General features: G+C 71.5%; 57 protein-coding genes (1 of these 57 running past the window's edge). 33 read left to right on the top strand and 24 right to left on the bottom strand.

The annotated features are described in order from the left end of the window. The 6 genes from AC07DU_RS04330 to AC07DU_RS04305 all read left to right on the top strand — a co-directional run. Positions 1-2,030, top strand: the 3' portion of a protein-coding gene (locus AC07DU_RS04330; RefSeq protein WP_479109551.1) for a thioredoxin domain-containing protein. The gene continues 91 nt to the left of window position 1, outside the view; the window shows 2,030 of its 2,121 coding nt (coding positions 92-2,121); its start codon lies off the left edge, out of view; the stop codon is at positions 2,028-2,030. A 257-nt stretch (positions 2,031-2,287) separates the two neighbouring features. Next, on the top strand, positions 2,288-3,649 hold the full coding sequence (locus tag AC07DU_RS04325) for a glycosyltransferase (RefSeq protein ID WP_479109549.1): 1,362 nt from the start codon (positions 2,288-2,290) through the stop codon (positions 3,647-3,649). After that, entirely contained in the window at positions 3,646-5,394 is a 1,749-nt protein-coding gene (locus tag AC07DU_RS04320; RefSeq protein ID WP_479109547.1) for an ArnT family glycosyltransferase, read from the top strand. Before AC07DU_RS04325 ends, AC07DU_RS04320 begins: the two co-directional genes overlap by 4 nt. Before the next feature lie 18 nt (positions 5,395-5,412). Further along, positions 5,413-6,594 (top strand): glycosyltransferase, encoded by a 1,182-nt coding sequence (locus AC07DU_RS04315; protein WP_479109894.1) that lies wholly within the window; start codon positions 5,413-5,415, stop codon positions 6,592-6,594. 22 nt (positions 6,595-6,616) lie between these two features. Beyond that, the gene (locus tag AC07DU_RS04310) at positions 6,617-9,034 is read left to right on the top strand and encodes a galactose oxidase-like domain-containing protein (protein ID WP_479109545.1); all 2,418 of its coding nucleotides are present in this window, start codon (positions 6,617-6,619) and stop codon (positions 9,032-9,034) included. A 123-nt stretch (positions 9,035-9,157) separates the two neighbouring features. Beyond that, entirely contained in the window at positions 9,158-9,691 is a 534-nt protein-coding gene (locus AC07DU_RS04305; protein WP_479026651.1) for a hypothetical protein, read from the top strand. A gap of 16 nt (positions 9,692-9,707) precedes the next feature. Here AC07DU_RS04305 and trhA read toward each other — a convergent pair whose 3' ends face one another. Beyond that, positions 9,708-10,400, bottom strand: coding sequence for a PAQR family membrane homeostasis protein TrhA (trhA, locus tag AC07DU_RS04300; protein WP_479026654.1), 693 nt, complete (start codon positions 10,398-10,400; stop codon positions 9,708-9,710). A 218-nt stretch (positions 10,401-10,618) separates the two neighbouring features. Here trhA and AC07DU_RS04295 point away from each other — a divergent pair, with 218 nt between their 5' ends. Both AC07DU_RS04295 and AC07DU_RS04290 read left to right on the top strand, forming a co-directional pair. Beyond that, positions 10,619-12,457: a phosphoenolpyruvate carboxykinase (GTP) gene (locus AC07DU_RS04295; RefSeq protein WP_479109543.1), complete on the top strand. Its 1,839-nt coding sequence runs from the start codon at positions 10,619-10,621 to the stop codon at positions 12,455-12,457. A 303-nt stretch (positions 12,458-12,760) separates the two neighbouring features. Next, positions 12,761-13,219, top strand: a complete 459-nt coding sequence (locus AC07DU_RS04290) for a hypothetical protein (protein WP_479109540.1) — start codon at positions 12,761-12,763, stop codon at positions 13,217-13,219. A 49-nt stretch (positions 13,220-13,268) separates the two neighbouring features. Here the strand turns inward: AC07DU_RS04290 and AC07DU_RS04285 are convergent, their stop codons facing one another. The 3 genes from AC07DU_RS04285 to AC07DU_RS04275 all read right to left on the bottom strand — a co-directional run bounded on the left by AC07DU_RS04285 (position 13,269) and on the right by AC07DU_RS04275 (position 15,842). Next, entirely contained in the window at positions 13,269-13,907 is a 639-nt protein-coding gene (locus AC07DU_RS04285) for an RDD family protein (RefSeq protein WP_479109538.1), read from the bottom strand. Positions 13,908-14,115: 208 nt separating this feature from the next. Next, the gene (locus AC07DU_RS04280; protein WP_479026665.1) at positions 14,116-14,517 is read right to left on the bottom strand and encodes an SCO4983 family protein; all 402 of its coding nucleotides are present in this window, start codon (positions 14,515-14,517) and stop codon (positions 14,116-14,118) included. A gap of 113 nt (positions 14,518-14,630) precedes the next feature. Further along, positions 14,631-15,842 carry a pyridoxal phosphate-dependent aminotransferase gene (locus AC07DU_RS04275; protein WP_360904632.1) on the bottom strand — a complete coding sequence of 404 codons (1,212 nt, stop codon included), beginning with the start codon at positions 15,840-15,842 and terminating at the stop codon, positions 14,631-14,633. A gap of 362 nt (positions 15,843-16,204) precedes the next feature. Between AC07DU_RS04275 and AC07DU_RS04270 the strand changes: the two genes are divergently transcribed. From AC07DU_RS04270 to AC07DU_RS04260, 3 genes are all read left to right on the top strand, one after another. Further along, on the top strand, positions 16,205-16,438 hold the full coding sequence (locus AC07DU_RS04270; protein ID WP_360904635.1) for a hypothetical protein: 234 nt from the start codon (positions 16,205-16,207) through the stop codon (positions 16,436-16,438). Between the two features lie 108 nt (positions 16,439-16,546). Beyond that, complete coding sequence (locus tag AC07DU_RS04265) at positions 16,547-17,020, top strand: carboxymuconolactone decarboxylase family protein (protein WP_479026670.1); 474 nt, start codon at positions 16,547-16,549, stop codon at positions 17,018-17,020. A gap of 37 nt (positions 17,021-17,057) precedes the next feature. Beyond that, entirely contained in the window at positions 17,058-17,981 is a 924-nt protein-coding gene (locus AC07DU_RS04260) for an RNA polymerase sigma-70 factor (protein ID WP_479026672.1), read from the top strand. A 13-nt stretch (positions 17,982-17,994) separates the two neighbouring features. Here the strand turns inward: AC07DU_RS04260 and AC07DU_RS04255 are convergent, their stop codons facing one another. Then, positions 17,995-19,434: a hypothetical protein gene (locus AC07DU_RS04255; protein WP_479109536.1), complete on the bottom strand. Its 1,440-nt coding sequence runs from the start codon at positions 19,432-19,434 to the stop codon at positions 17,995-17,997. Positions 19,435-19,556: 122 nt separating this feature from the next. On the opposite strand from AC07DU_RS04255, the gene AC07DU_RS04250 reads away from it, so the two are divergent. Beyond that, positions 19,557-20,108 carry an N-acetyltransferase family protein gene (locus AC07DU_RS04250; RefSeq protein ID WP_479109534.1) on the top strand — a complete coding sequence of 184 codons (552 nt, stop codon included), beginning with the start codon at positions 19,557-19,559 and terminating at the stop codon, positions 20,106-20,108. 28 nt (positions 20,109-20,136) lie between these two features. Here AC07DU_RS04250 and AC07DU_RS04245 read toward each other — a convergent pair whose 3' ends face one another. From AC07DU_RS04245 to AC07DU_RS04230, 4 genes are all read right to left on the bottom strand, one after another. Further along, the gene (locus AC07DU_RS04245; protein ID WP_453372814.1) at positions 20,137-20,583 is read right to left on the bottom strand and encodes a nitroreductase/quinone reductase family protein; all 447 of its coding nucleotides are present in this window, start codon (positions 20,581-20,583) and stop codon (positions 20,137-20,139) included. Positions 20,584-20,721: 138 nt separating this feature from the next. Continuing rightward, on the bottom strand, positions 20,722-20,907 hold the full coding sequence (locus AC07DU_RS04240) for a hypothetical protein (protein WP_360898629.1): 186 nt from the start codon (positions 20,905-20,907) through the stop codon (positions 20,722-20,724). 10 nt (positions 20,908-20,917) lie between these two features. Continuing rightward, the gene (locus tag AC07DU_RS04235; RefSeq protein ID WP_479109532.1) at positions 20,918-22,579 is read right to left on the bottom strand and encodes an N-acyl-D-amino-acid deacylase family protein; all 1,662 of its coding nucleotides are present in this window, start codon (positions 22,577-22,579) and stop codon (positions 20,918-20,920) included. Between the two features lie 14 nt (positions 22,580-22,593). After that, entirely contained in the window at positions 22,594-23,874 is a 1,281-nt protein-coding gene (locus AC07DU_RS04230) for an alanine racemase (RefSeq protein ID WP_453285874.1), read from the bottom strand. A 281-nt stretch (positions 23,875-24,155) separates the two neighbouring features. Here AC07DU_RS04230 and AC07DU_RS04225 point away from each other — a divergent pair, with 281 nt between their 5' ends. Together AC07DU_RS04225 and AC07DU_RS04220 are read left to right on the top strand one after the other, a co-directional pair. Continuing rightward, complete coding sequence (locus AC07DU_RS04225) at positions 24,156-24,908, top strand: IclR family transcriptional regulator (protein WP_360898635.1); 753 nt, start codon at positions 24,156-24,158, stop codon at positions 24,906-24,908. Beyond that, a complete protein-coding gene (locus AC07DU_RS04220; RefSeq protein ID WP_479109530.1) occupies positions 24,905-25,324 on the top strand; it encodes a RidA family protein in 420 nt (139 codons plus the stop codon). The genes AC07DU_RS04225 and AC07DU_RS04220 overlap by 4 nt, the downstream gene beginning before the upstream one ends. A gap of 82 nt (positions 25,325-25,406) precedes the next feature. Here AC07DU_RS04220 and AC07DU_RS04215 read toward each other — a convergent pair whose 3' ends face one another. After that, the gene (locus AC07DU_RS04215; RefSeq protein ID WP_479026690.1) at positions 25,407-26,741 is read right to left on the bottom strand and encodes a M14 family metallopeptidase; all 1,335 of its coding nucleotides are present in this window, start codon (positions 26,739-26,741) and stop codon (positions 25,407-25,409) included. Between the two features lie 129 nt (positions 26,742-26,870). Next, a complete protein-coding gene (locus AC07DU_RS04210; protein ID WP_479109527.1) occupies positions 26,871-28,565 on the bottom strand; it encodes a chitinase in 1,695 nt (564 codons plus the stop codon). A gap of 316 nt (positions 28,566-28,881) precedes the next feature. On the opposite strand from AC07DU_RS04210, the gene AC07DU_RS04205 reads away from it, so the two are divergent. From AC07DU_RS04205 to AC07DU_RS04145, 13 genes are all read left to right on the top strand, one after another. After that, the gene (locus AC07DU_RS04205; protein WP_479026696.1) at positions 28,882-29,790 is read left to right on the top strand and encodes a hypothetical protein; all 909 of its coding nucleotides are present in this window, start codon (positions 28,882-28,884) and stop codon (positions 29,788-29,790) included. Between the two features lie 48 nt (positions 29,791-29,838). Beyond that, positions 29,839-30,540, top strand: a complete 702-nt coding sequence (gene cpaB, locus AC07DU_RS04200) for a Flp pilus assembly protein CpaB (protein WP_360898643.1) — start codon at positions 29,839-29,841, stop codon at positions 30,538-30,540. Between the two features lie 7 nt (positions 30,541-30,547). Further along, positions 30,548-31,822, top strand: coding sequence for a CpaE/TadZ family protein (locus AC07DU_RS04195; protein WP_479109525.1), 1,275 nt, complete (start codon positions 30,548-30,550; stop codon positions 31,820-31,822). A gap of 3 nt (positions 31,823-31,825) precedes the next feature. Continuing rightward, positions 31,826-32,203 carry a TadE/TadG family type IV pilus assembly protein gene (locus tag AC07DU_RS04190; RefSeq protein WP_453372805.1) on the top strand — a complete coding sequence of 126 codons (378 nt, stop codon included), beginning with the start codon at positions 31,826-31,828 and terminating at the stop codon, positions 32,201-32,203. 1 nt (position 32,204) lies between these two features. After that, on the top strand, positions 32,205-32,573 hold the full coding sequence (locus AC07DU_RS04185) for a TadE/TadG family type IV pilus assembly protein (protein ID WP_479109523.1): 369 nt from the start codon (positions 32,205-32,207) through the stop codon (positions 32,571-32,573). Then, complete coding sequence (locus AC07DU_RS04180; RefSeq protein WP_479026706.1) at positions 32,570-33,928, top strand: CpaF family protein; 1,359 nt, start codon at positions 32,570-32,572, stop codon at positions 33,926-33,928. The genes AC07DU_RS04185 and AC07DU_RS04180 overlap by 4 nt, the downstream gene beginning before the upstream one ends. Next, a complete protein-coding gene (locus AC07DU_RS04175) occupies positions 33,925-34,863 on the top strand; it encodes a type II secretion system F family protein (RefSeq protein WP_360898653.1) in 939 nt (312 codons plus the stop codon). The genes AC07DU_RS04180 and AC07DU_RS04175 overlap by 4 nt, the downstream gene beginning before the upstream one ends. 16 nt (positions 34,864-34,879) lie before the next feature. Further along, positions 34,880-35,773 carry a DUF5936 domain-containing protein gene (locus tag AC07DU_RS04170; RefSeq protein ID WP_360898655.1) on the top strand — a complete coding sequence of 298 codons (894 nt, stop codon included), beginning with the start codon at positions 34,880-34,882 and terminating at the stop codon, positions 35,771-35,773. Positions 35,774-35,776: 3 nt separating this feature from the next. After that, positions 35,777-36,463 (top strand): response regulator transcription factor, encoded by a 687-nt coding sequence (locus AC07DU_RS04165; protein ID WP_360898657.1) that lies wholly within the window; start codon positions 35,777-35,779, stop codon positions 36,461-36,463. A gap of 110 nt (positions 36,464-36,573) precedes the next feature. Continuing rightward, entirely contained in the window at positions 36,574-36,819 is a 246-nt protein-coding gene (locus tag AC07DU_RS04160) for a hypothetical protein (RefSeq protein WP_360898659.1), read from the top strand. Then, positions 36,819-37,463, top strand: coding sequence for a pilus assembly protein TadG-related protein (locus tag AC07DU_RS04155; protein WP_479109520.1), 645 nt, complete (start codon positions 36,819-36,821; stop codon positions 37,461-37,463). The genes AC07DU_RS04160 and AC07DU_RS04155 overlap by 1 nt, the downstream gene beginning before the upstream one ends. Positions 37,464-37,493: 30 nt before the next feature. After that, positions 37,494-38,087 (top strand): hypothetical protein, encoded by a 594-nt coding sequence (locus tag AC07DU_RS04150; RefSeq protein WP_479109518.1) that lies wholly within the window; start codon positions 37,494-37,496, stop codon positions 38,085-38,087. 4 nt (positions 38,088-38,091) lie between these two features. Then, entirely contained in the window at positions 38,092-38,730 is a 639-nt protein-coding gene (locus AC07DU_RS04145) for an OmpA family protein (protein ID WP_479109516.1), read from the top strand. 6 nt (positions 38,731-38,736) lie between these two features. Here the strand turns inward: AC07DU_RS04145 and AC07DU_RS04140 are convergent, their stop codons facing one another. After that, entirely contained in the window at positions 38,737-39,975 is a 1,239-nt protein-coding gene (locus AC07DU_RS04140; RefSeq protein WP_479109514.1) for a serine hydrolase domain-containing protein, read from the bottom strand. Positions 39,976-40,093: 118 nt separating this feature from the next. Then, entirely contained in the window at positions 40,094-40,636 is a 543-nt protein-coding gene (locus tag AC07DU_RS04135; protein WP_479026727.1) for a TetR/AcrR family transcriptional regulator, read from the bottom strand. A gap of 101 nt (positions 40,637-40,737) precedes the next feature. On the opposite strand from AC07DU_RS04135, the gene AC07DU_RS04130 reads away from it, so the two are divergent. Continuing rightward, positions 40,738-41,157 (top strand): nuclear transport factor 2 family protein, encoded by a 420-nt coding sequence (locus AC07DU_RS04130; protein WP_479026729.1) that lies wholly within the window; start codon positions 40,738-40,740, stop codon positions 41,155-41,157. A 70-nt stretch (positions 41,158-41,227) separates the two neighbouring features. Here the strand turns inward: AC07DU_RS04130 and AC07DU_RS04125 are convergent, their stop codons facing one another. The 5 genes from AC07DU_RS04125 to AC07DU_RS04105 all read right to left on the bottom strand — a co-directional run bounded on the left by AC07DU_RS04125 (position 41,228) and on the right by AC07DU_RS04105 (position 44,538). After that, entirely contained in the window at positions 41,228-41,641 is a 414-nt protein-coding gene (locus AC07DU_RS04125) for a hypothetical protein (protein WP_479109512.1), read from the bottom strand. 95 nt (positions 41,642-41,736) lie between these two features. Continuing rightward, complete coding sequence (locus AC07DU_RS04120; RefSeq protein ID WP_479109510.1) at positions 41,737-42,444, bottom strand: hypothetical protein; 708 nt, start codon at positions 42,442-42,444, stop codon at positions 41,737-41,739. A gap of 195 nt (positions 42,445-42,639) precedes the next feature. Next, positions 42,640-43,089 carry an alpha/beta hydrolase gene (locus AC07DU_RS04115; RefSeq protein ID WP_479109508.1) on the bottom strand — a complete coding sequence of 150 codons (450 nt, stop codon included), beginning with the start codon at positions 43,087-43,089 and terminating at the stop codon, positions 42,640-42,642. A 71-nt stretch (positions 43,090-43,160) separates the two neighbouring features. After that, positions 43,161-43,508, bottom strand: a complete 348-nt coding sequence (locus AC07DU_RS04110; protein ID WP_360898679.1) for a hypothetical protein — start codon at positions 43,506-43,508, stop codon at positions 43,161-43,163. 454 nt (positions 43,509-43,962) lie between these two features. Beyond that, complete coding sequence (locus AC07DU_RS04105; RefSeq protein ID WP_360898681.1) at positions 43,963-44,538, bottom strand: TetR/AcrR family transcriptional regulator; 576 nt, start codon at positions 44,536-44,538, stop codon at positions 43,963-43,965. Between the two features lie 176 nt (positions 44,539-44,714). Between AC07DU_RS04105 and AC07DU_RS04100 the strand changes: the two genes are divergently transcribed. Beyond that, positions 44,715-46,331, top strand: coding sequence for an MDR family MFS transporter (locus tag AC07DU_RS04100; RefSeq protein WP_479109506.1), 1,617 nt, complete (start codon positions 44,715-44,717; stop codon positions 46,329-46,331). Between the two features lie 191 nt (positions 46,332-46,522). Continuing rightward, the gene (locus AC07DU_RS04095; protein ID WP_479109504.1) at positions 46,523-46,852 is read left to right on the top strand and encodes a nuclear transport factor 2-like protein; all 330 of its coding nucleotides are present in this window, start codon (positions 46,523-46,525) and stop codon (positions 46,850-46,852) included. Position 46,853: 1 nt separating this feature from the next. On the opposite strand, the gene AC07DU_RS04090 is transcribed toward AC07DU_RS04095, so the two are convergent. Continuing rightward, positions 46,854-47,987, bottom strand: a complete 1,134-nt coding sequence (locus AC07DU_RS04090; RefSeq protein ID WP_479109892.1) for a serine hydrolase domain-containing protein — start codon at positions 47,985-47,987, stop codon at positions 46,854-46,856. Between the two features lie 186 nt (positions 47,988-48,173). Here AC07DU_RS04090 and AC07DU_RS04085 point away from each other — a divergent pair, with 186 nt between their 5' ends. Beyond that, positions 48,174-48,800, top strand: coding sequence for a hypothetical protein (locus AC07DU_RS04085; protein WP_479026745.1), 627 nt, complete (start codon positions 48,174-48,176; stop codon positions 48,798-48,800). A gap of 191 nt (positions 48,801-48,991) precedes the next feature. Here the strand turns inward: AC07DU_RS04085 and AC07DU_RS04080 are convergent, their stop codons facing one another. Both AC07DU_RS04080 and AC07DU_RS04075 read right to left on the bottom strand, forming a co-directional pair. Then, on the bottom strand, positions 48,992-50,278 hold the full coding sequence (locus AC07DU_RS04080) for an extracellular solute-binding protein (RefSeq protein WP_479109502.1): 1,287 nt from the start codon (positions 50,276-50,278) through the stop codon (positions 48,992-48,994). Between the two features lie 282 nt (positions 50,279-50,560). Beyond that, positions 50,561-51,253 (bottom strand): TetR/AcrR family transcriptional regulator C-terminal domain-containing protein, encoded by a 693-nt coding sequence (locus tag AC07DU_RS04075; protein WP_479109500.1) that lies wholly within the window; start codon positions 51,251-51,253, stop codon positions 50,561-50,563. A 143-nt stretch (positions 51,254-51,396) separates the two neighbouring features. Here AC07DU_RS04075 and AC07DU_RS04070 point away from each other — a divergent pair, with 143 nt between their 5' ends. Continuing rightward, positions 51,397-52,089, top strand: coding sequence for a DUF4386 domain-containing protein (locus AC07DU_RS04070; RefSeq protein WP_479109498.1), 693 nt, complete (start codon positions 51,397-51,399; stop codon positions 52,087-52,089). Here the strand turns inward: AC07DU_RS04070 and AC07DU_RS04065 are convergent. Both AC07DU_RS04065 and AC07DU_RS04060 read right to left on the bottom strand, forming a co-directional pair. Then, positions 52,086-52,703: an SMI1/KNR4 family protein gene (locus AC07DU_RS04065; RefSeq protein WP_479026757.1), complete on the bottom strand. Its 618-nt coding sequence runs from the start codon at positions 52,701-52,703 to the stop codon at positions 52,086-52,088. The two genes, AC07DU_RS04070 and AC07DU_RS04065, sit on opposite strands and share 4 nt — an antisense overlap. Before the next feature lie 59 nt (positions 52,704-52,762). After that, positions 52,763-53,119, bottom strand: a complete 357-nt coding sequence (locus AC07DU_RS04060) for a DUF192 domain-containing protein (protein ID WP_479026760.1) — start codon at positions 53,117-53,119, stop codon at positions 52,763-52,765. An 80-nt stretch (positions 53,120-53,199) separates the two neighbouring features. Here AC07DU_RS04060 and AC07DU_RS04055 point away from each other — a divergent pair, with 80 nt between their 5' ends. Next, entirely contained in the window at positions 53,200-53,973 is a 774-nt protein-coding gene (locus AC07DU_RS04055) for a prepilin peptidase (protein ID WP_479026762.1), read from the top strand. Between the two features lie 142 nt (positions 53,974-54,115). Here the strand turns inward: AC07DU_RS04055 and mgrA are convergent, their stop codons facing one another. Next, a complete protein-coding gene (mgrA, locus tag AC07DU_RS04050) occupies positions 54,116-55,153 on the bottom strand; it encodes an L-glyceraldehyde 3-phosphate reductase (RefSeq protein ID WP_479109496.1) in 1,038 nt (345 codons plus the stop codon). Positions 55,154-55,221: the final 68 nt, after the last annotated feature.

Raw genomic sequence — 55,221 nt, 5'->3', positions numbered from 1 at the left:
AGGAAGCGCGGCGGCGTGATGTGCCCGTGCTGCTGTCGGTCGGTTACTCGGCGTGCCACTGGTGTCATGTCATGGCGCACGAGTCCTTCGAGGACGAGCTGACCGCCGCCTACATGAACGAGCACTTCGTCAACGTCAAGGTGGACCGCGAGGAGCGTCCCGACATCGACGCCGTCTACATGGAGGCCGTGCAGGCGGCCACCGGGCACGGCGGATGGCCGATGACCGTCTTCCTCACGCCCGAGGGCGAGCCGTTCTACTTCGGCACCTACTTCCCGCCCGAGCCCCGGCACGGGATGCCCTCCTTCATGCAGGTGCTCGAAGGCGTGCGGGCCGCCTGGGTGGGGCGGCGCGAGGAGGTCGCCGACGTCGCGCAGAAGATCGTACGGGACCTGGCGGGGCGGCAGCTGGACTACGGGAAGGCCGGCGCCCCCGGGCCCGAGGAGCTCGCGCAGGCGCTGCTCGGCCTGACGCGGGAGTACGACGCCCCGCGCGGCGGATTCGGCGGGGCGCCGAAGTTCCCGCCGTCCATGGCGCTGGAGTTCCTGCTGCGCCACCATGCGCGCACCGGGTCCGAGGGTGCGCTCCAGATGGCCGCCGACACGTGCGAGGCGATGGCGCGCGGTGGGATCTACGACCAGCTCGGCGGCGGGTTCGCGCGGTACTCCGTGGACCGGGAGTGGGTCGTGCCGCACTTCGAGAAGATGCTCTACGACAACGCGCTGCTGTGCCGGGTCTACGCGCACCTGTGGCGCGCCACCGCCCGCGACGGAGCCGATGACGGGATCGATGACGGGATCCGCGAGCTCGCGCGCCGCGTCGCCCTGGAGACCGCGGACTTCATGGTCCGCGAACTGCGGACCGCCCAGGGCGGCTTCGCGTCCGCGCTCGACGCCGACAGCGAGGACCCGGTCAGCGGTGAGCACGTGGAGGGGGCCTACTACGCCTGGACCCCGGCGCAGCTGCGCGAGGTGCTGGGGGAGGAGGACGGCGAGCTGGCCGCCGCGTACTTCGGGGTGACCGAGGAGGGCACCTTCGAGCACGGGATGTCGGTCCTCCAGCTGCCCGAGGACGGGCTCGCGGCCGGGCCCGCGGGCGGGACCGAGGCGGACGCGGAGCGGATGGCCGGCATCAGGCGGCGGCTGCTCGCCGCGCGCGACCTGCGGCCCGCGCCCGGGCGGGACGACAAGATCGTCGCCGCGTGGAACGGACTGGCCATCGCCGCCCTCGCCGAGTGCGGGGCGTACTTCGACCGGCCCGACCTCGTCGAGCGGGCCACCGAGGCCGCCGACCTGCTGGTGCGGGTGCACTTCGACGTGGCCGCCGGGAAGGCCCGGCTGGCGCGGACCAGCAAGGACGGGCAGGTCGGGGCCAACGCCGGGGTGCTGGAGGACTACGGCGACGTGGCCGAGGGTTTCCTCGCGCTGGCGTCGGTGACCGGCGAGGGCGTGTGGCTGGAGTTCGCCGGGTTCCTGCTCGACCTGGTCCTGGACCGGTTCACCGCCGAGGACGGGTCGCTGTACGACACGGCGCACGACGCGGAGAAGCTCATCCGCAGGCCGCAGGATCCGACGGACACGGCCGCCCCGTCCGGGTGGACCGCCGCGGCCGGCGCGCTGCTCTCGTACGCCGCGCACACCGGGTCGCAGGCCCACCGTACGGCGGCCGAGCGGGCGCTGGGGGTGGTGCACGCGCTCGGTCCGCGCGTGCCGCGCTTCATCGGGCACGGGCTGTCGGTGGCCGAGGCGCTCCTCGACGGCCCGCGCGAGGTCGCGGTGGTCGGCCGTGCGCAGGATCCGGCGTTCGAGGCGCTGCACCGGGCCGCGTTGCTGGGGACGGCTCCCGGGGCGGTCGTGGCGGCCGGTCTGCCCCAGGCGGCGGACGGCAGCGGAGGTGAGTTCCCCCTTCTTGCCGAGCGCACACTCGTACACGACCGTCCGACGGCGTACGTCTGTCGACATTTCGTCTGCGCGCGGCCTACGACGGATCCGGTCGAACTGGCGGAGCAGTTGGGTACGGTTCACCCCTGAATCGGCCGCAGTGCCGTCAATTCCGCTTGCCTGTCCGTGAGTTCAGAAACGTGCTTTTTATCTGTGCCGCTTCTGGGTGTCATGTTCGCTGCCTAGTCTCGTGTCGTTGAGGAGTGACCGCTGCGGGCGTCACCGACAGGGCGCACTGGGGGGTGCGTGCGAAGGGGGATCGGGGGCGGCGGGCCGGGGGGCCCGCCGTGAGCCCCCGGGGGGTTTGACGATGGCCGCCGGGGGGCGGCATGTCCGGGGGGACGGTTTTGTTCACTTCTGTGTTCATCGTTGTCATGTCGCTTGCGCTCTTCTGGATGGCCGCGTTCACGCTGTGGTGGCAGATGCACGCGTGGCGCACGCCGGAGACGCTGGCCGCCACCCGCTTCGACCGGCCCGACGGCGGCGGTCGTCTGGCCTTCTCGCTGCTGCTGCCCGCCCGCCACGAGCAGGCGGTCCTGGAGCACACGATCGACCGGCTCCTGGAGTCGGGTCACACCGACTACGAGATCATCGTGATCGTCGGACACGACGACCCCGAGACAGCCGCCGTCGCCGAGCGGGCCGCGGCCCGCGAGCCGGCCCGGGTCCGGGTGGTCGTCGACCACCACGAGACGAAGAACAAGCCGAAGGCCCTCAACACCGCGCTGCCGTCCTGCCGCGGTGACATCGTCGGAGTCTTCGACGCCGAGGACCAGGTCCACCCCGAGCTGCTCGCCCACGTCGACCACGCCTTCCGGTCCACCGGCGCCGACGTGGTCCAGGGCGGGGTGCAGCTCATCAACTTCCACTCCAGCTGGTACAGCCTGCGCAACTGTCTGGAGTACTTCTTCTGGTTCCGCTCCCGGCTGCACCTGCACGCCGAGAAGGGCTTCATCCCGCTCGGCGGCAACACGGTGTTCGTGCGTACGGAGGTGCTGCGCGAGGCCGGCGGGTGGGACCAGGACTGCCTGGCCGAGGACTGCGACCTCGGGGTGCGGCTGTCGTCGGCGGGCAAGAAAGTGGTCGTCGCCTACGACTCCGACATGGTCACCCGCGAGGAGACGCCCGGCTCGCTGATGAGCCTGCTCAAGCAGCGCACCCGGTGGAACCAGGGCTTCCTCCAGGTGTACCGCAAGAAGGACTGGCAGCGGCTGCCGGGGCGCGGCCAGCGCTGGCTCGCCCGCTACACGCTGATGACCCCCTTCATGCAGGCCGCGTCGGGTGTGATCATCCCGGTCAACTTCGCCGTCGCGGTCTTCCTCGACGTGCCGGTCGGGATCGCGATCATCACCTTCCTGCCCCTGATCACGGCGATGGTGACCTTCGTGTTCGAGATCGTCGGCCTGCACGACTTCGGGCGGCAGTACGGGCTGCGGGTCCGCCTCGTGCACTACGTGAAGCTCGTCGTCGGCGGGCCCTTCTACCAGGTGATGCTCGCGGGCGCCGCGATCCGCGCCGTCTGGCGCGAGCAGCGCGGCCGCAACGAGTGGGAGCTGACGAGCCACACGGGCGCCCACCTGACGGCGTCGAAGGGCGAGGGCGCCGCCGCCGCAGCCACCGCCGCCGCAACCACCGCCGCGGCAACCGCCGCCACAAGCGCCGCAACCGCCGTACCCGCTCCCGCGATCCGAGAGGACATCCGCCAGTGACCGCCACCCTGCCCACGGCCACTGATCCCCAGTCCCCGACCGCCACCGCTACCACGACCGCCACCGCCCGGCGCGAAGACCGCGACGGCCACGGCGTCCGCCCGGCTCCGCCCGCCCGACCGCGCGTGCGCCTGCGTTCCTCCCGCCCCGACCTGCTGCTGTGCGGCGCTCTGCTGGTCGTGATCGTCCTCGTCCAGGGCTGGAACATCACCGCCTTCCCCACCCTGAGCGACGACGAGGGCACCTACCTCGCCCAGGCGTGGGCCGTCCAGCAGGGCGAGGGCCTGGCCCACTACACGTACTGGTACGACCATCCGCCGCTCGGCTGGATCCAGATCGCGGGCCTGACGTACCTGCCGTCCCTCTTCGTGCCCGACTGGATGACCGTCGCGCCGATGCGGTTCTCGATGCTGGCGGTCTCCGCGGCCAGCTCCGTGCTGATCTACGTCCTCGCCCGCAGGCTGTGGCTGCCGCGCTGGGCCGCCGGGCTCGCGATGGCCCTCTTCGGGCTGTCCCCGCTCTCCGTGGTGCTCCAGCGCGAGATCTTCCTCGACAACATCGCCGTGATGTGGATCCTGCTGGCGTTCTGCCTCGCCGCGTCCCCGAGCCGCCACCTGTGGCACCACTTCGCCTCCGGGCTGGCCGCCGCCACCGCCGTCCTGACCAAGGAGACGATGCTGGTGGTGCTCCCGGCGCTGCTGGTGACGATGTGGCGCCACAGCCACCGCGACACCCGTAAGTTCGCCGTCACCGGAGCCATTACCGCCTGCGCGCTGATCGGCCTGTCGTACCCGCTCTACGCCCTGCTCAACGGCGAGCTGTTGCCCGGCTCGGGCCACGTCTCGCTCGCCGACGCCATCACCTACCAGATGGGCCGCGAGGGCTCCGGTTTCGTCCTCACCCCCGGCACGGGCGCGAACGGCGTGCTCCGGTCCTGGCTCTACTACGACGCCGTGCTGCCGCTCGGCGGGCTGGCCGGCGCGGTCCTGCTGCTGGCCACCGTCAGATGGTCCGTGACCGCCCGCGCGCTGGCCGGCCCCGCGCTCGCCGCCGTCCTCCTGGCCCTCGTCGCGCTGCGTCCCGGCGGCTACCTCCCGGCGATGTACGTGATCCAGGCGCTGCCGTTCCTGGCCCTCGTGCTCGCCGGGGGCGCGGCCAGCATCACGCACGCCCTGCTGCGCCGCCGCCGTCGTCCCGGGGAGCGCAGGCAGGCGGTGTGGGCGCGCTGGGCGCTGGTCGGCGTACTGGCCGCGTCCGCCGCGGTGTACGTGCTGCCGCGCTGGTACGACGGGAACCGCACCGCGCTCACGGCCGACGCGAACGGCCCCTACCGGCAGGCCGCGGCCTGGCTGGGCCACGAGGTCGCCGACCCGGCCCACACCCGCGTGCTGCTCGACGACGCGCTCTGGCTGGACGCCGTGCAGCACGGCTTCGAGCCGGGGCTCGGCGCCATCTGGTTCTACAAGGCCGACCTCGACCCCGCCGTCACCGAGACCCTGCCGCGCGGCTGGCAGGACATCGACTACGTGGTCTCCTCGCCCACCGTGCGCCGTGACGCGGTGGACCTGCCCAACGTGAAGGCGGTGCTGGAGCATTCGACCGCGGTGGCGGTCTTCGGCTCGGGCGAGGACCGCATCGAGATCCGCCGCACCGACCGGACTGACCGCGCCGACCGCACTGACCGCGCCGACCGCACTGACCGCGCCGACCGGACCGACCGCGCCGACCGCACGAGTGGGAGCTGAGTCACCTTGAGCGAGGACCTGGGGTCCCTCCATGCCCCGATCGATGCGGAGCTCGCCGCTCCGCACACGCCGTCCGGGAGCGTCACCCTCATCATCCCGACCTTCAACGAGGCCGCGAACGTGGCGGAGTTGCTGCGCCGCCTCGGCGACGCGCTGCCCGACCACCTGCCCTGTGCGGTGCTGTTCGTGGACGACTCCACGGACGACACCCCCGCCGCCATCGAGAAGGCCGCGGCCGACCACCCCTTCCCGGTGTCCGTCCTGCACCGCGAGGTGGCCGAGGGCGGTCTCGGCGGCGCGGTCGTGGAAGGCCTCAAGCGGGCGGACACCGACTGGATCGTCGTCATGGACGCCGACCTCCAGCACCCGCCCCACCTGGTGCCCGAGCTCGTCGGCGAGGGGGTGCGCACCGGCGCCGACCTCGTCGTCGCCTCCCGCTACATCAGCGGCGGCAGCCGGGCCGGACTCGCCGGGACCTACCGCTTCGCCGTGTCCCGCGCTGCCACCTGGCTCACCAAGGGCCTCTTCCCGCGTGCGCTGCGGGGGATCAGCGACCCGATGAGCGGTTTCTTCGCCATGCGCCGCTCGGCGGTCGCCGCGGTCACCGCGGACGCCCTGAGGCCGCTGGGCTACAAGATCCTGCTGGAGCTGGCGGTGCGCTGCCGTCCCCGCCCGGTCGCCGAGGTGCCCTTCGTCTTCCAGGACCGCTACCGCGGCGAGTCCAAGTCCACCGCCCGCGAGGGCCTGCGTTTCCTCGCGCACCTCGCCTCGCTGCGCTCCGCGACCCCGCTGGCCCGCATGATCGGCTTCGGGCTGATCGGGCTCTCCGGTTTCGTCCCGAACCTGGCCGCGCTGTGGCTGCTCACCGGCGCCGGGATGCACTACCTGCCCGCCGAGATCGTCGCCAACCAGGCGGGGGTGATGTGGAACTTCGTCCTCATCGAGGCCCTGCTCTTCCGTGACCGGCGCCGCCACCGTCGCTGGGCGGACCGGGCCGGGCGCTTCGCCCTGCTCGCCAACGCCGATCTGCTGCTGCGCATCCCGCTCATCGCGGTGTTCGTGGCCACGTTCGGCATGGCGGTGCTGCCGGCGACCGCCCTCGCGTTGGTCACCACCTTCGTCCTGCGGTTCGCGGCGACGGAGGCCCTCGTCTACCTGCCGCGCAAAGCCGCCGATTCTGAACGCCAACCCAGGAGTTGAGCCGACAGAAAGGATCCTTTCCATGCGTCTGAAGATCCGGCGACGGGCCGGGCGGCGCGCCGCCCTGCTCGCCGTCGGGGCGATGACCGCGGGCCTGCTGCTCACCGCACCGCAGCAGGCCACGGCCGGTGCGCCCAATCTGCTCTCCAACCCCGGTTTCGAGACCGCCGGCGCCGCCGGCTCCGACATGCCGTCCTGCTGGTCGAAGTCCGGCTGGGGCGACAACGACTTCACCTTCGCCACCGTCGCCGACGCGCACACCGGCACCAAGGCGATGAAGGTCTCGCTCACCCGCCGCGTGGACGGCGACCGCAAGGCGCTGGTCACCGAGAGCGGCACCTGCGCCCCGACCGTCACACCGGGCAGGCAGTACGACCTGTCGGCCTGGTACAAGTCGACCACCCCGGACGTGTCGGTGACCGTGTTCCGCCACGACACGACCACGGGCTGGCAGTACTGGACCGACCTGCAGAATCCGCCCGTGAGCACCGCCTGGGCGCGCACGGAGGTCCGTACGCCGGCCGTCCCGCCCCACACCGACAGGATCGCGTGGGGCCTGTCGGTCTACGGGGTGGGATCGCTCACCTCCGACGACTACGCGGTGGAGGAGGTCGGCGCGACCGGGCCGCAGCCCACCTGCACGGGCACGGCGGAGCAGTGCGCCAGGGGCGCGTGGGAGGTGATCCCGGCCAAGAACCCGGTGCGTTCGATGCACGCGGTCGTGCTGAGGAACGGGAAGGTGCTGCTGATCGCGGGCTCCGGCAACGACATCGCGCAGTTCAACGCGGGCACCTTCACCTCGGCCGTCTACGACCCGGCGAACGGCGGCTTCAAGACGGTACCGACGCCGGTCGACATGTTCTGCTCGGGCCACGTGCAGCTGGCGGACGGCCGGGTGCTGGTCATGAGCGGCAACAAGGGGTACCCGTCCGCCGACGGCACGATCGGCTACCAGGGCCTGAAGGACAGTTACGTCTTCGATCCCGCGACCGAGCAGTACACGAAGACCAACGACATGAACGGCGGTCACTGGTACCCGTCGGCGACGGTCCTCGGCAACGGTGACGTGATCTCCTTCGGCGGGCTGAAGGAGGACTCCACGGGCAACGTGACGGCGGAGAAGTTCTCGGCGGCGCAGCACAAGTGGCTGCCGATGAACGAGGTCAACCAGACCTGGTCGTACTGGGGCCTGTACCCGTCGATGATCCTCATGCAGGACGGGCGGCTCTTCTACTCGGGCAGCCACACCTTCGGCAACAACACGGCCGGCAGCGGCTCATCGATCTACGACTACGGCGCGAACACCGTCACCGACGTGCCCGGGCTGCGCAAGAAGGACGAGCGCGACGAGTCGGCGAGCGTCCTGCTGCCCCCGGCGCAGGACCAGCGGGTCCTGACCATCGGCGGCGGCAACAACGAGACCAACCCGGCCGCGAACCGGATCACCGACATCATCGACCTGAAGAAGCCCAGCCCCGCCTACACGGCCGGCCCCGACCTGCCGCAGGGCCTGGTCGACACGGGCACCGGCAAGCGGCCCCAGATCGGCGCCGAGGGCAAGATGTACGTGTCCGCCGTCCTGTTGCCGGACGGCAAGGTGCTGGAGACCGGCGGCGGGCTGCACGACCGGGCCGACCCGGTCTTCGAGGCCTCGTTCTTCGACCCGGCGACCGACACCTACCAGCCGGGCCTGGCCGCCGACCCGATCCCGCGGACCTACCACTCGGCGTCCTTCCTGATGCCGGACGGCCGGGTCATGTCGGTCGGCGACAATCCGGGCAACGGCACCTACAACCACAACGTGTCGCTCTACAGCCCGCCCTACCTCTTCAAGGGCGCCCGCCCGCAGATCACCTCGGTGATCGACACCCAGTGGGTGTACGGGGACACGCAGCGGATCACGGTCAACCGCCCGGTGGCCAAGGCGGAGCTGATCCGCCCGGCGGCGGTCACCCACTCCTCGGACCCCAACCAGCGGTTCGTGGACCTGCCGATGACGGTCGTCAACGGCACCACCGTCGACCTCAACGTCACCAGCAACCCCAACCTGGCGCCGCCCGGCTGGTACATGCTCTTCGCGGCCGACGCGAACGGCGTCCCCTCCCTCGCGAGCTGGGTGCACCTGGGCGGCCCGTCGGCGCTGGCGGCCACCGTGGAACAGCCGTCCGCGCACGAGCACGACTTCGCGAACCGGCTGGCACCCGCGAAGGACAACCCGGCCCAGCGGGACTCCGCCCCGGTCGCGCCGGGCGTGGCCGGCTGCGACCGGCACTACGGCACGGTCAACGTGTGCGTGCCGACCCGTTTCCCGGCCGAGGTGAAGGAGACGGCGAAGGCCCGCTGCGACTGGCTGGCCACCCACCAGTACCCCGAACGCCTGAAGGTCAACGGCAGCGATCCGCTGCGCCTGGACCCCGACCGCGACGGTTACGCCTGCTGAACCGCGAGGAATGACCGGGACCCCGCCGCCCTTTCGGGGCAGCGGGGCCCCGGGCCGCGGTTGCGGACCTCCTCGACCGGCGGACACTGGGGAGGGACGTGGCCGCGCACAGGAGGTCGAACCATGGGACAGGTCAGCGCATCACAGACCGCGCGCATCGTGCGGTTGGTGGCACGGATCAAGCCCGAGGTCTGGGACGGCATAGAGCCGCACGGTCCGCTGTTCGCCGCCGCGGCGGCGCAGGTCCGCTCCCTCGACCGGAGATCCGACGTCGCGCTGAACCCCCAGCCGCTCCCGCCGCGCGACTTCCTGCGCCTCGCCGTCCTGCAGACGGTCAAGGGGGTGGCCGAGTCGGCGATCGGGGCGCACCAGAGGGGCGGCGACGCCGGGGAGATCCTGCGGGAGGTCGGCGACGACTGGTGCCCCACCCGGCCGCACCCGAAGATCCCCTGGCCGAGGAACTGGCCGGCGCCCTGGCCTCCCGGGGAGCCCTTCCCCCTCGACCCGGAGTACGCGACGCCCGCCGTCCAGGCGGCGGCCGGGCTGGCGTTCCAGGGCTACGCCGACGGCATCGCCGCCGAGAAGCTCAGCGCCGTCTTCGCCGAGCTGGCCGACCGGCTGTTCGACGCCGCCCTGCGCAACTCCGACTCCGCCTGAGGGGCCCGGGATCAGATCAGTGCGCGTACGCGGCGAGCGAGATGCCGACGTAGTGGGTCACGAAGGCCGCGAGCGTCAGGGAGTGGAAGACCTCGTGGAAGCCGAAGAAGCGCGGGGAGGGGTTCGGCCGCTTCAGGCCGTAGATGACCCCGCCCACGCTGTAGAGCAGGCCGCCGACGATCACCAGAACCAGGACGGCGATGCCGCCGGTGTGCATGAAGTCGGGCAGGAAGAAGACCGCGGCCCAGCCCATGGCGATGTAGCACGGGGTGTAGAGCCAGCGCGGGGCGCCGACCCAGAAGACGCGGAAGGCGATGCCGGCGGCCGCCGCGAGCCAGATCGCCCACAGCAGGGTCCGTCCGGTGGAGGGCGGCAGGAGCAGGACCGTCAGCGGGGTATAGGTACCCGCGATGATCAGGAAGATGTTGGCGTGGTCGAGCCGTCGCAGGATGGCCTCGCCGCGCGGTCCCCATGTGCCGCGGTGGTAGACCGCGCTGACGCCGAAGAGCAGGCAGGCGGTGAGGATGTAGACCCCGCAGGAGACGCGCGCCTTGGTGGAGTCGGTGAAGGTCAACAGCACGAGACCCGCGATGACCACGGCGGGGAACATCCCGAGGTGCAGCCAGCCGCGCATCAGCGGCTTGGCCTCCGGCTCGACCATGGCTGCGGCTGCGGCGGCGGCCGGTGCGGCGGCGGCGTCAGACGTCATGCACGCATGCTACCTACGTGCCCGCAGGTTTCCGTTAGTCCTCTTTACGGAAGATTGACGGACGTGGCGATGCTCACGTGAGAGGCCCTCTGGACATATGCGCACACGCACCGGATGATCAGATGAGTGCGGTCGGCACCGGATGAGCGGAGCGCGAAGCATCCGGGTCGCAGCCCCCACGGGGCAAACACCAAACACCCCCTCAACAAGGAGCAATCGTGGCGCGCGACAACGCGGCTCCCACTGTCCCGACGAACCACCAGGAGCTGATCTCCTGGGTGGACGAGATCGCAGCCCTCACCCAGCCGGACCGCGTCGTCTGGTGCGACGGCTCCGAGGGCGAGTACGAGCGCCTGTGCGAGGAGCTCGTCGCCAAGGGAACGTTCAAGAAGCTCGACGAGACGAAGCGCCCGAACTCGTACTACGCCGCCTCCGACCCGTCCGACGTCGCGCGCGTCGAGGACCGGACCTTCATCTGCTCCGAGAAGGAAGAGGACGCGGGCCCCACGAACCACTGGAAGGCTCCTTCCGAGATGAAGGCCCTTTTCACTGGTGAGGGGGGCTCCGCCGGTCAGGAGGGCATCTTCCGCGGCTCGATGAAGGGCCGGACGATGTACGTCGTCCCCTTCTGCATGGGCCCCCTCGGCTCCGAGCTCTCCGCGATCGGCGTCGAGATCACCGACTCCGCCTATGTCGCGGTCGCCATGCGCACCATGACCCGCATGGGCAAGGCCGTCCTGGACGAGCTCGGCACCGACGGCTTCTTCGTCAAGGCCGTCCACACCCTCGGCGCTCCGCTCGCCGAGGGCGAGGCCGACGTGCCGTGGCCCTGCAACACCACCAAGTACATCTCGCACTTCCCCGAGAGCCGCGAGATCTGGTCCTACGGATCCGGCTACGGCGGCAACGCCCTGCTCGGCAAGAAGTGCTACGCCCTGCGCATCGCGTCCGTCATGGCCCGCGACGAGGGCTGGCTCGCCGAGCACATGCTGATCCTCAAGCTCACCCCGCCGCAGGGCGAGGCGAAGTACATCGCCGCCGCGTTCCCGAGCGCCTGCGGCAAGACCAACCTGGCCATGCTGGAGCCCACGATCCCCGGCTGGACGGTCGAGACCATCGGCGACGACATCGCCTGGATGCGCTTCGGTGAGGACGGTCGCCTGTACGCGATCAACCCCGAGGCCGGCTTCTTCGGCGTCGCGCCCGGCACCGGCGAGCACACCAACGCCAACGCCATGAAGACGATGTACGCGAACACCGTCTTCACCAACGTCGCGCTCACCGACGACGGCGACGTGTGGTGGGAGGGCATGACCGAAGAGGCGCCCGAGCACCTCATCGACTGGAAGGGCAACGACTGGACTCCGCAGTCGCAGACCCCGGCCGCCCACCCCAACGCCCGCTTCGCCGTCCCGGCCGCGCAGTGCCCGACGATCGCCCCCGAGTGGGAGGACCCCAAGGGCGTCCCGGTCTCCGCGATCCTCTTCGGCGGCCGCCGCGCCTCCGCCGTGCCGCTGGTCACCGAGTCCTTCGACTGGAACCACGGCGTCTTCATCGGCTCGAACATCGCCTCCGAGAAGACCGCCGCCGCCGAGGGCAAGGTCGGCGAGCTGCGCCGCGACCCCTTCGCCATGCTGCCGTTCTGCGGCTACAACATGGGCGACTACATGGCCCACTGGGTCAAGGTGGCCGCGGACAAGGACCAGGCCAAGCTCCCCAAGATCTACTACGTGAACTGGTTCCGCAAGAACGACGCGGGCAAGTTCGTGTGGCCCGGCTTCGGCGAGAACAGCCGCGTCCTGAAGTGGATCGTCGGCCGCCTCGACGGCACCGCCGAGGGCGTCGAGACCCCCATCGGCATCCTGCCGACCAAGGACTCCCTCGACCTCGACGGCCTGGACCTCCCGGCCGAGGACCTGGACTTCCTCCTCACGGTCGACAAGGAGATCTGGCGCGAGGAGGCCGCCCTGGTCCCCGAGCACCTGAACACCTACGGCGACCACACGCCGAAGGAGCTGTGGGACCAGTACCACGCGCTCGTCGAGCGCCTGGGCTGACCGCCCCGCCCCGATGACCGGGGCCAATGAACGTGGGAGCCCCCGACCAAGCGGCGTCCCACCGCTGTGGGAGCCCCCGACCAAGCGGCGTCCCACCGCAGCACCGGCCCGTCAGGAGCGTCCGCGCTCTTCCGGCGGGCCGTGTGCGTCTGCTGACGGCGGACCTCTGCTTCGCGGAGGTCCGCCGTCACGCGTTCCACGCCGAGTTGAACGGACGTCAGGCGTCCGGGCGGTCCCACTTCGAAATGCTGTGTGAACCCTCGGGTGCTGGTGAGCGGGGCGGCATCCCGGGAGGATCGGGACATGGGCGTGAGCGTGAGCGCGTTGAAGTGGCAGGGATGGCTGGTCGGCCTGGTGACGCTGGCCGGGCTGCTGGTGTTCGCCCCGCTGGGGCTGTACGTGTGGGCGAGCGGCGGCGAACCCCCCGAGGCGCCGCCGAGGGCGCCGGTGGAGGACGTACGGGTCACCGGGTGCCGCATCGATCCGGGGAGCCGGCGGGTGGTGGCCGCCGTGGAGGCGACGGGCCGGGCCGAGGGCCCCGGCGCGTACGTGATCACGGTGGAGTTCCGCGACCGCGCCGAACCGGATCCCGGACGGCGGGCCTCCCAGGCCCTGGTGAAGGTCCCGGGCGTGGCACCGGGCGCGACCGAGTACGGGGAGGCGGTCGGCCCGGTGTGGCCGGTGGCGACGGTTCCGTGGTGCGGGGTCGCGGGCGCGGAGTTCACGCAGACGCAGACGCAACCACAGCCGCAGACGGGCTAGGCAGGGCCCAGGCGTCGCCACCGGCCGTCAAGGGCGCTGGGCCCGGGCCTTAGTTGACCTTGATGACGACGGTGCCGCACACCTTGTCGGCGAAGGTCTGCTTCTTGGCGTCCCACAGCGGCCACAGCCAGCCGATGTAGCAGGGGATGCCGTCGAGCATGTGGGCCAGCTTGCGGACGAACGCCATGCCGAAGCCGACCGTGGCGCCGTCGGCCTCCTTGTGCAGGCTGATGCCGAGGACCTTCTTGCCGGTCGACTGGCCGGTGGTCCCCTCCTTGTACAGCTGGTAGAAGCCCATGCCGATGGCGTACACGAGGCCGACGAGGCTGAGCACCCCGGCGACCGCCGATTCGCTGTCGCCGGTCGCGGCGGAGATGCCGATCAGCGCGTACATCGGGCCGGCGATGATCAGGATGTCGAGCAGGTACGCACCCACGCGCAGGCCCCAGTGGGCCAGCGGCGGCATGCCCGCGCCCGGCATGCCGGGCATCCCCGGCGGCGGGTACGCGCCGTACGGCGGCGTCTGCTGCGGGTAGCCGTACTGCGGAGCCGCGCCCTGCGGGGGCTGCTGCGGGTAGCCGTACTGCGGCGGCACACCCTGCGGGGCCTGCTGACCGTAACCGGGCTGGCCCTGCGGAGGCTGCTGGGGCTGCTGGCCGTACGGGTTGTTCGGGTCGCCGAAACTCATGGGCGAAATCTCTCCAAGGTGCCGAAAAGGGGACGAAGCACAGTGGAGGAGATGGAGCATGTGAGCGGCCTCCCCCGTGCTGCCGCGATCTATCAGCCCTCATCGTGTTCGGAGCGCCGGAATCTGTCCAGTTTTCGATCCCCCGCACCCCGGACGCGGAGGGCGTGGCGCCCGGTCCGGAGCCTTGGCGGCCCCGGACCGGGGCCGTCTAGAGGGCGCCGGCCAGGTCCCGGGACTCCAGGGACTTCAGCGCGGCGGCGTGCGCGTCCATGCGCTCGGCGGAAAGGATCGCGACGGTGGTGTCGGCGCGCGACGCGGCGACGAGCAGCGCGCGGGCGGCGAGGTCGTGCGCGCGCCGGTGCAGGGCGGCGGCGCCGGAGGCGGGTCCGCGCGGAGCGCGCACGGGCTGCGCCCCGCGCAGGCGCTCGACCTGCGCGGCGATGGCGGCGGCGGGCTCGTCGAGCCCGAGCTCGTCGGTGACGGCCAGCAGGGCCGAGAGGTGACCGGCGAGCTGGATGTCCAGCGCTTCGCAGCGGCTGCTGTGCGGCTGGTCGACGCGGTGGGCGCCCAAGCGGTGGACGACCGACTTGGTACGGATCGGCTCGTACATGAGGAGGCCTCCTGCGTGGGTCAGGAGACCATCCTACCTTGGATTAGTTCTAAAGTTGAGCTGAATCCGGCCGTTGCCGGAGCAGGTCCCGCCGGTCGTCCGCCGAGACCCCCCTAGAGCTGGCTGTAGCCGTCGAGGAAGTTCCCGATCCGCGTCACCGCGTCCGCCAGGTCCTTGGCGTTCGGCAGGGTCACGATCCGGAAGTGGTCGGGCTCGGGCCAGTTGAAGCCCGTACCGTGCACCACCATGATCTTCTCGGCCCGCAGCAGGTCGAGGACCATCTGCCGGTCGTCCTTGATCTTGTAGACGGACGGGTCCAGCCGCGGGAAGGCGTACAGCGCGCCCTTCGGCTTCACGCAGGTGACGCCCGGGATCTGGGTCAGCAGGTCGTAGGCCGTGTCGCGCTGCTCCAGGATCCGCCCGCCGGGCAGGACCAGGTCGTTGATCGACTGGCGGCCGCCGAGGGCGGTGGCGATGGCGTGCTGCGAGGGCATGTTCGCGCACAGGCGCATGTTCGCCAGGATCGTCAGGCCCTCGATGTACGAGGCGGCGTTCTTCTTCGGGCCGCAGACCGCCATCCAGCCGGCCCGGTAGCCGGCGACGCGGTAGTTCTTCGAGAGCCCGTTGAACGTCAGCGTCAGCAGGTCGGGCGCGAGGGCGGCGGTGTTGGTGTGCGTCACGCCGTCGTAGAGGATCCGGTCGTAGATCTCGTCCGAGCAGACGACCAGGTTGTGGCGCCGGGCGATGTCGGTCAGCCCGCGCAGCATCTCGTCGTCGTAGACGGCGCCGGTTGGGTTGTTCGGGTTGATGATCACGATCGCCTTGGTGCGGTCGGTCACCTTGCGCTCGATGTCGGCGAGGTCCGGCATCCAGTCGGACTGCTCGTCGCAGCGGTAGTGCACGGCCGTGCCGCCGGCGAGGGAGACGGACGCGGTCCACAGCGGGTAGTCCGGCGCGGGGACCAGTACCTCGTCACCGTCGTCGAGCAGCGCCTGCATCGACATCTGGATCAGCTCGGAGACGCCGTTGCCGAGGTAGATGTCCTCGACGTCGAGGTCGATGCCCTTGGTCTGGTAGTGCTGCATGACCGCGCGGCGCGCGCTGAGCAGCCCCTTCGCGTCACCGTAACCGTGGGCGGAGCCCAGGTTGCGGAGCATGTCCTCAAGGATCTCCGGCGGGCAGTCGAAGCCGAAGGCCGCGGGGTTGCCGGTGTTGAGCTTGAGGATGCGATGACCTGCTGCTTCGAGCCGCATCGCCTCTTCGAGCACGGGGCCGCGGATCTCGTAACAGACATTGGCGAGTTTGGTTGACTGGATCACCTGCATGACGGGAGCTTACGGGCCCGGGCGCGGGCGTGGCGCGGGTTTTCGCGGAGAGATCGGAAGGGTGATATGTCCCATTTCGCGCGATGGGTGGGTGGGGGTGCGGTCCACCCTTGGAATCGCGGGCCCACCTGCGGGTTCGGCCTGCGGAACGGGTGTCGTGGAAGAGCGGCGCGGCGAGGGATGTTGCGCTCGTCACTCGGGGCCTCAGGAGGCCCGGATCTGAGTACGCGGGCTGAGTACGAGGGCTGAGTACGCGCACTCATGCGGCGGGCCGCTCCCCGGGGGAGGGTGGGGCGTGAACGAGGACGGGCGGGAACCGGCGGACCACCGCCGGGGGACCATCGACTGAGGAGCGCGGCGCAGTGGAGTTCGTAGTCGGTGACATGGCGATCACCACGGTCGGCACGGATGGTGACGACCGGGCGATCGAGTTCGTGGTGACGCCGAAGGGGACCGCCGAGGAGGGCCGCTTCGTGATCCACCGCGAACACGACCAGGGCTGGGAGGCGGCCCGCCTGAGCGTCGACCCGGACTGCGCCAGCGTCCCGGTGGCCGCGGTCGAATGGGCGGTGGAGTTCGCCCGCGAGTACCTCTGACGCTTCCGCCGGTGACCGGGAGACGCAGGTCACACCGGCGCGTGTCACAGGGGGTCGGGCTGCCCCGTCTCAAGGGTGTAGCCACTGACGACCACGGAGGAACACACCATGGACGCGCGACTGAACTTCTTCACGAGCCCGACCGTCGGCAAGGCCCTCAAGCACGTGATGGCGGCGGGCAAGGTGATCAGGGAATCGCCGCTGCCGGCCGCGACGCAGGAGCTGGTGTCGCTGCGCGTGAGCCAGATCAACGGATGCGCCGTCTGCCTCGACATGCACACCAAGGAGGCTGCAGCCGCCGGGGAGAGCGCGGTGCGGCTGCACCTGGTGGCGGCCTGGCGGGAGGCCACGGTGTTCTCCGAGGCCGAGCGTGCCGCGCTGGAGCTCGCGGAGCACGGCACCCGGGTCGCGGACGGGGCCGGCGGGGTCGGCGACGAAGTGTGGGAGCGGGCCGCCCGGCACTACGACGAGGAGCAGCTCACGGCCCTGGTGCTGCTGATCTCGTTCATGAACATGGCGAACCGGATGAACCTCATCACCCAGCAGCCGGCGGGCGACTACGTGCCCGGGCAGTTCCACTGAGGCGACGGGGCGGGGGATACAGGGGAGGAGAGCCGGCGTGAGCAAGGTCGAGCAGTTCGAGGAGCTGCGGTCGCTGCTGTTCTCGATCGCCTACCGGATCCTGGGCAGCGTCAGCGAGGCCGAGGACGCGGTGCAGGAGACGTGGCTGCGCTTCGACGGCTCGGCGACCCGGCCCACGTCGGCCAAGGCCTTCCTGTCTACCACGGTGACGCGGATCTCGATCGACGTGCTGCGTTCCGCGCGGGTGCGGCGGGAGGAGTACGTCGGGCCGTGGTTCCCCGAGCCGCTGCTGAGCGACCCGTACGAGGATCCGGCGCGGTCGGTGGAACTGGCCGACTCGGTGTCGATGGCGGCGCTGCTCCTGCTGGAGCGGCTCAGCCCGCTGGAGCGGGCGGTCTTCCTGCTGCGGGACGTGTTCGCCTTCGGGTTCGACGAGGTCGCCACGGCCGTGGGGCGCTCGGAGGCGGCGTGCCGGCAGCTGCTGGTGCGGGCGCGGCGGCACATGGAGGCCGGGCGCCCTCGGTTCGAGGCGGACCGTCGGGAGCGGCAGGAGCTGGCGGCGCGGTTCTTCGACGCGCTGAAGGACGGCGACGTGGACGGCCTGCAGCACCTGCTGGCCGCCGACGTCCAGATGGTCGGGGACGGCGGCGGCAAGGCACCGCAGCTGGCCAGGGCCGTCATCGGCGCGCAGAACGTGGCCCGCCTGCTGGGCGCGGCCTTCCCCTGGTTGCTGCGGATCGACGTCACGTTCGAGCCGCACGAGATCAACGGCCAGCCCGGCGCGCTGTTCCGCGACCGGGACGGCAGGGTCCTCTACGCCATGGCCCTGGAGGTGCAGGGCGGCCGGATCCAGGCGATCCGCTCGGTACTCAACCCCGACAAGCTCGCCCACCTCGGCCCGGTCGCCGACGCCTGGGCCGTCGACCGCGAGGTGAAGCAGGCCCGCCGACAGGCGAGGTGACGCGCTGCGGCCCCTACTGCCCCTGCCCCTGCCCCTGCGGCTGCGGGCCGCAGGCCGGCGGCAGGTAGGCGCGCAGGGCGGGGGTGCCCGGGAGCGGCGGCAGCGCGTGGGGGCGCCAGGCGCGGGCGAACGCGGGAGGCGGGGTCGTGCCGGGCGTCAGGAACACCACCGGGCGCCGGCACGTCAGCGCCTGGAGTTCCCGGGCGCCGATGCTCGCGTCGTGACCGCCGACCTGGCGCGAGGAGCAGCGCAGCGCGTAGGCCACGCGCACCGCCTCGTGGCCGCTGACCGTGCAGGGCGGGCGCACCCCCCGCCGGTGCAGTTCGGCGGCCGTGCGGGCGAAGGCGACCCGAACGGCGCGGTGGCGGTCGGCCGCGCTGACGAGTACGGCGTACTGGACGGCGGTGTGCGCGGTCAGGGCCACGGCGAGGGCGACGAGCGCGGGCCCGCGCCAGGCCCGTACGGCGTGGACGAGCGCCTGCGCGGCGGGCAGGGCCAGCAGGGCGTAGGCGGGCAGCAGGAAACGGGGCGCCGCGTACCCGATGAGGAGCAGGTAGGGCACGGCGAGGAAGGCGGCCGCCGCGGTGGCGAGGACCAGCGGGCGGCGGTGGCGACGCGCGAGCACCAGCCCGGCCGCGACGGCGACCGGGACCACGAACCACCACAGCGACGTGACGGCGCGGTCCCAGGACAGGGGCACGTCGCACGGCCGGCAGAGCGTTCGGCCGCCCAGGGCGCGCAGCTGGGCGCCGAAGGCGAACCGGCCGCCGAGCCCGCCCTGGATCTCGCCGGCCCGCCGCAGCCGGGCCGCGAGGCCGCCGTAGCGCAGGTACGCCTCGACGACCCAGGGGGCGGCGCCCAGCACGACCCCTGCGGCGAGCGGTACCAGCCGGCCGGGCGTGCGGAACGCCAGGGCGGCGGCCGCCAGGGGGAGGGACAGCCAGAAGGCGTCGGAGGGCCGCATGAGCGCGACGAAGGCCATGGCCGCCGCCACACCCGCGTACGAGGCGGGAACGGCCGGCCGCAGGAAGAAGCCGACCGCGGCGACGGCCCCGAACGCCACCCACAGGTTGGGCATGACCTGCGGGCCGTAGAGCACCGTCACCCACAGGCCGGCGAACAGGGCGGCGGCCGTGGCCACGACGGCCGCCGGCAGCACCGCCCGCCACACACGGAAGGACGCGAACAGCGCGAGGCCCGAGAGCAGCGCGAACCACACCCGCAGCCCGAGCGGGTCCTCGGTGAGGACGGCGGCGGGGGCGGCGAGGAAGGTGACGCCCCGCGCCCGGGGCGCGCTGAAGAAGGCGGCCGGCACGTAGGGGCTGACCTGGCTGGCGTAGACCGCCTCGTCCCAGCCCAGGCCCGAGCCGGGGACCACCAGCACGAGCTGGGCCGCCGTGAACAGCACGGCCACCGCGGCGAGGGGGCGTGCACCGGATGCCATGGATGCCATACCGGGCCACGTTGCCGCAGCCGCCCCGGCGCGGCCGCCGACGGGGCCGCCGGCGGGGCGCACGTCCCGCGCCCGGACCAACGCGGCGGCTCCGGCGCGCGCCGCCGTGGCACGATCGGGCCATGGAGTTCCGGTACGCCACCGAGGCCGACGCGCCTGCCGTGGCCGAGATCCTGGCCGCCAGCCACCACGACGCCCTGACCGAGCGGCAACGGGCGGAGCAGGGCTTCGTCCAGGGCCGCTTCGACGCCGACGTCCTGCGCTCCATGGCCCGGGCCCGCGAGCTGCTCGTCGCGGACGACGGCGGCCGGGTCGCCGGACTCCTCGCCCTGTCGGAGCCCGGCGCCATCGCCGATCCCTCACCGGCCGTCGCGGGCCTGCTCCGGGCCCAGGACCTGCTGGAGTGGGAGGGCCGTCCCCTGCGCGAGGCGCGGTGGCTGCTCTACGGGCCGGTCGTAGTGGACGCGGCGTACCGCGGGCGGGGGGTGGCCCGGGCCCTGTTCACCATGGCCGTGGCGGCCGCCTCGGAACGCGCCGACGCGGTGGTGGCCTTCATCGAGGCCGGCAACGCGCCGTCGTGGAAGGCCCACGTCGACGGCTTCGGCATGACCCCGCTGGGCGACTACGCCGTGGGCGGGCGCACCTACACCGCGGTGGCCGCGCCGACGGTCTAGCCGGAGGGAGGGGGAGGGGTCAGAGGGGTCAGCACTCCAGGATCACCAGCGGGATCTCACGGGGGCGCGCCGCCGTCTCGTCGTCCTCGAACGGGGGCCACAGGGCCGTCATCATCTCCCAGTACGTCTCCCGCTCCTCCGGCGTGGCCGTGTGCGCCACCGCCTTGTGGACGGCGGCGCCGACCTGGAGGCGGACCTCCGGGTGGGCGGTCAGGTTCTCGTACCAGCGAGGGTGCTCCGCGGCGCCGTAGGCGGCGGCCACGACGATGAAGCGGCCCGCGTCCTCGCCGTAGATCAGCGGGGTGCGCGCCGTGCGGCCGGTGGCGCGGTCGAGCGTGGTGAGCAGGAGGGTGGGGACTCCGTGCCACAGGTGCCCGTCGGCGCCCGCCGTGGTCACGTAGGCGCGGACGTGATCGAGCCGCGGACCTGGCGGTGGGTCGGCGGGGTGGTCCCAGTCGACGTCGAGAGCGTGCATTCACCTGTCCTTAGGGTGTCGGCCCCCTTGCGGCTAACGAGCATGAACGATTCTGGATGCGGTCGGCCCCCGCCCCCGCGCCTCCAGCGTGGGCGGTGCGGGGGCGGGGGCCGTCAGCAGCATCCGTGCGTCGCCGCCCTACGGGAGGTAGCGCTCGATGACCTGCGGGCCCTCCTTCTCGATCAGCTTGCGCGCCTTCTCGACCCGCTCCGGAGTCGGGTCGTGGCCGGTCGCCATCACGAGGTCCTCGGGGTCGTACGGCCGTTCCCCGCCCGTGAAGAGCAGGTCCGACCGTGTGGGCTGCTCGTCGGGTTCACTGACCATCGCGTACCTCCTACGGTTTTCCCCTGGCCCCATACTCCGGCCGCCGCGCCATGAACGCACTTCGGCCGGCCGCGGGGCCGGGAACCGGGCCGCTGACGCCGGTGAAAGCCGTGCGGCGCACCGAGCGCCCGGCCAGGACGTCCGTGCGGCGCCCGTCCCGCATGACGAACCGCCCGTCGATCAGGACGTGCGGAATGCCTGTGGGCATGGTGCGCGGCCGCTCGTACGTGGACCCGGCCGCGACCGTGTCCGGGTCGAAGAGGACGAGGTCGGCGCGGTGGCCCACGCGCACCAGACCCCGGTCGGGCAGCCGCAGCCGCGCCGCGGGGCGGCCGGACAGGTGCGCCACGCACTCCTCCAGGGAGAGCAGGCCGAGCTCGCGGACGTAATGGCCGAGGTAGTGCGGGAAGGTGCCGTAGGCGCGCGGGTGCGGTTTCGCGCCTTGCAGGATGCCGTCCGAGCCGCCGGTGTGGGCGGGGTGGCGCATGATCGCCCGGACGTTCTCCTCGTAGCCGACGTGCTGGAGGATCGTCGGCGCGAGCCGGTCGCCCAGCAGGAGCCGCCGGGCCGCCTCCCAGCCGGCCAGGCGCGTGCCCACGTACGCCCCGAACGCCGGGTCGGTGACCCCGGACACCTCGATCGTCGACCAGTCCACCGGCACCCCGTGGCAGCCGTCCGCGCCCTCGACCTCCAGCGCGCGCCGGATCCGCTCCGCCTCGCCGTCGTCGCGCAGCCGGGCCAGGACCGCCTCCGGTCCGCCCGCGTTCGCCCAGCTGGGGAGCAGGGCGACGAGGGTGGTGCAGCCGGGGGTGTACGGGTAGCTGTCGAGCGTGATGTCGGCGCCCCCGGCCAGCGCCGCGTCGAGCAGGGCCAGCAGCTCGGCGGCCCGGCCCTCGTTCTCACCGAAGTTCATGGTGGCGTGCGCGAGGTGCAGGGCACAGCCGGCCTCCCGGGCCAGCTCGACCATCTCGGCGTAGGCGGCGAGCGCGCCCCGGCCGTACGAGCGGTGGTGCGGGCAGTAGTAGCCGCCGTAGCGGGCCACCACCCGGCACAGCTCGGTCAGTTCGGCCCCGGAGGCGTACATGCCGGGGGTGTAGGTGAGCCCGGAGGACATGCCGACGGCGCCCTGCGCCAGCCCGTCGGCGACGAGCTGGCGCATCCGGTCGAGCTCGCCGCCGGTCGCGGGGCGGTCGTCCCAGCCGAGGGCGTACGCGCGGACCGTGCCCTGGGGGACGAGGTAGGCGGCGTTGACGGCGACGCCCTGACCGCCGTGGGCGCGGTCCAGCCGGTCGAGGTAGCCGCCGACCGTGCGCCAGTCGAAGTCGACGTCGTCGCCCGGCCCGTTCCAGCCGGCGATGGCGGTCCGCACCCCGGCGAGGGTGCGGTCGTCGGCGGGCGCGTACGACAGGCCGTCCTGGCCGAGGACTTCGAGGGTGACGCCCTGGGCGGCCTTCGCGCTGTGGTCCGGGTCGCGGAGCAGCGCGAGGTCGCTGTGGGCGTGCATGTCGACGAAGCCGGGGGCCAGGACGAGGCCGTGCGCGTCGAGGTTCGCGCGGCCGCCGGGGAGCGATCCGATCGCGGCGATCCGGCCCTCGTGCACGCCGACGTCGGCCCTGTACGAGGGCCCGCCCGTGCCGTCGACGACGCGGGCCCCGCGGACGACCAGGTCCATCGAGACCGGTCCGCTCAGAAGAAGGTGCGGACGAAATCGGTGACCGTGCCGTCGGCCTCCACCACCGGGATCAGCTGCCACTTCTCGAAGATCGTGCAGGGGTGGGACATGCCGAGGGCCACCCAGTCGCCCACCTGGACGTCGTCGGCGGAGTCCGTCTCCAGCCAGGCGTGCTGGTCGGACAGCTTGACCACGCGGACGCCGGTGGCGGGGCGCTCCTCGCCGGTGAGGGGGTCACGGACCACCTCGGCCTGCGGCAGGCCCAGGTCGTAGGCGATGTCGCGCTTGCCCGCGTTGACGAAGGCCTGGGTGGGGGAGGGCCGGGAGACGACCTGGGTCCACAGGCGGAACGCCGGGCGCAGGCCGCCCTCTTCGGGGTGCCGGTTGAAGGGCGTGAGGCGGGTGTACCAGCCGTGGTCGTGGGAGACGTACGCGCCGGAGCGCAGCAGCCTGAGGACGGGCCGGGAGAGCTCCGGGATCTCGGCGAAGACCTCCGCGACGGCGTCGAACCAGGCGGAGCCGCCGGCGCTGACCACGATCTCGTTCAGGTCCGCGGCGAAGCGGCCGGCCTTGTCGAACTCGACGGCGAGCCCGGTCAGCCGGCGCAGGTACGCCTCGACGCGGGCCGGGTCGGCGTCGGGGACCTCGGCCTCGTAGCCGGCGACGCCGATGAGGTGCAGGGTGTCGGTGGCGGCGACGGCGTCGGCGACGGCGCGGCAGTCGTCGTCGCTGCGGGCGCCGGTGCGGGCGCCCTCACCGGCGGCGACCTCCACGACGACGTCGATGCGGGCCGGGTGGCCCTTCAGGGCGCGGTCCATGAGCTGGACCCCGCGCACGGAGTCGACGTAGCAGATGAAGCGGAAGTCGGGGTCGGCGGCGAGCTCGTCGGCGATCCAGCGCAGCGAGACGGGATCGACGAGCTCGTTGGCGAGGAAGATCCGCTCGATGCCGAAGGCGCGGTAGACGCGCACCTGGTGGGGGACGGCGGCGGTGATGCCCACCGCGCCGTGTTCCAGCTGGCGGCGGAAGAGCTGCGGGGACATGCAGGTCTTGCCGTGCGGCGCGAAGGCGAGGTCGTGGCGGGCGGCGTAGGTGCCGAGCGCGGCGAGGTTGTGCTCCAGCGCGTCGGCGTCGAGGGTCAGCACGGGGGTGGTGAAGCCGCCGGTGTGCAGGTCCCGCCGCTGCGCCGCGAGCTGTCCCACGGTGAGACCGGCCGCCTGGGCGTCCGGGGGGAGGCCCTTGAACCGGTGGTCGACCGGCTCGTCGGCGAGTTCCTTGACGGGGTCGCTGGCCATGCGGGTGCCTCCCGGTGGTTGCATTCTGTGCAACGGTCGTTGCGTGTACCGCTGCCCGTGTCTAACATCCCGCATGACGGTGGGTCAACGTTTGCAGCGGCGCCGCTGCTGGGGCTCCGCCCCGGACCCCGCGCCTCAAACGCCGGCGGGGCTGAAATTGTCCGTGCCTGGTGGACTGGTCCGGGCGAGATCCAGCCCCGCCGGCGTTTGAGGCGCGGGTCCGGGCGGAGCCCCGGCACCGGCGGAGCTGGTGTTGCAGTGACCGTACGGGAGGACGAGGGATGAGCCAGTCCGTGGAACGGGCGCTCGCGGTGCTGCCGCAGCTCGCGCAGGGCCCGGCCGGCCTGGCCGCGGTCGCCGACGCGCTCGGCGTACACAAGAGCACCGCCCTGCGCCTCCTGCGCACGCTGCACGCGCACGGCTTCGTCTACCGGCAGGCCGACGGCCGCTACCGGCTGGGGGCGCGACTCTTCGCGCTCGCCGCCGAGGCCATCGAGAACCTGGACGTCCGCGAGATCGCGCACCCCCACCTCGTCGAGCTGAACAAGGCCACCGGGCACACCGTGCACCTCGCCCTGCACCAGGACGACGAGGTCGTGTACGTCGACAAGGTCGACAGCCGCTACCCGGTGCGGATGTACTCCCGCATCGGCAAGCCGGTGCCCCTCACGGTCGCCGCGGTCGCCAAACTGCTCCTCGCCGACCTGCCCGAGGCCGAGCGCCTCGCCCTCGCCCGGCGCATCGACTACCCCCGCTACACCGCCCGCTCCACCCCGGACGCGGCGGCCTTCCTCCGCGAGCTGGACCTCGTACGGGAGCAGGGCTGGGCCACCGACCTCGGCGGGCACGAGGAGTCGATCAACTGCCTCGGCGCGCCCGTGCACGGGCCGGACGGGCGGGTGGTCGCCGCGCTGTCGCTCTCCGCGCCGGGCGTGGTCCTGGCGGCCGAGGGGCTGCTCGAACTGCTGCCGCTGGTACTGCGTACCGCCGACGCCATCAGCCAGGACTACTCAGGAGCACAGGAGAAGACGTGACAGCGAGCACCGGGAAGACCGCCCTCACCCCCGAGACCCACACCACGCCGCCCGCGAGGTTCTCGCACGGCGTGCGCAAGGGGAACATCCTCCAGGTCGCCGGCCAGGTCGGCTTCCTTCCGCACGTCGACGGCCGGCCGCCCACCGTCGCCGGTGCGACGCTGCGCGAGCAGACCCTGCGGACGCTGGAGAACGTCCGCTCCGTGCTGGAGGCGGGTGGCGCCGGCTGGGACGACGTGATGATGATCCGCGTCTACCTCACGGACACCGCGCACTTCGCCGAGATGAACGCCGTCTACGACGCCTACTTCGAGGAGCAGGGCCTGAAGGAGGCTCCCGCCGCCCGCACCACCGTGTACGTCGGCCTGCCGGAGGGGCTCCTCGTCGAGATCGACGCCCTGGCCGTCCTCGGGTAGGCGCCGTCCTCGGACAGGCGAGGTCCTCGGACAGGCGGAGGGCGCCCCCCTGCCGGTGGGGCGCCCTCGGTTCACCGGTGCGCTAGGCGGTGCAGTACTGGGCTTCCTTGCCGATCGAGCGGTACATGCAGTCCGCGTTCTCCAGCAGCTGGAGCACCGCGTCCTTGTTGCGGGCGGTCTCGCGGTCGATCACCTCGTCCGGCGGGTAGAAGCCGCCCCCGCCGTTCTCCGGGTACATCTCGAAGGTGTAGGCGAAGATCTTCTGGTTGCCCCACAGCCAGTCGTCGATCGTCCCGTCCGTGATGTAGAGGTCGCTCGACTGCTCCGGCGTGTAGCCGTTGCTCGCCGCCATGCTCGTGCCGATCTTCTTGTAGACGGCGAGGTCGTCGGCGGTCAGGCCCGGGGCGGTGTCGTTGTAGGTGTAGCCGAAGGGCCAGAGCACCAGCTCGCTGTACGTGTGGAAGTCGATGGCGGCCTTGATCTGCTGCTTGCCGCCGACCACCCGGCCGCGCACGAAGTCCGAGACCACCTTGACCTCGGGCGCCGACTCGGCGGCCGGACCGCGGTAGGTCTCGGAGCTCTTGCTGCTGCTGGAGCCGCCGCAGCAGCCCCACTTGTAGTTCCAGTTCCGGTTCTCGTCCGTGCCGATGTACGAGGAGCCGGAGTTCGGCTGGCGGTTCTTGCGCCAGGAGCGGTAGGAGCCGGTGGCGATGTCGTACTCGCCGCCGTCCGGGTTGAGGTCCGGGATGATCCAGATCTCGCGGCCGTTGACGGCGTTGGTGACCCGGGCGTCGGTCCCGTACTTGGATCCGAACTCGTTGAGCAGGTACAGGGCCATCTCGACGGTCAGGTGCTCGCGCGCGTGCTGGTGGTGCGTGAAGAGGACCTCGGGCTCGGCCTCGTCCGTCGCCGCGTTGTCGCTGATCTTGATGGCGATCAGGTCCCGGCCCTGGTACGACTTCCCGATCACCTGCTTGGTCATGATCGAGGGGTATTGCGCGATGCGCTGGTTGATCTCGGCGGTCGCCTCGGCGTAGTTGTGGTACTTCGAGTCCGCCGAGGGGAAGTCCATCGGGCTCGCCGCGACACCGGGCAGCGAGCGGTCGGGCGGTCCGGGCAGGGCGTTCAGCTGGTACCCCTGCGCCCGCAGCTTCTCGGCCTGCATGGTGTCGGCGCTGACGACGACCGAGCGGGCGTCGACCTCGTCGATCGAGACGCCCGTACGGAGCAGGGCCGTGCGCTCGGCCGCCGTGGAGGGGCCCTGGATCTCGTACTGGACGATGGCCTCGTCCTGGGTCGCGGTGGACGGGGTGGGCGGTGGGGACGCCGTCGCGCTCATGCCGTAGGCGGGTGCGCCCAGCGCGAGCGCCAGAAGGGCGGCCGTGACGGCCGCCCTTCGGCGGGAATGGAGCCGCATGCGTTCTCCTGGGTGGGGAGTGTGGGGGGTGGGGGCGGCGGGCGCCCCCGCCGTGCGGATGCCGCACAGCGTGCTCTCGTGACATGGCCCGGTCAAGTGTCCGATTCAGGCCACCCCCACACCTACCGCCTACGGCAGGCCGTGGACCTTCGGACCCACCGCGTTGGACCAAGCACCACCCGCCTTGGCATCCCAGTTGGTCGACCAGGTCATCGCGCCGCGCAGCCCCGGGTAGGTCTTCGACGGCTTGAAGGAACCGCAGCTCGTGCCCCTGGTCAGGCAGTCCAGGGCGTTGTTGACGACGGTCGGGGAGACGTAGCCGCTGCCCGCGCCGCTCGGGGAGGCCGGGACGCCGATGCCCACCTGGGAGGGGTCCAGGCCGCCCTCCAGCTGGATGCAGGCCAGCGCGGTGAGGAAGTCCACCGAGCCCTGGGAGTACACCTTGCCGTCGCAGCCGTTCATCGAGCCGCTGTTGTAGTACTGCATGTTGACGACGGTGAGGATGTCCTTGACGGCCAGCGCGGTCTTGAAGTAGCCGCCCTGCGTGGACTGCATGTCGATCGTCTGCGGGGCCATGGTGAGGACGAGCGAGGGGCCCGCCTTCGCCGACAGCGCGCGCAGCGCCTGCGTCATATAGGTGGGGTTGAGGCCGTTCTCCAGGTCGATGTCGATGCCGGTGAAGCCGTACTCCTGCATCAGGGCGTACGCCGAATTCGCGAGGTTGGCGGCGGAGGCGGAGTCGTTGACCGAGATGGTGCCCTTCTCGCCGCCGATGGAGAGGATGACCGACGTGCCGGCCGCCTTCTTCGCGGCGATGTCCGCCTTGAACTGGGCCACGGTGTAACCGCCGAGTCCGGCCGAGTCGAGGTTGAAGGTGATGGCGCCGGGCGTGGTCGTGGCGTCGGCGAAGGAGACGGCGATGATGTCGTACTGGGCGGAGACGTCGGAGATCCGCTGGACCGTCGCGCCGTTGTTGAAGTTCTGCCAGTAGCCGGTCAGCGCGTGCTTGGGCACGGCCGGGTTCGGGTTCGGGCCGCCGCCGCCGGTCGTGGTCCCGGTCACCGGGGCCGACTTCGGACCCTCGCCCGCCGCGTTGTACGCGCTCACCTGGAAGGAGTACGAGGTGGCGGCGGCGAGTCCGGTGATCTGGGCGGAGGCGGTGGTCACGGTCCGGACGCGGACGCCGTCCTGATACACGTGATAGCCCGTGGCCCCGCCGACCGCGCCCCACGAAAGGGTGAGCCCGTTCGTGCTCTGGCCGGAAACGGTGGTCCCGGCCGGTGCGCCGGGCAGGCTCGGGCCGGGGTCGGTGCCCCCGCCGCCGTCCGGGCCGAAGACGCTGAACTCGTCGACCAGGTAGGCCGGCTGGCCGTACCAGCCGTGGGTGTACACGGTGACCTGCGTGGTGGTGGGACCGGTGGTGAAGGTGGTGGAGAGCTTCTGCCAGCCGCCGCCCGAGCCGGGGGTCCAGGTGGAGACGTCCTGGGTGCCGGTCCCGGTCGCGCCGAGGTACACGTAACTGCCCTGGACCTGCGTGCTCAGCGTGTAGGTCGAGTTCGGCTTGACCGTGACGGTCTGGCTGCAGCGGGCGTTGTCGGAGCCGGCCGGGGTGCCCTGGAGGGCGGCGGCCCCGGCGTAGACGGGCGAGGAGACGACGGCGCCGCCGCCTCCCGTGCACGACCAGTCGGCGAGGCCGGACTCGAAGCCTCCGTTGCGGGCGACGTTGACGTCGGCGGCCTGCGCGGTGCCGGTGGCGAGGGCGGTCAGGCCGCCGACGGCGAGGGTGGCGGCGCCCAGCAGGGCGAGGGAGCGTATGCGGTTCACGTGGGCTCCGTGGGGGGAGTGAGGGGACGTCAGGGTGAGTGGGGCACCCCGCTCACAAGTTGGTCCAGACCAATCCTCGTGTCAAGGGTCTTTGCGAAGTGGCCGGAACTGATCGGTCGTCCGATCCCGGTTGTCCGGTTTTCCGGTCACCTGCGACAGGTGCCGGAGGCACGGGTATTCCCAAGGCCCTGCCCTGCCAGGGACGACGCGGATATGGTGCTGGAGCAAGGGGGCGCGCGCCTCGCACGTTTGCGGTCGCGCAGGGGTGAGTGCCGGGCAAGCACCGGATGAGTACGGGGTGAACGGGGGGATTCGCGTGCCGACCGCCATCGCTGTCACCAGCGCCGATCTGGTGCTTCCGGCCCCCGACCGGCACACGCCCGGGGCCGCCGTCCTGCATCCGCCGGAGCAGCTCGACCTGGAGTCCGCGCTCGCCGAGACCAGCGCGCTGCTGGAGAGGCACGGGCACCTCGTGGCCGTCGTACCGCCCTGGCTGCCCGCCGCGACCGTCCGGCGGCTGCACACCGTACGGTCCATCCTGGAAACCGACCGGATCGCGCTCCTCGGCATCGATCTGCCGCCGCTGGGAACGGCCCTGCTGGTGCGTCAGCTGCGCCAGCTCAGCGTCTGCGACTTCAGCCCCGGAATCATCGCCTCCGCCGCTCGGCTGCTGTCCCACTACATCCACGCGGGCGCGCTGCTCGGCTCGGTCGCCAAACTCGACCGGGTCCGCGTCCCGGTCGGACTCGGGGCGCACGCCAGGTCCTGGTCGCCGAGCGCGCAGTTCGCCGTCATGGCCCACCCGGCGCCGCACCTGGCCAAGCTGCCCAAACCCGGCGCCGGGGCCGGCGGCCAGGACAGGGCCGTGCCGTCCGGACCGGAGTTCGCCACGCACCTCGTCTTCGCCCGCGGCCAGCTCACCTCCGACTGGGTCACGGCCGAGCTCGCCCCCGCCTGGCAGGTGCAGGGCGTCATGGAGAACCCGCTGCCCGCCCTGTCACCCGGCTGGTGGGGCACCCCCAAGCTCGTCGAGTTCGCCGCCGGGATCCCGGACCTGTCCGTGCTCTACCAGCTGGTCGCCTCGGTCCGCCGCGAGGAGTGCCGCTGGTGCGGTCTCGAACTCATCGGCGACCGCTGCGGCTTCTGCGCCGCCCCGCTGACCGCCCCGCCGGCCGCGCCGCCGCCGTCCACGGCGTCGGCCGCCGCCGCGGGCTCCAGACCCTGACCGACCGATTCCCCCGAACGAACGAAGAACGGCGAGGTAGTAAGGCCCATGAACTCACGCCAGCGCCGCGGCGTCATTCTGCTGCTCCTGTCGGTCCTGTGCGCCCTGGGGGCCTTCGCCGGAGTCCTCGTGGTGATCGGCGACGTCAATTCCAAGGTCGGCGCGGAGGTGGTCGCGTACCGGGCCAAGGGCGACATAGCCCCGTACAGCCCGCTCGCCGCCGGGCAGTTCGAAGAGGTCAGGATCCCCAAGCGCTGGCTGTCCGAGACCGCCGTCACCGACCTCGGAGCCCTGAGCGGCAAGATCGCGCTCACCACCCTGAAGAAGGGCTCCCTGCTCCAGGCGGACATGTTCGTCGACCGCCCGCAGCTCCAGCCCGGGGAGCAGGAGATCGCCATCATGATCGACGCGGCGACGGGCGTGGCCGGAAAGATCACCTCCGGCGCCAAGGTCAACATCATCGCCACCTTCAAGGGCGCCAAGGACGGCGACCCGTCGCGGTCGGTGATCATCGTCGCCAACGCGCGGGTCCTCGGCGTCGGCAGGCTCACCGCCCTGGACAAGGACAGCGACCGCAAGGGCCCGGCCGAGGCCGTCCCGATCACCTTCGCCCTGAACACCAAGGACACCCAGCGCGTCGCCTACGCCGAGTCCTTCGCGGAACACGTACGCCTCGCCCTGGTGGCACCCGGCACCGACTCGGCGCCCGGCCCGAGCGACCGTACGTACACCCTCGACGGGGACAAGTGAGGCGCGCATGACCACCCGAATCCTCCCCGCGGTCGGTGACCCGGACGCCGCGCGCGCCGTCTCCACCCTGCTCAGCCAGCTCCCGTCGGCGGAGCCCGCCGCCCCGGTCCCCGACTCGACGTCGCTGCTGGACACCCTCGCCCGCCTCGCCGCCGACTCCGTCGACGAACTGCCCGAGGTCGTCCTCGTCCACGAGCGGATCGGCCCGGTGCCCGCGCTGGACCTCATCCGCGAAGTCGCCCTGCGCTTCCCGGCGGTGGGCGTCGTGCTGATCTCCTCCGACGCCGGCCCGGGACTCTTCTCCGCCGCGATGGACTCGGGCGCACGCGGCCTGATCGCCCTCCCCCTCTCCTACGAGGAACTCGCGGCCCGCGTCCAGGCCGCCGCCCAGTGGTCCGCGGGCGTACGCCGCCACCTGGGCGGGGGCGCCGCCGACGTCCTCACCGGGCCGGGGGGCCGGGTGGTCACCGTCACCGGGGCCAAGGGCGGCGTGGGCACCACCTTCACCGCCGTGCAGTTCGCCCTGGCCGCGGCCGCCTCCGGGCGGCGTACCGCCTTGGTCGACCTGGACCTCCAGGCCGGGGACGTGGGCTCGTACCTCGACGTGCAGTTCCGGCGCTCCATCGCCGACCTCGCCGGGATCCAGGACATCTCGCCGCGGGTCCTGCAGGACGCCGTCTACGACGACCGGACGGGCCTGGCGCTCCTGCTGGCCCCCGCGGACGGGGAACGGGGCGAGGAGGTCGACGACCGGGCAGCGCGCCACATCGTCGGCGCCCTGCGCAGCCGCTACGAGCTCGTCGTGATCGACTGCGGAACGCAGGTGACCGGCGCGAACGCCGCCGCGGTGGAGATGGCGGACGTGGCGGTGCTGGTCACCACCCCGGACGTGGTCGCGGTGCGGGCGGCGAAGCGGATGGTCCGGATGTGGGAACGCCTCCAGGTGCGCAAGGCGGAGGACACCACCATGGTCGTCAACCGCCACAGCAAGCACACGGAGATCCAGCCCGCCCTGATCGAGAAGATCACCAAGACCCGCGCCACCCGCACCCCCGTCCCGGCCGCCTTCAAGGAACTCCAGGCCGTGGTGGACGCCGGGCGGGTCCAGGACCTCGACAACCGCTCGACGGTCAAGCAGGCGCTGTGGACGCTGGCGGGCGAGCTCGGCCTCCTGTCGGCCCCGGACAACGCCCCGGCCACCGCCACCGCCACCGCGGGCGGAGCGCTGGCGCTGCGCGCCCCGGGCCCGGTCTCCCGCCTGCGCCGCGGCCGGGAGGGCTGACGGATGCCGTCGCGGAGATCGGGCCGGGCGGACCGGGGCGATCGGGGCCAGGTGGCGGTCGAGTTCGTCGGGATGGTCCCGCTGATCCTGCTGCTCGTGGCGGCGGTGTGGGAGTGCGTACTGATCGGGTACGCGTTCTCCCTGGCCGGGAACGCGGCGGACGAGGCGGCGCGGGCGGGGGCGGTGAAGGGGGAGGCGCAGTGCCGGGCGGCGGCGAAGGAGCACATCGGGGACGCGTGGAACCTGCGGGTGGAATGCGCGCAGTCCGGGGACATTTACCGGGCGAAGGTCCGCCTGGGCATCCCGGTCCTCTTCCCGGGCCTCGACTTCGGGGACATCGACGGCACCGGCGGCGCGGCGATGGAGAAGGAGGCGAAGTGACGTGAAGCGACGCATCCGCTCCGACCGGGGCCAAGTGGCCCTGGAGTACATCGGCTTCATACCGATCCTGCTGTTCGTCGCGCTGTGCGGCATCCAGCTCGGCTGGATCGCGTACGTCCACGAGCAGGCGGACACGGCGGCCCGCACGGCGGCGCGCGTGGAAGCGCGCAACGGCAGCGGCGGGGAGGCGGCCGGCGTGGCGGCCGTCAGGGAAGGGCTCGGCGCGATCGTCAACGTGACCAAGACCGACGACGCCGTGACCGCCGTCGCCACCATCCACATCAACGCGATCATCCCCGGGCTCGACATCGCCGACGCCAAGGCCACGGCGGTCATGCCCAACGACGACCCGAAGGTGACCGGACCATGAGCCTGCGTTCCCGGGTCAACACCCCCGACGACCGGCACAGCCCGCGCGAGGACGGCCGGCTGGTCTCCTCGTACCGCGCGAAGCTGCTGGAGGAGATCGACCTCGCCGAGATGTCCGCGCTCGCGCCCGCCGAGCGCCGGGCGCGCCTGGAACGCGTACTGGGCCACATCATCAGCCGCGAAGGGCCCGTCCTGTCCACCGCCGAGCGCGCGCAGCTGATCCGCCGCGTCGTCGACGAGGCCCTCGGGCTCGGCGTGCTCGAACCGCTCCTCGAAGACGCCTCCATCTCCGAGATCATGGTCAACGGCCCCGACCAGATCTTCGTCGAGCGCGCCGGCCGCGTCGAGCAACTGCCCATCCGCTTCGCCTCGCACGAGCAGCTGATGCAGACCATCGAGCGCATCGTCTCCACCGTCAACCGCCGGGTCGACGAGGCCAATCCGATGGTCGACGCCCGCCTGCCCAGCGGCGAGCGCGTCAACGTCATCATCCCGCCGCTCTCGCTGACCGGCGCCACCCTCACCATCCGCCGCTTCCCGCGCGCCTTCACCCTCCACGAGATGATCGGCCTCGGCTCGCTCGACGAGCAGATGCTGCTCCTGCTGTCCGGCCTCGTCGCCGCGAAGATGAACCTGATCGTCTCCGGTGCGACCGGCACCGGCAAGACCACCCTCCTCAACGCCCTGTCCGGGCTCATCCCGGAGGGCGAGCGCATCATCACCATCGAGGACTCGGCCGAGCTGCAACTCCAGCAGGCACACGTCATCCGCCTCGAATCGCGCCCGGCGAACGTGGAGGGCAAGGGCCGGATCACCATCCGCGACCTCGTCCGCAACTCCCTGCGCATGCGCCCCGACCGCATCATCGTCGGCGAGGTCCGCGGCGGCGAGACCCTCGACATGCTCCAGGCCATGTCCACCGGCCACGACGGCTCCCTGGCGACCGTCCACGCCAACAGCAGCTCCGACGCCCTCACCCGCCTCCAGACCCTCGCCTCCATGTCGGAGGTCGAGATCCCCTTCGAGGCGCTCCAGGACCAGATCAACAGCGCCGTGAACGTCATCGTCCAGCTCACCCGCTTCGGGGACGGATCGCGCCGCATCACGGAGATCTCCATCCTCGAATCCCACGGCCGCGAGCCCTTCCGCATCACGACCGTCTGCCGCTTCGCCGCCCAGCCCATGGGGGCCGACGGCCGCGTCCACGGCTACTTCGAGTACTACCCGCTGCCGCGCCGGATCGCGGAGCGCCTCTACATGAACAACCAGCCCATCCCGCAGGCCTTCGGGGTCGCGGCCGACGACCCCCTGACGGCTCCCCTCGCCACCCCGCACATCCCCCGGACCGCCCTGTGAACCCACTGATCCTCCTCACCCTCGGCGCCACGCTGCTCGCCTGCGTGCTCGTCGTCGCCGGCCTCCAGGCGTACGTCGCCGGGCGCGCCCAGCGCGCCGCACTGATCGAGCGCCTCTCGGCGAGCGGCGTCCCCGAACCCCTGGGGCGGCGGCGCCGCTTCGCCGGCGTCGACCGGCGGCTGCGCAGGACGAAGCTCGGCCGCCGCATCGAGCTGAAGCTGGCGACGACCGGCCTGGACCTCACGCCGGGCGAGTTCTTCGTCTACATGCTCGGTTCCGTCGCGGCCGTCTGGCTCATCGCGTCCGCCCTCCTGGCACCGTTCTTCGGGCCGGTGGCGGGCGCGGTCGGCCTCTGGGCGGCGAACGCCTTCCTGAACTGGCAGCGGCTGCGCCGTACGGAACGGTTCATCAACCAACTGCCCGACCTGGCCCGCATCCTCGCCAACGCCACCCAGGCCGGGCTGGCCCTGCGGACGGCCATCGGCATCGCGGCGGAGGAACTGGAGGCCCCGGCGGGCGAGGAACTCTCGCGCGTCGCCGACCGCCTCGCCGTCGGCCATTCCATCGACGAGTCCCTGGGCGAACTCACCGAACGCCTCCCCTCCCGGGAGCTGGTCGTCCTGGTCTCCACCCTCGTCCTGTCCGCCCGCGCGGGCGGCGCGATCGTGGACAGCCTGCGCAATCTGACGGTGACCCTGGAGCAGCGCAAGGAGACGCGCCGCGAGATCCGCACCCAGCTGTCCCAGGTGACGGTGACGGCCTACCTGGTGCCGGCCATCGGCCTCGGCTCCCTGCTGCTGGTCGACATGATGATGCCGGGCGCGCTGGACCGGATGACGGGAGCGTTCCTCGGCCAGACTGCCGTCCTCGTCTCCCTGGGCCTGTTCGCGCTGGGCTTCCTCCTGATCCGCCGCCTGTCGAAGATCGACGTGTGAGGGGGGCGACGGAACGATGACCGGACTTCTGCTCGCGCTGGCCGTGGCCGTGTCGGTGCTCGGCGCCTTCCACGGCATCCGCCTCTACCGCGCGGACGTGAAACTGCCCACGGACCTCGCGCTGGCCCTGGAGGTGGGAGCCACCCGCACGACGGCGGTCGGATCCCTCGTCGACCGCATGGGCATCCGCTGGGCACCGCTGGTCCTGAGCGCGATGGGCGCGAACCGGGTGGCCCGCAAGCGCCGCCAGATCGACATGGCGGGCAACCCGGCCGGCCTGACGATCGACCGGTACGCGGCCAGGCGCGCGGTGTACGGCCTCCTCGGCGCCGTGGGCGCCTTCTCGATGCTGATCAACGGACAGCTCGTGGCGGCCCTGCTCATGGTCGCCTTCGGCCTGTTCTGGATCGAGGTCGGCCTGTGGTCCGCGATCAGGGTCCGCCGGGACCACATCGAGCGGACCCTGCCCGACTTCCTGGACGTCCTCGCCGTGGTCGTGAGCGCGGGGCTGGGCTTCCGGCAGGCGCTGGACCGGGTGGCGGACAAGTACGAGGGGCCGTGGGCCGACGAGATCCGCATCACGCTCCAGCAGATGGACATGGGCGTCAGCCGCCGGCAGGCCTTCGACGAACTGCGGCGCCGCAACGACAGCGAACAGGTCGCGCAGTTCGTGACGGCCCTCCAGCAGGGCGAGGAGCTCGGCTCCCCGATCGTCGACACGCTGATCGCGATCGCCGAGGACATGCGCCGTACGGACGCCCAGAACGCCCGCCGCCGCGCGGCCCGGGCCGTTCCGAAGGCGACCTTCGCGGTCACCATGTTCATGCTGCCGGGCACGCTCATCCTGCTGGTCTGCGGTTTCGTCTACGGCGCGAACGTCGACTTCGGCGCGCTGTTCGGGGGTGGCTGAGCCATGGCACGACTGAGCGTGCTCATCGCCGACGACAACCCGGTCATCCGGGCGGGCCTGGCGGCCGTCCTCGGCGCGGCCGAGGACATCGAGGTGACCGCCCAGGCCGTGGACGGCCGCGAGGCCCTGAGCCTGACCCGCCGGCACGCCCCGGACGTGGTCCTGCTGGACGTGCGGATGCCGGGGGTGGACGGGATCTCCGCGCTGCCGCACCTGGTGCAGCTGGCGCCCGTGCTGATGCTGACGTACAGCCGAGAGGCCGAAGTCGTCCGCGAGACGCTGCTGTTGGGCGCGGGCGGCTACCTCGTCCACGGCGAGTTCACCCCGGACGAACTCCTCCGGGCGGTACGCGACGCCCCGCTGGGCCGCCCCCACTTCACCCCGACGGCGGCGAGCGCGCTGCTGGCGGAACTGCGTACCTCTTCGCATCCGCAACGGGATGTGGCACAGTCTTCCGAGAGGATGCACAACTCTGTTGTCTTCGGGCTGAGTTCCCGGGAGGTGGAGATCATGGATCTGATCGCGTCCGGGATGAGCAATCAGCAGATCGCCGCCGCCTGCTTCATCAGCGAGAAGACGGTCAAGAACCACATCAACCGCATCTTCGCGAAGCTCCAGAGCGCGACGCGCAGCGAGGCGATAGCCCGCTGGCTGGGAACAGCCCGTCCAGGAGTGACCGGTCATGGGTAGACAGAGTGCGCAGTGGGTCCGTAATTGGGTCCCGGGACCCTTGGTGACGAGAGGTAACGCGCCGTACCGTCCGCAAATCGACACCGGTACCGGCCCGGGAGGGAACCCCCATGTCACACAACACGCTGCTGAGGACCGCCGTGAAGGCGCGGATCAGGGTGAACGGCTGGGCGGACACGGCCACGACGCGGCTCCGCCGACGGTACGCGGGACTCGACCGCGGCCAGACCGCGTTCGAGTACCTGGGCATCATCCTGGTGGTCATCGTGATCGTGGGAGCGATCGTCGGTTCCGGCATCGGCTCGGAAATCACCAAGCGGATCAAGCAGGCGGTGACGGACATCAAAGCCGGCTAGTGCACAGGCAGCGGGACCTCGGGCGTGATCAGGGGCAGGCCTTTCCCATCTACGTGGTGATGGTGGCGGGCCTGCTGTTCGCCGCGCTCGCCCTCTTCGTCATCGGCCAGGCGTCGGTCACGCGCAGCGATGCCCAGGGTGCCGCGGACGCGGCGGCCTTGGCGGCTGGCCGGGAGGCCAGGGACCGGGTGCTGCTCGATCTCGACCTCGCCGCAGCGCAGCCCGCGGACTGGAAGAAGATCATTGACGGGAAGTTCTTCAAAGTGGGCGAAGCCTGCGCCGCGGCAGAGGCTTTCGCGGCGAAGAACGATGCGAAGGCGACCTGTGAGCCCTCCCTCCCACGATTCACTGTCACGGTGGAGACCAACAGGACCGTGGGTGATTCAGTGGTCCCCGGCACCGGCAGCATGCACGGAACGGCAACTGCCACGGCTTTGATCGAGTCGAAGTGCCACTTGGGTGCAGTCCCCACTCCCAGCCCCACCGGCACCAGCCCCGCTGGGGGCGGAACTCCGGCCCCTGCTCCGACCCCACAGGCAGTGAGCTTCAGTTGTGATGGAGAGCTGGTCGAGGTTGACCCGTTGAAGCCGGGCCCACTCGGTGCATTGACCAGAAAGCTGTTCAGCGTGCGACTCGTCGGCTGACAGGGAACGAGAGACAAGGAACGTTCATAGATGAGCATGCGGCGCATGGTGAAGGTCCGTGGGGGAGTGGCCGTTGCAGGTGCGGCGGTCATGGTTCTTGCGTTGGCCGGGTGTGGTGGCGATGGTGACAGCGACAAGCCGAAGGATTCACAGAAGACTTCGGCGCCGCCCTCTCCGGGCGGGGCGCCTCAAAGCCCGGCAGCGAGTGCCAGCCAGGGGTCGGAACCGACACAAGTCATCGCCACGCTCACTGGACAGGCGGGTATGACCTTGGAGATCAACGCGGCGCGGCGAGATCCAGGCGGCTTCCTTACCGTCACCGGTCAGATCAAGAACACGGGTAGCCAGTCGTACAAGGACACCGTTGCCTGGCGTGGCATCGAACTCAAGGGAACCGGAGAATCGATCGCCGGCGCGACGCTGGTCGACAAGGTCGGCAAGAAGCGTTACTACGTGCTTCGCGACACGGAGTCGAGGTGCTTGTGCACGACAGGCGTCTCAAGCGTCGACGCCGGCCAGGTGATCCCCTTCTTTGCTCAGTTCCCAGCGCCACCGGCAACTACGGGCGAGGTGGAGTTCAGCCTCCCCACCTTCGCCACGGCTACCGTCAAACTCTCCGGGTGACCCCATGACAACACGCCACCACACCATCGCCGCCACAGCCGTGGCCAGCCTCGTCATCGCCGGTGCGCACCTCGTCGGCGCGACGGCCGCGCACGCCGACGACGTCAAGCCCTCCGTCCCCCCCGGCACCGAGCCCTCGGCCTCCGCCCCCGTGCCGATCGACTCCAACGCCCCCGGCCTGAAGATGCCCCAGGGCGGCACCCTCGCACCCGTCAAGGTGCTGGACATCGCCGAGGTCGTCGAAGACCTCGGGGGTGAGCAACGCCGTCAGGAGACCAACCAGACCGTCATGATGGCCCTGCAGTCCGAGGTCCTCTTCCCCGAGAACAGCGCCGTGTTCAACGCGCAGGCCGCCGCCCGCATCCAGGCCATCGCCGCCGAGATCAACACGCAGAAGGCGACCCGCATCCGCGTCTTCGGCTTCACCGACGACCAGGGCAGCTACGAACACGGCAAGGAGCTGTCCAAGCAGCGCGCCGACGCCGTGCAGGCCGAGCTGGCCAAGACCGTCACGAACCCGAGCGTCGTCTTCGACGTCCGCGGGTACAGCGAGGACTACCCCATCGCCGACAACAGCACCGAGGAAGGCCGCAAGAAGAACCGCCGCGTCGAGATCACCTTCCCCCGCACCGCCGGCGGCTGAAGCCGCCTACTTCTTCGTGACCTGCGCCGGCAGCGTGTAGACGTTCTCCGGCGTCACGATCCGCGTGATCGCCTGGCCGAACAGCGTGCTCGGCTCCTCGCCCTCGGCGGTGATGTCGGTGTTCAGCAGGACGACCATCGTCGCCTGCTCCTCCGGCATGTAGGTGACCACCGCCTCGTAGCCCGGCAGGGACCCGTTGTGCCCGATCCAGCCGTGCAGGTTGAAGATGCCGAGGCCGTATCCGGTGCCCGGCAGGGCGGGCACGACCTTCAGCCGCTGCGCCTGGGTGGCGGGCGTGAGCAGGGTGCCGGTGGCCAGGGTCTTCGCCCAGGACCGCAGGTCCTCAAGGGTGGAGATCATCGCGCCCGCGGCCCATCCCCAGGAGGGGTCCCAGTCGGCCGAGTCCTCGACCTTCCCGGTCAGCGTCTGGTTCGTGTAGCCCTGGGCGTGCGGCTCGGGGAACTCCGCGCCGGTGGGGAAGAGGGTGTTCTTCAGCTTGGCGGCCGCGACCACCTCGTCGTTGATGTAGTCGTTCAGCTTCTGGCCGCTGGCCTTCTCCACCACCAGCCCGAGCAGGATGAGATTGGTGTTGCAGTACAGGAACTTCGCCCCCGGCTCGAACAGCACCGGGTGCTTGAAGGAGTACGCGAGCAGCTCCTGCGGGGTGAACGGCCGGTCCGGGTCGGTGAACAGCGCCTTGTCGAAGCCGGGGTCCTCGGAGTAGTTGAACAGCCCGCTGCGCATCTCGGCGAGCTGGCGCAGCGTGATGCGGTCACCGTTGGGGACGCCGTCGATGTACCGGCCGATCGGGTCGTCCAGGCCGACCTTGCCCTCGTCCACGAGCTGGAGCAGCGCGGTCACCGTGAAGGTCTTCGTCACGCTGCCGATCCGCATGTGCATGTCGGTCCGCATGGGGGTGCCGGTCGCCTTGTCGGCGACGCCGAAGGCCCGTACGTACTCGCCCTTGCCGGGGGCCGACAGGGCCACCATCACCCCGGGTACGTTCGCCTCGGTCATCACCTTGCGCACGGCTTCGTCCAGCTGCCGTGCCACGGCGGGCGTCAGCTGCGGGAAGTCCCCGTCGACGCGGGCGCGTTCCGTCACCGCCGGTGACATCCCGCCGTCCCCGTCCGAGGCGTATCCCGCACCCGCACCCGCACCGAGGGGCACCAGCAGCACCCCGACCGCGGCCGCCCCGACCGACGCCGTCCGTACGCGTGACACTCGTGGCACTCGTGTCGCCATGCCGGGCCTCCTGCGCCTTGAGCGCCGCGGGCAGCGGCGCCGAGCCAAGCCCCCCGCCCGTCCAACGTATCCCCGCCCCCTCGCCCCGGCGACCGCACGCCGCTCCCCGCCCGGACCCCTACGGCATGGCGGCGGAGACGAGCCTCCGCGCCACCTCGCCGGCCCGCCGGGCCGGTTCCGGGCCGGGGTCGAGGGCCGCCACCACCGTGGCTCCCTCTACCAGGATCAATAGCTGGTCCGCCAGGTCCTCGCGCCCCGGGCCGGCCACCTCGCCCAGCAGGGCCCGCAGACCCGCCTTGTGGCGGCGTACGACGTCCAGGACCCCGGCGGGACCGGCGCCCAGCTCCCCGAAGGCGTTCAGGAAGGCGCAGCCCCGGAAGTCCGGCTCCGAGAACCACCGCGCCAGCCACTCGAAGACGGCGTGTACCGGGTCGGGGGCGCCCGTCACCGCGTCGCGCAGGCTGGCCGTCCAGCGCTGGTCGCGGCGTTCGAGATAGGCCGTGACCAGGGCCTCCTTGGCGGGGAAGACCCGGTAGAGGCGCTTGAGGGGTACCCCCGACTCGGCGCGGATGCGGTCCATGCCGACGGCTTGGATGCCGTGGGCGTAGAACAGCGCCTCCGCCGCGTCCAGGAGCCGGGTGCGGGCCTCTTCGTCGTCCATGCGGGCAGCGTAGTCGAGATTCACCTTGCGGGGAGAACGGCCGTTCTCTAAGGTCTGAGAACGCACGTTCTCGCCACTCGGAAACCACGAGAGGGACCGCCATGACCACCGCCGTACGCCCGCCCCTGCCGCCCTTCACGGAGGAGTCCGCCCGCGCGAAGGTCCAGGCCGCCGAGGACGCCTGGAACAGCCGCGACCCCGAGCGGGTCGCCCTCGCGTACACGGAGGACTCGGTCTGGCGCAACCGCGACCGCTTCCTCACCGGCCGCGCGGAGATCCGCGCGTTCCTCGCGGAGAAGTGGGCGCGCGAGCTCGACTACCGCCTCCGGAAGGAACTTTGGGCCTACACCGGCAACCGCATCTCCGTACGCTTCACGTACGAGTGGCACGACGCCACCGGCCAGTGGTTTCGCAGCCACGGTAACGAGCAGTGGGAGTTCGCCCCCGACGGCCTGATGAGCCGCCGCGAGGCGAGCATCAACGACATCCCGATCGCCCCCGAGGACCGCCGCCTCGTGTGAAGCCGTAGATGGGGTCGGGCACTCAGGTGCGGGGGAGTTCCGGCAGGGGCGGGGGCCGCGGATTCCCCTGCTACTTGGGCGAGTAGCAGGGGGAGGTGACGGTGATGTAGGCGATGCCCTCGCCGGCGCTCGCGTTCGTGATGCCGACGCCGCCGCTCATCCAGAAGTCGTCGGGCTCGGTGCGCATGCTGATGTAGGGGTCCGGCTTGGTCCAGTCGCCCTTGCCCTGCTCGGTCTTGAACTCGTACCCTTGCGCGGCCCAGGCGTCCCGGACCTGGCCGAGGAGGTCCTTCGCGGCGGAGCCGGGCACGTTCGTCAACTGATACCGGTGGATCACCTGGGCCCGCTTGCTCGTCCCGTAATCGGCCAGGCAGGCGCCGGGCCCCTGGGTTCCCCCCGGCTGCAAGGCGGGCCGCGGGGACAGGCCGGCCACTGCCTGCCGGACGATCTCCTCGGCTCGCGCCACGGCCTGCTGCTCGTTCATGGTCACCGTCTCCCTCGGATTACCCGGCCCCGAACACGCGGCCACGGAGCACATCGGCACGAGCAGCGCTCCCACCGCAACCGCTCTGCGGAGGTTCACGCCGAAGGCGGGGTGTGGATCACGGGGGTGGCCGGACCGGTGACGCCCACGTTCAGGCCGCCGTCGTCGGCCCGGGCCAGCTGGGCGACCACTTCGTCGGCCGGGTTGAGGGCGACGAGGCGGCCCGGGACGCCGCGTACCTGCCAGCCCGCGCCCTCGAAGTGCTCCTGCGCCCGCGCCATCGCCCGGGCGGCCCGGTCCTCGGCCAGGGGTTCGGTCGCCCAGGCGTGGTGGACGTAGGTCGCGCCCTCGTTCTCGACCGTACGCAGCTCCCCGCCGCCCGCGGAGTCGTGCCGTACGTGCAGGGCGTCGTAGATCCGGCTGGAGTGCGTGAGCACCGCCTGCTGCGAGGCCTCGTCCGCGGACAGCGACTGCGCCGAGGGGGAGGCGGAGCCTCCCGACTTCGGCACGTAGCAGGGCGAGGTGACGGTGAGGATGGCGGTGCCGTCGCCGGTCGCCCGGTCCGTGTCGCTGTTCTGGATGGTCATCCAGTAGTCGTCGGGGACCGTGCGCATGTGGACGCTCGTGCCGGGATCCGTCCAGTCACCGTCGGACGTGGAGCTCTGGAACTCGAAGCCCAGCCCCACCCACGCATCGCGGGCCTGGCGGACCAGCTGGCGTCCGGCGGAACCCGGAACGCTTTCGAGCCGGTAGCTGATGTGGACCTGCTGACGGTCTCTTGCCGTGGTCGGCGAGACACGCACCGGCACCGTACCGACCGTCCCGCTGCAGGGTGGGCTTCGGCGACAGGGCCCCCAGCGTCTGCTGGACGATCTCCTCGGCGCGGGCGATGACCTGCTGGTCGTCCATGATCACTTTCGTCTGCTCCCCTGGTCCTGCGCAGGCCGTCAGCGCGAACGCCAGCCCGGTCAGCGCTACGGCCATTCTCCTGCGGCGAGTCATTTCGCCTTCCCTGTCACGATGTCCGCCATGTTTCCGAGGGACTCGCCCTCCCAGTACTGCGAGTGCGCGGGCATGAGCTCCCCACCCTCGCCGACCGACTTGCCGGGAGCCACACCGAAGGTCCGGCCGCCGAAGTCGTCCGTCGTCGGGTCCGTTCCGTACAGGATGGAGTGGTCATCGAGCAGCTCGATGACGCCCGGCGGATACAAGGGCCCGAGAAACGCGCCGGCCACCGCGTTGGGCGAGGGGGCCATGTTGATCATGTCGTTCTTGGCCGTGGCCGCCCACACGTGGTCCGGCGGAACCCCCAGGTCCTTCGCGTGGTCCACGCCGACGCCCGGGCTGCCCACGAAGATGACGTTGTCCACGGGCATGTCGGGGTGTTCGGCCAAGGCCTTGCCCGCGACCAGGGTTCCGTAACTGTGGCCGAGGACGGTGGAGTTCACCGGGCCACCGGTGTGGGCGGTGTCGACCCCGGTGAGGAATCAGCTCAGCGGTTCCTTCGCGTCGTTGGGCGTTACCGGCCCTTGTCCGCGCCGTCGGGACGGACGCCGTTGAACCCGGCCCCGACTCGGTGGTCGACCTCACCGAACTCCTTGCCCGCCGTCTTCAGCGAGCCCTCCAGCCGCGTGCACTCGGCCCGGACGTCCTCCAGGCGGCCCTTCCAGGAGGTACGGACCTCTCCGAGGATCGCCGGCAGCATGAAGCCTTCGAGGGTGGGGACGACGCCCTCGTGGGAGCTTTCCAGCTTGCCCAGGGCGGCGTTGGTGGTCACGGTCAGCTCCGAGGAGACACCAGAGGCGCCGGTCCACGGACCCTGATGCACGTCGAGGTCCTTGCCGCCCCCGTCTCCGGGTGTGTTCACCGACGCCAAATTCATCCGGGGCGAAGTGTCGAACAGCTTCTCCCACTCGGGGCTCAGCCCCATAAGTCTCTCCCCCGCATTGCGCGCCACAGAATTCCCACACCGTAGGGGAGATCGAATCGCGGGACATGAGTACGCGTACCCATCCCGACGGCCCGCCACTTGAGACGGGGCGGGGCGTGACCTCCCGACAGCCCGCCGGTTGTGACGGGGTCGGGTGTGTGTCGGGGTGTCCCCGCAGGGCGTCGAACGCACCGCCGCCGCACCCCCCGACCCCTCGTCACGTTCGGCGCCCGAGGACACACCCCGGCGCGCGCCCGGCCCCGTCGCAGCCGGCCCCGCAGCCGCGCCCCGTCGCAGCCGGCCCCGCAGCCCGCCCCCGCGACCCGAAGCAACGGCCCCCCCGTACGCGCGCCGCAGGCACAGCCCCGCCCCGGCGCACCGCAACGAGCGGCTACGCGTGGTGCGCCTGCGTGATCAGGTCGATCGCGACCTCCAGCGCGGCCAGGCGGGTCTCCTCCGGGTCGCTCTCCATGTGCTGGAGGTACACCATCCCCGCGTGCATCGTGAACAGCGCGCTGACGCAGCGCACCTGGTCCGCCAGCGGGCCGTCCTGGGTGCGCACGAGTTCCACGAGGCGCAGCAGCCGCTTCTTCATCGTCTCGCCGATGCTCAGCTCACGCATCGTCGCCTGGTTCTCCTGCATGAAGCGGAACAGCGGAGCGCACCCGGCCACGGCCTTGCTGTAGCGCCGCAGGACCTCCTTCTTGGTCTCCAGCGTGCGCGGCTCCTTCTCCGCCCAGGTGATCAGCTCGTCGATCGGCCGGGTCAGGTCCTCGAACAGGCTGATGATGATGTCTTCCTTGGTCTTGAAGTGGTAGTACAGCGCCGCCTTCGTGACCTCCAGCCGCTCCGCGATCTCGCGCAGCGACGTCTTCTCGTAGCCCTGCTCGGCGAAGAGCTCCAGTGCGACGTCCTGGATGCGCTGGCGCGTGTCGCCACGGCGCCGCTGCGGACTGCTGCTGGACATGGCTCTCCCCAAATCACTTACTTGACGCCCGGCTAGTTGCGGGTCTACCGTCCCCATTGTAGTGAACTAGCCGGTCGGCAAGTAAGTGCCGGTGGGCGGGGCGCGTCTCAGCAGTGGCAGAGACAAGCAGAACGCGAAGAACAAGCAGAAGCAGCAGAAGTAAACGGGGAGTGGACATGGCGGACACGGCGAAATCGGCTGAGCGTGCGCAGGAGGTGAAGCCACGCAGCGTCCGGGTCGTCCTCATGGCGCTCATGATCGCGATGCTGCTGGCCATGCTCGACAACATGATCATCGGTACGGCGATGCCCACGATCGTCGGCGAGCTCGGCGGCCTGGAACACCTCTCGTGGGTGGTCACCGCGTACACGCTGGCCACCGCGGCCTCCACCCCCATCTGGGGCAAGATCGGCGACATGTACGGGCGGAAGGGCTCCTTCCTCACCTCGATCGTGATCTTCCTGATCGGCTCCGTGCTCAGTGGCATGGCCCAGGACATGGGCCAGCTGATCGGCTTCCGTGCGATCCAGGGCCTGGGCGCCGGCGGTCTGATGGTCGGCGTCATGGCGATCATCGGCGACCTGATCCCGCCCCGTGAGCGCGGCAAGTATCAGGGCATGATGGCCGGCGTGATGGCGCTCGCCATGATCGGCGGTCCGCTGGTCGGCGGCACCATCACCGACCACATGGGCTGGCGCTGGTCCTTCTACATCAACCTGCCGCTCGGCGCGGTCGCGCTCGCGATGGTGACGGCGGTGCTGCACCTGCCGAAGCGGACGGAGCAGGCGCGCCCGAAGATCGACTACCTCGGCGCCGCGCTGCTGACCGTCGCCATCACCTCCACCGTGCTGGTCACCACCTGGGGTGGCAACGAGTACGCCTGGGGCTCCGCCGAGATCCTCGGCCTGATCGCCGTCGGCCTGCTCTCCACCGCCGCCTTCCTCTACGCCGAGACCAAGGCCGCCGAGCCGGTCATGCCGCTGCACATCTTCCGCAGCCGCAACTTCAGCCTCATGTCCGTGATCGGCTTCCTGGTCGGCTTCGCGATGTTCGGCGGCGTGCTCTACCTCCCGCTTTTCCAGCAGTCCGTACAGGGCGCCTCCGCCACCAACTCGGGTCTGCTCCTGCTCCCCATGCTGCTCTCGATGATGGCCGTCTCGCTGGTCGCGGGCCGCATCACCACCAACAGCGGCAAGTACAAGATCTTCCCGATCGTCGGCGGCGCGCTCATGGTCGTCGGGCTGTTCCTGCTCGCGACGATGGACACCGGCACCTCGCGCCTCGTGTCGGGCGTCTACATGGCCGTCCTCGGCGCCGGACTCGGCTTCCTGATGCAGATCACCATGCTGGTCGCGCAGAACAGCGTCGAGATGAAGGACATGGGCGTCGCCTCCTCCTCGGCGACCCTCTTCCGCACGCTCGGCGGCTCCTTCGGCGTGGCCCTGATGGGTTCCCTCTTCACCGCCCGGGTCACGGACACCATGTCCGACCGGCTCGGCCCGGAGGCCGCCGGGGCCGCCGGATCCGCCCAGTTGGACGCCGCGAGCCTGGCCAAGCTGCCGGAGGCCGTACGCGAGGCGTACCAGCACGCGGTGGCCGCCGGCACGCACTCCGCGTTCCTGCTCGGAGCGGCCGTCGCCGTACTGGGCTTCGTGGCCGCCTGGTTCGTCAAGGAGGTCCCGCTGCGCGGCGCGGGCCCGGCCCCGGCCGACGGCGATGACACCGCCGACACCGCTGAGGCCGCTGCCGACGCCAAGCCCGCCCCGGCTCAGCAGGAGTCCGTCTCGCGCTGACCCTCGCCACGGCCCGGCCCCGGTGGAACTGCCCACCGGGGCCGGGCCGTGTCACGGAACAGGGCCTGACACGCCGTCCGCAAGCGAACGGGTGAGGGTCGACGACCCGGCCGGGCCCCGGGTGTTCCCTGGTCGGGAACGCACGCACGCATGCGCAGACGCACGCGCCCGCCCGCCGACCAGGAGGCCCCGTGACCATCGCCCCCGCCAAACTGTCCGACCCCGTCGTCGGCGCCCTCGTCGCCGCCGTCAACGCACACGACAAGGACGCCTTCCTCGCACTCCTGACCGCCGACGCGACCATGTCCGACGACGGGTCCGACCGCGACCTATACGAGTGGATCGAGAAGGAGATCTTCGGATCCGGCGGCCACATGAACGTCCAGTCCGAGTCCGACGGCGGCCGCTCCCTGGTCGTCGACTACCGCAACGACACCTGGGGCGAGATGCGCACCGCCTGGCACTTCACCCTCGCCCCCGGCGGCGGCAGGATCAGCCGCTTCGAAACCGGCCAGGCCTGAACTACCGGGCCCGCGCCACCTTCAGCACCGCCGCCGTCAGACGCCCGTTCTCCGGCGCCGCACCGCCCGGGAAGCCGAAACGGCGGCGCGTGTACCCGTACGCGATCCCGGTGGCCGGGTCGGCGAAGCCCAGTGCGCCCGCCGCTCCGCTGTGCCCGAAGGCCTGCGGGCCCACGGCCGGCTGCTGCTCGAAGCCCAGACCGAAGTGGTCCGGTTCCGCCGTCACGGCGTCCGGGCCCGGCGCGTGCAGCTTCGCGACCTCCGCCGCCGTGTCCGCCGCCAGCAGCGCAGCCCGGCCGTCGACCTCGCCGATCGCCGCCGCGTACAGGCCCGCGATGCCGCGCGCCGACCCCATGGCGCCCGCCGAGGCCGGGCCGAGCTCTCGCGTCCTGGGGTGGTTGGCGTGGGCGACCAGGTCCATCGGGGGCTCCCGGTGCCCGTTGAAGGCGACCGCCAGCAGCTGCGGCGGCGGGCCGCCCGCGGCCTGCTCCGCCAGCTGCTCGGGCGTCGGCAGCATCTCCAGTACCGGCTTCCAGCGGCCTTCCTCCGAGGCGGGCAGGCCCATGTACAGGTCCAGCCCGTACGGGGCGCGCACGCGCTCCTCGTAGAGCTCCTGGACCGACCTGCCCGTCGCCCGCCGCACCACCTCGCCGGTCAGGGCGCCGATCACGAAGGCGTGATAGCCGTACGCCGTCCCGGGCTGCCAGTACGGCCTCGCCCCGGCCAGCCGCGACGCGATCAGGGCGTCGTCGGCGATCTCGTCGTAGTCGAAGCCCTCCGGGATGTTGATCAGCCCGGACTGGTGGCTGAGCAGCTGGCGCAGCGTCAGCCGCTCCTTGCCGTCCCCGGTGAACTGCGGCCAGTACGCCGACACGGGGCGGTCCCACTCCAGTACGCCGTCCTGCACGAGCAGGGCCACCACCAGGTGCGCCGCGCCCTTGGTGATGGAGAAGACCCCGCTCAGGGTGTCGCCCCCGGTCTCCTCGCCCGCCCACAGGTCCACCACGCGCCGGCCCTCGTGGTGCACCGCGAGCTGCGCCTCGGGCGAGTGGGGTTCGGCCGCCACGAAGTCCGCGAACTCCTCCCGCACCGACTCCCAGCCCGCCGCCACCGTGCCGTTCACCTTCACGCCCATCGCGTCCCCCTGGTCCGTCGCGTCGTCTGCGTCTGACGCGGCCAACAGAAGACGATCAAGGGGTATTCCGCGGTCTCCGCGGTCCGTGGGGCTCCCGGGGACTCCCCTACGGGTGGGGGGCTCCCGTACGGGTGAAAGCGCACGCGGCGTCGTTCCGGCCCGCCGCAGGGGCCCGTTGGACCGGGCATGAAGCGCACCCGCATCGCCGCCGCCACCCTCGCCGCCGCCGCGGCGGCCCTCGCCCCCGCCCTCGTCCAGGCGGCCACCGCCGCGGAGGCAGCGGCGTACCTCCAGGACCCGGCAGGCGGCGAGAAGACCATGAAGTCGATGTGGACCAAGGACGAGATGCACAAGGTGGAAGGGCAGTTCCGCTTCCACCCCGGGGTCCAGTACAAGACGGTCACCCGTCCCGGCCCCTCCGGCGCGCCGGACTACGAACGGCAGGCCCCCGACCCCAAGACCCTCGCCTGGCAGCCGTCGTACGAGTTCGCCTGGCAGGTGTCGGACTCGACGGTGGTCAAGAAGGCGCTGACGGTCAAGGAGGGCGAGCACCCGATCGTCGTGGACGCCGAGCTGTTCGCGCCGGGCGGGGCGAAAGTGGGGGAGGTGCACCGCAAGCTGACCGGGAAGCCGGCGGCCGGGCGCGAGAAGGTCGCGGGCGGCAAGCGGATCGGGTGTGACACCGGCGAGTACACGGTGAAGTGGTCGGTCACGCGGTCGGGCTACGGGACGCTCACGGGCACGATGCCCTGGAACTCCAGCTGCGAGCAGTACCGGACGGCGTTCGCCACGGACCACGGAAAGCAACGCTGAGGCCGGCCGCCCCACGCACCTTGTGGGTGCACGGCGGGCGACTGGACCGCGGCCTTGGATCAAGAGCCGTAGGACCATGATGCCGCACGGGGTGGTCTGCGGCGCGGAGCGGAGGTCGTGTGTCGGGGAGTCCTTCAGTCAAGAACTTCAGTCACTCATCACTGAGTCCTCCGGGTCCTCCAGCGAGTCCTTCAGTGCTTCTTGGTGGCCTGGTTCGCCTGGGAGGCGATGTCCTCCAGGACGGCCTTCGGGTCCCCGCCCGGTTCCACGGCGCGCCCGATGTTGCGCTTGATGGTGTCGCTGACCGTCACCCAGGACGGGTCGTTCACGGGATAGAGCTGGGCCGTGCGCAGGGCCGTCAGGAACTGCGTGTCCTTGGCGTCCAGGCCGCCGCCGGACGGGGTGCGCGCCGCGGTGACGGTGGAGGGCAGCAGGTGGTAGCGGCCGGCGAAGTCCGACAGGTTCTTGTCCTGGTAGACGAAGTCCAGGAACCTGCCGATCTCGTCGCGCTTGCCGTTCTGCCGGAACGCCATCATCCAGTCGGCCACGCCGACGGCCGGCGGGCTCTCCCCGGTGCCGAGGGTGTCCGAGACGGGCATGGCGGTGGTGGCGACGTCGATCCCCTTGGCCTTCGCGTCGTGGGCGAGCGAGGGGTAGCCGTTGAGCATGCCGACCTCGCCGCGCGTGAAGGCGGCGAAGGCGTCGGCGCGGTTGAGCTGGGACGGCGGGGTGGGGCCGGTGAGGCCGGGGGCGACCAGGTTCCCCTTGACCCAGTTCCAGGTCTCGATGTTCTGGTCTGAGGCCAGGCTGTAGTTCCCGCTGCTGTCGGCGTAGCCGCCGCCGTTGCTCAGTTCCCAGATCATCGCCTCGGCGTGTGCCTCCTCCGGGCCCAGGGGCAGGGCGTACGGGTACTTCACGCCCTTGTCCTTGAGCGCCTTGGCGGCGGCCCTGAGCTCGGACCAGGTCTTGGGGGCCTCCTTGATGCCGGCCTTCGCGAAGAGCGCCTCGTTGTAGAAGAGCAGGCGGCTGCTCGCCACGAAGGGCAGGCCGTAGAGGGTGCTGCCGAGGGAGCCGGCGTCGGCGAGCGGCTGAAGGAAATTCGCCTCGGCGGTGACCGACAGGAGTTCGTTCGCGGCATAGAGCTTGCCCTGGGCCGCGAAGTCCGAGTAAGAGCCCATGAGGGCGATGTCCGGCGCCTTGCCGGCCTTGACCATACGGGAGACCTCGCGGTCGATGTCGGCCCAGGGCAGGAGCTTGACCTCGACCTTGATTCCCGGGTTGGCGGCGGTGAAATCGGCCGTCAGCTTGTCCCAGAAGGCCTTCGAACTGTTGGCCGGATTGTCGCCGTATTCGGCGGCCACCAGACGCAGGGTGCCGCTGTCACCTGCACCGCCTCCGGCCACGCCACATCCGGCCAGAGGTATCAGCAGACCGAGAACGACCGTGGTGGCGGCCGTGCTGAAAATTCTACGTCGCACGGGTGTATTCCCCTGATTTTCTTTCGGATCCCGTTATTACTTATGGGTTACTCCGGGCTGAGGTGTACCTGCATGGCCCGTTGGCCGGAATTCTCTCCTGCCGGTGGGTTGGCTGATTCCACGGGGGCCGCACTTGTGGTCAATGCTCCAAGCGGGGCTTTTCCTTTTGGTGTTTTCCGATATCTGATCGGCTAAGGGGACGCGCGTAGAAATGCCGAAAAGCCCGTTTCCGGTCGGGAAACGGGCTCGGGGGTACGGCGCCGGACCGCGCCGGCGTGTTCGCTATGGCGTGCGGGCGGAGGTCCAGCCCTGACGGCGGAGGTTCTCGAAGCCGTCAAGGAGCAGGTCCAGGGCGAACTCGAACTCGAACTGGTCGTCGCAGCCGCCCCCGACCGTGGAGCCGCCGTCGTGTGCGGCCGTCGCGGCCAGTTCCGCGATGTGCGGGTAGAGCGCCGCCAGCCCGGGGTCCGGCGGGCCGGAGGGGCCGGAGGGGCCGGAGGTGTCGAACAGCTCCTGGCTGAAGCCGAGCAGGCGGCTGCCCATCGCGTGCATGACGTGGTGCGTGAGGTCGGCGGATAGGCCGCCGGCCCGGAAGCTCCCGGCCATCGAGTCCAGGTACGCCAGCACGGCCGGGGTGGGGCCGGTCCGCGACTCGATGACCCGGGCCGCCCAGGGGTGGCGCAGCAGGACCCGGCGGGCCGAGAGGATCCGCCCGCGGACCACGCTGCGCCAGTCGGGGCCCGCGGCCGGCGGGTCGATCTCGCCGACGACGGCGTCGGCCATGCCGTCGAGCAGCTCCTCCTTGTTGGCCACGTGCTTGTAGAGGGCCATCGGTACGACGTCCAGCTCCTGGGCGAGCCTGCGCATGCTCAGCGCGTCGATGCCGGTGGCGTCGGCGAGCGCGACGGCGGCGCGCAGGACCCGGTCCCTGTTCAGGGGGACCCGTTGCGTGGGTGTGGCTTCCTGCCGGGTCATGCGGTTCGGTCCCTTCTCTCGTCGGCTTCTCTCGTCGGCGGCGCCTCTCCCGACAGCGCGCCGCCTTGACGAGTGTACGACGTACACCTAGGCTCGCCACGAGGTGTACGGCGTACACCACCACCGAGCGAGGGGTACAGAAGATGAGTCCGGACCGGAGAACCGCGGTGGCCGCCGGGTCGCTGTTCCTGCTGACCGAGGCCTCCGCGATAGCCGGGGCGGTCCTCTACCGCCCCCTGCTGGGCGCGGCCGACGGCCGGCTCGCCCAGGGCGCCGACGCGCGGGCGCTGCTCGGGGTGCTCTGCGAGGTGGTGCTGGTGGCGGCGGTGGCCGGTACCGGGGCGGCGCTGTTCCCCGTCCTGCGGCGCCACGGCGAGGGGCTCGCGCTCGGATACGCCTTCGGGCGGCTGCTGGAGGCGGCCGTCATCGCCCTCGGCATGACCGCCGTCCTGGCGCTCATCACCCTGCGGCGGGACATCGACACGGACGCGGCCGCGGCGGCCGGCGCCGACGTGGCGCTGGCGGCCCTGCACGAGTGGACGTTCCTGCTCGGGCCCAACATCGCCCTCGGCCTCAACACCGTCCTGCTCGCGTACGTGGCGTACCGCGCCCGGCTGGTGCCGCGCTTCATCGCCGTGCTCGGGCTGATCGGCGGGCCGCTGATCTGCGCCTCGGCCGTCGCCGTGATGTTCGGGGCCTACGCGCAGCTCTCCGTGGCGGGGTCCCTCGCCGCGCTCCCGGTGTTCGCCTGGGAGCTGGGGCTGGCCGGGTGGCTGATCGTCAGGGGGTTCGGGCCCGGCTCGCCCGCCCGGCCCGATCTCCAAGCCACCCGCTAGTCCACGAACTCGCCCGCGTACGGGTCGGGCTCGCCCGTCTCCGGGTTGCGTCCTTCCTGCCAGCGCCGCTGGGCCTTGCGCCAGTGCACGAAGCTGAGGTGGCCGCCGTCCCAGAAGGTGATGCTGACCGGGCTCACGTCGAACTCGTCGGAGCAGAGCCGGTAGAGGAATTCGGCCATGCCGTACGGGTACAGGGCGAAGGAGTCGGCGGTGTGCCGCCCGCAGACCAGGACCGGCCACTGGTCGGGGTCCGGGTCGCTGGTGAGCCAGCACAGGATGTCCGAGCCGCCGGTGACGCCCCAGGCGATGATCGACTCCGGGTCCACGTCGAAGGCGGCCCGGCCGCCCTGCGCCTCCCAGACCTGGCGGGCGTTCGCGGTCTCCTCGGTCATCTCGGCCGGGTCCCACTGGAGGCCGGGCTTGGGCAGCGGCAGCAGGATGCTGGCCTCGCCGTTGATGGAGCCCGCCCCGAAGCGGCCCATGAACGCGATGAAGTCGGCCGGGAAACGAGTCCCCCAGACGGCCTCGGCCGCCGGCCAGTCGATGTCCTCGTCGGCCCCGTGCGTCGCCGACATGATCTGCTCCAGCGCCTTGACCCGCGCGTTCTCCGACATGCCGCTCCCCTGTGGCCCCAGCTCAACCGCCCCAACCTAGCGCCGGGGAGGGGGCGCGCCTAGCCGGTGTCCACGTTCACGCGCGTCCCGGCCCGCAGCCCCCAGCCGGCCATCGCGCCGGCCCGCGCCTCCAGGACGTGCCGGGAGCGCAGCCGGGGCACCCCGAGCCGCCCGGGGGCCATGGTGACCACGGCGAGCACGCGCAGGTCCCGGTCGAGGTACGCCACGTCGATCGCGAACCGCATCCGGAAGGTGTGCACGCTCGCCGCGGGGGTCAGCAGCAGCGCCCCCTCGATCCCGTCGCGCCCCAGCAGCCCGCGGGTGCGCGCGCCGTACGAGGCGGCGATCTGGAGGGGGATCGGCGCCCGATCCGCTCCGACCGTGAAGGTGCCGCTGCCGTCCCGCCACTTCGCCATGCGGTCAGGGTAGGGGAGCGCGTCGGCGCCGGATCCCGGGCGGAGCCCCGGAAAACGGGCTGCGCCGCTACCGTCGCGGGATGGGCGTGGTCGTGATCCTCCTTGCCGCCGGGTACGGCGTGGCCGCCGGGCTGCTCCTGCCGCGCGCGGTGTACCGGCTGTCCGCCCTGCCGGGGGAGCCCTGGCGCGAGCGCTGCCCGCAGGGGCACCCGCTGCGGGGCTGGCTCGGCCCGGCCCTCTGCCGGGTTCCCGCGACGGCCGCCGTCCCGGGCCCGGACCGCCCGCCCTCCGCCGCGCCGGCCGCGCACCTGTACGGGGGCCGCGCCGCCCCCGTCGCCGCCCTCTCCGGGGCGGTCTGCGCCGCGCTCGGCGCGGCCGTCGGGGCCCGCCCCGAGGTCCTGGCCTACGTGGGGCTCGCCCCGGCGCTCGTCCTGCTCGCGCTCGTCGACCGCGCCGTGCACCGGCTCCCCGACGTGCTGACCCTGCCCCTCGCGGCCGCGGTCGCCGCCGGGCTCGGGGCGGCCGCCCTCCTGCCCGGCGCGGCGGGGGACTGGCGGCAGGCACTGCTCGGCGGCATGGCGCTCGCGGCCGCGTACCTCCTGCTGTTCCTGATCAACCCCGCGGGCCTGGGCTTCGGAGACGTCAAACTGGCGCTCTCCCTGGGGGTCGCTCTTGGGTGGTACGGGTGGGGGGTATGGGTCGCCGGGGCCTTCCTGGGCTTCCTCTACGGGGCCCTGTACGGGCTGGCCCTAGTGCTGCGCAGCCCAGCGACCCGCAAGCAGGGCTTCGCCTTCGGCCCCTTCATGGCGGCCGGGGCACTCACCGGAGTGCTGCTGGGTGGTTTCGGAGCGTAATCGTTCCGCGCCAATGCACGCATCACGCTTTACGAAGGGTTATGGTGGAACCCCCCCCTCGGGCCGGTCCGTATCCCCCCCACGGACCGGCCCGTTTTTTGTTTCTCCGCGATTTCGCGGCCGGGTGCGTCAAACGCGCAGGTCAGCCCCGCTGGGCCCACAGGTTGGTGCCGGGGGTGGACACCGCGAACGAGTCGATCTCCTTCAACTCGGCCTGAGACAAGGGGGCGGCGGCCAGCGCGGCCACGTTCTCCTCCAGCTGCCGCACGCTCGAAGCGCCGATCAGCGCCGAGGTCATCCGCTCGTCGCGCAGCACCCACGTCAGCGCGAGCTGGGCCAGGGACTGGCCGCGGCGGGCCGCGATGTCGTTCAGGCCGTTCAGCCGGCGGAGCACCTCGTCCGAGAGCAGGTCCGGGTTCAGTGACTTGCCCTGCGTGGCCCGCGAGCCCTCCGGGATCTCCTTCAGGTACTTGCCGGTCAGCAGCCCCTGCGCGAGCGGCGCGAAGGAGATGCACCCCATGCCCGCGTCCTCCAGCGTGTCGAGCAGGCCGTCCTCCTCCGTCCAGCGGTTGATCATGGAGTACGAGGGCTGGTGGATCAGCGGACGCACCCCCAGCTCGCGCAGGATCCGCGCGGCCTCCGCCGTCTGCTCCGCCGTGTAGGAGGAGATGCCGACGTACAGCGCCTTGCCCTGCTGGACCGCGGACGCGAGGGCGCCCATGGTCTCCTCCAGCGGGGTCTGCGGGTCGAAGCGGTGCGAGTAGAAGATGTCGACGTAGTCCACGCCCATCCGCTTCAGCGAGGCGTCGAGCGAGCTGAGCAGGTACTTGCGGCTGCCCCACTCGCCGTACGGCCCGGGGTGCATCAGGTAGCCGGCCTTGGTGGAGAGGATCAGCTCGTCCCGGTAGGACGCGAAGTCCTGCGCGAAGACCTTGCCGAAGTTCAGCTCGGCCGAGCCGGGCGGCGGGCCGTAGTTGTTCGCCAGGTCGAAGTGGGTCACTCCGAGGTCGAAGGCGCGGCGCAGGATCGCCCGCTGGGACTCCAGGGACTTGTCGTCGCCGAAGTTGTGCCAGAGGCCCAGGGAGATGGCGGGGAGCTTGAGGCCGCTGTGGCCGGTGCGTCGGTACTCCATGGAGTCGTAGCGCGAGGGTTCTGCCCGATAGGGATTGGTATCAGTCACGTTGTCCTCCCTATCACGGAGTTGTGACAGACCGAGTTGGGTACCCCATCCCGCCGCGCAGTAATGTG

The organism is Streptomyces sp. NPDC045695 (assembly GCF_056432025.1).
This window is presented reverse-complemented; position numbering and strand designations above follow the sequence as displayed.

Excerpts from the sequence above, each read along its gene's own strand:
- AC07DU_RS04310 (WP_479109545.1), top strand. The coding sequence starts at position 6,617 with ATGCGTCTGAAGATCCGGCGACGGGCCGGGCGGCGCGCCGCCCTGCTC.
- AC07DU_RS04305 (WP_479026651.1), top strand. The coding sequence starts at position 9,158 with ATGGGACAGGTCAGCGCATCACAGACCGCGCGCATCGTGCGGTTGGTG.
- trhA (WP_479026654.1), bottom strand. The coding sequence starts at position 10,400 with ATGACGTCTGACGCCGCCGCCGCACCGGCCGCCGCCGCAGCCGCAGCC.
- AC07DU_RS04290 (WP_479109540.1), top strand. The coding sequence starts at position 12,761 with ATGGGCGTGAGCGTGAGCGCGTTGAAGTGGCAGGGATGGCTGGTCGGC.
- AC07DU_RS04285 (WP_479109538.1), bottom strand. The coding sequence starts at position 13,907 with ATGAGTTTCGGCGACCCGAACAACCCGTACGGCCAGCAGCCCCAGCAG.
- AC07DU_RS04280 (WP_479026665.1), bottom strand. The coding sequence starts at position 14,517 with ATGTACGAGCCGATCCGTACCAAGTCGGTCGTCCACCGCTTGGGCGCC.
- AC07DU_RS04275 (WP_360904632.1), bottom strand. The coding sequence starts at position 15,842 with ATGCAGGTGATCCAGTCAACCAAACTCGCCAATGTCTGTTACGAGATC.
- AC07DU_RS04265 (WP_479026670.1), top strand. The coding sequence starts at position 16,547 with ATGGACGCGCGACTGAACTTCTTCACGAGCCCGACCGTCGGCAAGGCC.
- AC07DU_RS04255 (WP_479109536.1), bottom strand. The coding sequence starts at position 19,434 with ATGGCATCCATGGCATCCGGTGCACGCCCCCTCGCCGCGGTGGCCGTG.
- AC07DU_RS04250 (WP_479109534.1), top strand. The coding sequence starts at position 19,557 with ATGGAGTTCCGGTACGCCACCGAGGCCGACGCGCCTGCCGTGGCCGAG.
- AC07DU_RS04245 (WP_453372814.1), bottom strand. The coding sequence starts at position 20,583 with ATGCACGCTCTCGACGTCGACTGGGACCACCCCGCCGACCCACCGCCA.
- AC07DU_RS04240 (WP_360898629.1), bottom strand. The coding sequence starts at position 20,907 with ATGGTCAGTGAACCCGACGAGCAGCCCACACGGTCGGACCTGCTCTTC.
- AC07DU_RS04235 (WP_479109532.1), bottom strand. The coding sequence starts at position 22,579 with ATGGACCTGGTCGTCCGCGGGGCCCGCGTCGTCGACGGCACGGGCGGG.
- AC07DU_RS04230 (WP_453285874.1), bottom strand. The coding sequence starts at position 23,874 with ATGGCCAGCGACCCCGTCAAGGAACTCGCCGACGAGCCGGTCGACCAC.
- AC07DU_RS04225 (WP_360898635.1), top strand. The coding sequence starts at position 24,156 with ATGAGCCAGTCCGTGGAACGGGCGCTCGCGGTGCTGCCGCAGCTCGCG.
- AC07DU_RS04215 (WP_479026690.1), bottom strand. The coding sequence starts at position 26,741 with ATGCGGCTCCATTCCCGCCGAAGGGCGGCCGTCACGGCCGCCCTTCTG.
- cpaB (WP_360898643.1), top strand. The coding sequence starts at position 29,839 with ATGAACTCACGCCAGCGCCGCGGCGTCATTCTGCTGCTCCTGTCGGTC.
- AC07DU_RS04195 (WP_479109525.1), top strand. The coding sequence starts at position 30,548 with ATGACCACCCGAATCCTCCCCGCGGTCGGTGACCCGGACGCCGCGCGC.
- AC07DU_RS04190 (WP_453372805.1), top strand. The coding sequence starts at position 31,826 with ATGCCGTCGCGGAGATCGGGCCGGGCGGACCGGGGCGATCGGGGCCAG.
- AC07DU_RS04180 (WP_479026706.1), top strand. The coding sequence starts at position 32,570 with ATGAGCCTGCGTTCCCGGGTCAACACCCCCGACGACCGGCACAGCCCG.
- AC07DU_RS04170 (WP_360898655.1), top strand. The coding sequence starts at position 34,880 with ATGACCGGACTTCTGCTCGCGCTGGCCGTGGCCGTGTCGGTGCTCGGC.
- AC07DU_RS04165 (WP_360898657.1), top strand. The coding sequence starts at position 35,777 with ATGGCACGACTGAGCGTGCTCATCGCCGACGACAACCCGGTCATCCGG.
- AC07DU_RS04160 (WP_360898659.1), top strand. The coding sequence starts at position 36,574 with ATGTCACACAACACGCTGCTGAGGACCGCCGTGAAGGCGCGGATCAGG.
- AC07DU_RS04150 (WP_479109518.1), top strand. The coding sequence starts at position 37,494 with ATGAGCATGCGGCGCATGGTGAAGGTCCGTGGGGGAGTGGCCGTTGCA.
- AC07DU_RS04145 (WP_479109516.1), top strand. The coding sequence starts at position 38,092 with ATGACAACACGCCACCACACCATCGCCGCCACAGCCGTGGCCAGCCTC.
- AC07DU_RS04140 (WP_479109514.1), bottom strand. The coding sequence starts at position 39,975 with ATGGCGACACGAGTGCCACGAGTGTCACGCGTACGGACGGCGTCGGTC.
- AC07DU_RS04135 (WP_479026727.1), bottom strand. The coding sequence starts at position 40,636 with ATGGACGACGAAGAGGCCCGCACCCGGCTCCTGGACGCGGCGGAGGCG.
- AC07DU_RS04130 (WP_479026729.1), top strand. The coding sequence starts at position 40,738 with ATGACCACCGCCGTACGCCCGCCCCTGCCGCCCTTCACGGAGGAGTCC.
- AC07DU_RS04125 (WP_479109512.1), bottom strand. The coding sequence starts at position 41,641 with ATGAACGAGCAGCAGGCCGTGGCGCGAGCCGAGGAGATCGTCCGGCAG.
- AC07DU_RS04105 (WP_360898681.1), bottom strand. The coding sequence starts at position 44,538 with ATGTCCAGCAGCAGTCCGCAGCGGCGCCGTGGCGACACGCGCCAGCGC.
- AC07DU_RS04100 (WP_479109506.1), top strand. The coding sequence starts at position 44,715 with ATGGCGGACACGGCGAAATCGGCTGAGCGTGCGCAGGAGGTGAAGCCA.
- AC07DU_RS04090 (WP_479109892.1), bottom strand. The coding sequence starts at position 47,987 with ATGGGCGTGAAGGTGAACGGCACGGTGGCGGCGGGCTGGGAGTCGGTG.
- AC07DU_RS04085 (WP_479026745.1), top strand. The coding sequence starts at position 48,174 with ATGAAGCGCACCCGCATCGCCGCCGCCACCCTCGCCGCCGCCGCGGCG.
- AC07DU_RS04075 (WP_479109500.1), bottom strand. The coding sequence starts at position 51,253 with ATGACCCGGCAGGAAGCCACACCCACGCAACGGGTCCCCCTGAACAGG.
- AC07DU_RS04070 (WP_479109498.1), top strand. The coding sequence starts at position 51,397 with ATGAGTCCGGACCGGAGAACCGCGGTGGCCGCCGGGTCGCTGTTCCTG.
- AC07DU_RS04065 (WP_479026757.1), bottom strand. The coding sequence starts at position 52,703 with ATGTCGGAGAACGCGCGGGTCAAGGCGCTGGAGCAGATCATGTCGGCG.
- AC07DU_RS04060 (WP_479026760.1), bottom strand. The coding sequence starts at position 53,119 with ATGGCGAAGTGGCGGGACGGCAGCGGCACCTTCACGGTCGGAGCGGAT.
- AC07DU_RS04055 (WP_479026762.1), top strand. The coding sequence starts at position 53,200 with ATGGGCGTGGTCGTGATCCTCCTTGCCGCCGGGTACGGCGTGGCCGCC.